The organism is Pseudomonas fortuita, from assembly GCF_026898135.2.
In the GTDB taxonomy this organism is placed as follows: Bacteria; Pseudomonadota; Gammaproteobacteria; order Pseudomonadales; family Pseudomonadaceae; genus Aquipseudomonas; species Aquipseudomonas fortuita.
This window is the reverse complement of sequence record NZ_CP114035.2, coordinates 339,259-396,132: the sequence shown is the minus strand read 5'-3', so window position 1 is coordinate 396,132 and position 56,874 is coordinate 339,259. Positions and strand designations below refer to the sequence as shown.

50 protein-coding genes, 1 tRNA gene and 1 pseudogene (1 of these 52 only partly in view) are annotated in these 56,874 nt (G+C 62.2%); 22 read left to right on the top strand and 30 right to left on the bottom strand.

Annotated features, from left to right (window positions below):
* Window positions 1-1,018, top strand: partial view of an APC family permease gene (locus tag OZ911_RS01765; RefSeq protein WP_268968555.1) — the 3' portion only. 332 nt of this gene lie to the left of the window's left edge; the window shows 1,018 of its 1,350 coding nt (coding positions 333-1,350); its start codon lies beyond the left edge, outside the window; the stop codon is at window positions 1,016-1,018.
* A 115-nt stretch (window positions 1,019-1,133) separates the two neighbouring features.
* Here the strand turns inward: OZ911_RS01765 and OZ911_RS01760 are convergent, their stop codons facing one another.
* Window positions 1,134-1,709 (bottom strand): DUF2780 domain-containing protein, encoded by a 576-nt coding sequence (locus OZ911_RS01760; RefSeq protein ID WP_023048954.1) that lies wholly within the window; start codon window positions 1,707-1,709, stop codon window positions 1,134-1,136.
* A 166-nt stretch (window positions 1,710-1,875) separates the two neighbouring features.
* Here OZ911_RS01760 and OZ911_RS01755 point away from each other — a divergent pair, with 166 nt between their 5' ends.
* Window positions 1,876-2,871 carry an RHS repeat-associated core domain-containing protein gene (locus tag OZ911_RS01755; protein WP_083283738.1) on the top strand — a complete coding sequence of 332 codons (996 nt, stop codon included), beginning with the start codon at window positions 1,876-1,878 and terminating at the stop codon, window positions 2,869-2,871.
* 57 nt (window positions 2,872-2,928) lie between these two features.
* Here the strand turns inward: OZ911_RS01755 and fdhA are convergent, their stop codons facing one another.
* From fdhA to OZ911_RS01720, 7 genes are all read right to left on the bottom strand, one after another.
* Window positions 2,929-4,128, bottom strand: a complete 1,200-nt coding sequence (gene fdhA / locus OZ911_RS01750) for a formaldehyde dehydrogenase, glutathione-independent (RefSeq protein ID WP_016484541.1) — start codon at window positions 4,126-4,128, stop codon at window positions 2,929-2,931.
* A gap of 271 nt (window positions 4,129-4,399) precedes the next feature.
* Window positions 4,400-5,257, bottom strand: coding sequence for a formyltetrahydrofolate deformylase (purU, locus tag OZ911_RS01745; RefSeq protein ID WP_016484540.1), 858 nt, complete (start codon window positions 5,255-5,257; stop codon window positions 4,400-4,402).
* 12 nt (window positions 5,258-5,269) lie between these two features.
* The gene (locus tag OZ911_RS01740) at window positions 5,270-5,902 is read right to left on the bottom strand and encodes a sarcosine oxidase subunit gamma (protein WP_016484539.1); all 633 of its coding nucleotides are present in this window, start codon (window positions 5,900-5,902) and stop codon (window positions 5,270-5,272) included.
* A 181-nt stretch (window positions 5,903-6,083) separates the two neighbouring features.
* Window positions 6,084-9,098: a sarcosine oxidase subunit alpha gene (locus OZ911_RS01735; RefSeq protein ID WP_016484538.1), complete on the bottom strand. Its 3,015-nt coding sequence runs from the start codon at window positions 9,096-9,098 to the stop codon at window positions 6,084-6,086.
* Window positions 9,095-9,430, bottom strand: coding sequence for a sarcosine oxidase subunit delta (locus OZ911_RS01730; RefSeq protein WP_016484537.1), 336 nt, complete (start codon window positions 9,428-9,430; stop codon window positions 9,095-9,097). The genes OZ911_RS01735 and OZ911_RS01730 overlap by 4 nt, the downstream gene beginning before the upstream one ends.
* A gap of 14 nt (window positions 9,431-9,444) precedes the next feature.
* Window positions 9,445-10,695: a sarcosine oxidase subunit beta family protein gene (locus OZ911_RS01725; protein ID WP_016484536.1), complete on the bottom strand. Its 1,251-nt coding sequence runs from the start codon at window positions 10,693-10,695 to the stop codon at window positions 9,445-9,447.
* A gap of 15 nt (window positions 10,696-10,710) precedes the next feature.
* Window positions 10,711-11,964 carry a serine hydroxymethyltransferase gene (locus OZ911_RS01720; RefSeq protein ID WP_016484535.1) on the bottom strand — a complete coding sequence of 418 codons (1,254 nt, stop codon included), beginning with the start codon at window positions 11,962-11,964 and terminating at the stop codon, window positions 10,711-10,713.
* Between the two features lie 319 nt (window positions 11,965-12,283).
* Between OZ911_RS01720 and OZ911_RS01715 the strand changes: the two genes are divergently transcribed.
* Window positions 12,284-13,324 carry a threonine aldolase family protein gene (locus OZ911_RS01715; RefSeq protein ID WP_016484534.1) on the top strand — a complete coding sequence of 347 codons (1,041 nt, stop codon included), beginning with the start codon at window positions 12,284-12,286 and terminating at the stop codon, window positions 13,322-13,324.
* Window positions 13,325-13,429: 105 nt separating this feature from the next.
* Here the strand turns inward: OZ911_RS01715 and mcpH are convergent, their stop codons facing one another.
* The 3 genes from mcpH to OZ911_RS01700 form a co-directional block, all read right to left on the bottom strand.
* Window positions 13,430-15,367, bottom strand: a complete 1,938-nt coding sequence (gene mcpH / locus OZ911_RS01710) for a methyl-accepting chemotaxis protein McpH (RefSeq protein WP_016484533.1) — start codon at window positions 15,365-15,367, stop codon at window positions 13,430-13,432.
* A 120-nt stretch (window positions 15,368-15,487) separates the two neighbouring features.
* The gene (locus OZ911_RS01705) at window positions 15,488-15,790 is read right to left on the bottom strand and encodes a cell division protein ZapA (RefSeq protein ID WP_016484532.1); all 303 of its coding nucleotides are present in this window, start codon (window positions 15,788-15,790) and stop codon (window positions 15,488-15,490) included.
* Window positions 15,787-16,017 carry a hypothetical protein gene (locus OZ911_RS01700; RefSeq protein WP_016484531.1) on the bottom strand — a complete coding sequence of 77 codons (231 nt, stop codon included), beginning with the start codon at window positions 16,015-16,017 and terminating at the stop codon, window positions 15,787-15,789. The genes OZ911_RS01705 and OZ911_RS01700 overlap by 4 nt, the downstream gene beginning before the upstream one ends.
* Before the next feature lie 276 nt (window positions 16,018-16,293).
* On the opposite strand from OZ911_RS01700, the pseudogene OZ911_RS29105 reads away from it, so the two are divergent.
* From OZ911_RS29105 to OZ911_RS01690, 3 genes and pseudogenes are all read left to right on the top strand, one after another.
* Window positions 16,294-17,016: pseudogene (locus OZ911_RS29105) on the top strand (MCP four helix bundle domain-containing protein); the annotation flags it as partial.
* A 30-nt stretch (window positions 17,017-17,046) separates the two neighbouring features.
* Window positions 17,047-17,919 carry a methyl-accepting chemotaxis protein gene (locus tag OZ911_RS29100; RefSeq protein ID WP_408981009.1) on the top strand — a complete coding sequence of 291 codons (873 nt, stop codon included), beginning with the start codon at window positions 17,047-17,049 and terminating at the stop codon, window positions 17,917-17,919.
* A 528-nt stretch (window positions 17,920-18,447) separates the two neighbouring features.
* Complete coding sequence (locus tag OZ911_RS01690) at window positions 18,448-18,903, top strand: REP-associated tyrosine transposase (protein ID WP_023049387.1); 456 nt, start codon at window positions 18,448-18,450, stop codon at window positions 18,901-18,903.
* Between the two features lie 121 nt (window positions 18,904-19,024).
* Here the strand turns inward: OZ911_RS01690 and gbcB are convergent, their stop codons facing one another.
* Entirely contained in the window at window positions 19,025-20,125 is a 1,101-nt protein-coding gene (gene gbcB / locus OZ911_RS01685; RefSeq protein ID WP_016484528.1) for a glycine betaine monooxygenase reductase subunit, read from the bottom strand.
* A 308-nt stretch (window positions 20,126-20,433) separates the two neighbouring features.
* Between gbcB and gbca the strand changes: the two genes are divergently transcribed.
* Window positions 20,434-21,726 (top strand): glycine betaine monooxygenase oxygenase subunit, encoded by a 1,293-nt coding sequence (gbca, locus tag OZ911_RS01680; RefSeq protein ID WP_016484527.1) that lies wholly within the window; start codon window positions 20,434-20,436, stop codon window positions 21,724-21,726.
* Between the two features lie 78 nt (window positions 21,727-21,804).
* On the opposite strand, the gene OZ911_RS01675 is transcribed toward gbca, so the two are convergent.
* The 7 genes from OZ911_RS01675 to OZ911_RS01645 all read right to left on the bottom strand — a co-directional run bounded on the left by OZ911_RS01675 (window position 21,805) and on the right by OZ911_RS01645 (window position 31,169).
* Window positions 21,805-22,611: an RHS repeat-associated core domain-containing protein gene (locus OZ911_RS01675; RefSeq protein WP_224372423.1), complete on the bottom strand. Its 807-nt coding sequence runs from the start codon at window positions 22,609-22,611 to the stop codon at window positions 21,805-21,807.
* A gap of 767 nt (window positions 22,612-23,378) precedes the next feature.
* Window positions 23,379-24,149, bottom strand: a complete 771-nt coding sequence (gene etfB / locus OZ911_RS01670) for an electron transfer flavoprotein subunit beta (RefSeq protein ID WP_016484524.1) — start codon at window positions 24,147-24,149, stop codon at window positions 23,379-23,381.
* A gap of 10 nt (window positions 24,150-24,159) precedes the next feature.
* On the bottom strand, window positions 24,160-25,392 hold the full coding sequence (etfA, locus tag OZ911_RS01665; RefSeq protein ID WP_070086620.1) for an electron transfer flavoprotein subunit alpha: 1,233 nt from the start codon (window positions 25,390-25,392) through the stop codon (window positions 24,160-24,162).
* Entirely contained in the window at window positions 25,392-27,344 is a 1,953-nt protein-coding gene (gene dgcB / locus OZ911_RS01660) for a dimethylglycine demethylation protein DgcB (RefSeq protein ID WP_016484522.1), read from the bottom strand. The genes etfA and dgcB overlap by 1 nt, the downstream gene beginning before the upstream one ends.
* 164 nt (window positions 27,345-27,508) lie before the next feature.
* The gene (gene dgcA / locus OZ911_RS01655; RefSeq protein WP_016484521.1) at window positions 27,509-29,569 is read right to left on the bottom strand and encodes a dimethylglycine demethylation protein DgcA; all 2,061 of its coding nucleotides are present in this window, start codon (window positions 29,567-29,569) and stop codon (window positions 27,509-27,511) included.
* Window positions 29,570-29,584: 15 nt separating this feature from the next.
* Entirely contained in the window at window positions 29,585-30,115 is a 531-nt protein-coding gene (locus tag OZ911_RS01650) for a DUF5943 domain-containing protein (RefSeq protein ID WP_012316656.1), read from the bottom strand.
* Window positions 30,116-30,191: 76 nt separating this feature from the next.
* Complete coding sequence (locus tag OZ911_RS01645; protein ID WP_003255700.1) at window positions 30,192-31,169, bottom strand: dipeptidase; 978 nt, start codon at window positions 31,167-31,169, stop codon at window positions 30,192-30,194.
* Window positions 31,170-31,452: 283 nt separating this feature from the next.
* On the opposite strand from OZ911_RS01645, the gene OZ911_RS01640 reads away from it, so the two are divergent.
* Window positions 31,453-31,854 (top strand): lysozyme inhibitor LprI family protein, encoded by a 402-nt coding sequence (locus OZ911_RS01640; RefSeq protein WP_060518030.1) that lies wholly within the window; start codon window positions 31,453-31,455, stop codon window positions 31,852-31,854.
* Between the two features lie 161 nt (window positions 31,855-32,015).
* Here OZ911_RS01640 and OZ911_RS01635 read toward each other — a convergent pair whose 3' ends face one another.
* A complete protein-coding gene (locus OZ911_RS01635) occupies window positions 32,016-32,960 on the bottom strand; it encodes a GlxA family transcriptional regulator (protein ID WP_016484519.1) in 945 nt (314 codons plus the stop codon).
* A gap of 146 nt (window positions 32,961-33,106) precedes the next feature.
* On the opposite strand from OZ911_RS01635, the gene choX reads away from it, so the two are divergent.
* The 5 genes from choX to OZ911_RS01610 all read left to right on the top strand — a co-directional run bounded on the left by choX (window position 33,107) and on the right by OZ911_RS01610 (window position 37,052).
* Window positions 33,107-34,051: a choline ABC transporter substrate-binding protein gene (choX, locus tag OZ911_RS01630; RefSeq protein WP_023047083.1), complete on the top strand. Its 945-nt coding sequence runs from the start codon at window positions 33,107-33,109 to the stop codon at window positions 34,049-34,051.
* Between the two features lie 123 nt (window positions 34,052-34,174).
* Window positions 34,175-35,059, top strand: a complete 885-nt coding sequence (cdhC, locus tag OZ911_RS01625) for a 3-dehydrocarnitine:acetyl-CoA trimethylamine transferase CdhC (protein WP_023047082.1) — start codon at window positions 34,175-34,177, stop codon at window positions 35,057-35,059.
* Window positions 35,060-35,077: 18 nt separating this feature from the next.
* Window positions 35,078-36,043: an L-carnitine dehydrogenase gene (locus OZ911_RS01620; RefSeq protein WP_016484516.1), complete on the top strand. Its 966-nt coding sequence runs from the start codon at window positions 35,078-35,080 to the stop codon at window positions 36,041-36,043.
* 10 nt (window positions 36,044-36,053) lie between these two features.
* Window positions 36,054-36,524, top strand: coding sequence for a thioesterase family protein (locus OZ911_RS01615; protein WP_023047080.1), 471 nt, complete (start codon window positions 36,054-36,056; stop codon window positions 36,522-36,524).
* Between the two features lie 270 nt (window positions 36,525-36,794).
* A complete protein-coding gene (locus OZ911_RS01610; RefSeq protein WP_016484514.1) occupies window positions 36,795-37,052 on the top strand; it encodes a hypothetical protein in 258 nt (85 codons plus the stop codon).
* 162 nt (window positions 37,053-37,214) lie between these two features.
* Here OZ911_RS01610 and gbdR read toward each other — a convergent pair whose 3' ends face one another.
* Both gbdR and OZ911_RS01600 read right to left on the bottom strand, forming a co-directional pair.
* Window positions 37,215-38,321 (bottom strand): choline metabolism transcriptional regulator GbdR, encoded by a 1,107-nt coding sequence (gene gbdR, locus OZ911_RS01605; protein ID WP_016484513.1) that lies wholly within the window; start codon window positions 38,319-38,321, stop codon window positions 37,215-37,217.
* Between the two features lie 493 nt (window positions 38,322-38,814).
* Window positions 38,815-40,191, bottom strand: a complete 1,377-nt coding sequence (locus OZ911_RS01600; RefSeq protein WP_016484512.1) for an L-serine ammonia-lyase — start codon at window positions 40,189-40,191, stop codon at window positions 38,815-38,817.
* A 453-nt stretch (window positions 40,192-40,644) separates the two neighbouring features.
* On the opposite strand from OZ911_RS01600, the gene OZ911_RS01595 reads away from it, so the two are divergent.
* From OZ911_RS01595 to choV, 3 genes are all read left to right on the top strand, one after another.
* Window positions 40,645-41,592, top strand: coding sequence for a choline ABC transporter substrate-binding protein (locus OZ911_RS01595; protein ID WP_016484511.1), 948 nt, complete (start codon window positions 40,645-40,647; stop codon window positions 41,590-41,592).
* 81 nt (window positions 41,593-41,673) lie between these two features.
* Window positions 41,674-42,522: a choline ABC transporter permease subunit gene (choW, locus tag OZ911_RS01590; RefSeq protein ID WP_169725175.1), complete on the top strand. Its 849-nt coding sequence runs from the start codon at window positions 41,674-41,676 to the stop codon at window positions 42,520-42,522.
* On the top strand, window positions 42,519-43,697 hold the full coding sequence (gene choV, locus OZ911_RS01585) for a choline ABC transporter ATP-binding protein (protein WP_016484509.1): 1,179 nt from the start codon (window positions 42,519-42,521) through the stop codon (window positions 43,695-43,697). Before choW ends, choV begins: the two co-directional genes overlap by 4 nt.
* A 117-nt stretch (window positions 43,698-43,814) precedes the next feature.
* On the opposite strand, the gene hisF is transcribed toward choV, so the two are convergent.
* The 6 genes from hisF to OZ911_RS01555 form a co-directional block, all read right to left on the bottom strand.
* The gene (gene hisF, locus OZ911_RS01580) at window positions 43,815-44,585 is read right to left on the bottom strand and encodes an imidazole glycerol phosphate synthase subunit HisF (RefSeq protein WP_008091498.1); all 771 of its coding nucleotides are present in this window, start codon (window positions 44,583-44,585) and stop codon (window positions 43,815-43,817) included.
* A 10-nt stretch (window positions 44,586-44,595) separates the two neighbouring features.
* Window positions 44,596-45,333 carry a 1-(5-phosphoribosyl)-5-[(5-phosphoribosylamino)methylideneamino]imidazole-4-carboxamide isomerase gene (gene hisA / locus OZ911_RS01575; protein WP_016484508.1) on the bottom strand — a complete coding sequence of 246 codons (738 nt, stop codon included), beginning with the start codon at window positions 45,331-45,333 and terminating at the stop codon, window positions 44,596-44,598.
* Window positions 45,334-45,360: 27 nt separating this feature from the next.
* The gene (locus tag OZ911_RS01570) at window positions 45,361-45,621 is read right to left on the bottom strand and encodes a DUF2164 domain-containing protein (protein WP_023047079.1); all 261 of its coding nucleotides are present in this window, start codon (window positions 45,619-45,621) and stop codon (window positions 45,361-45,363) included.
* Window positions 45,622-46,260, bottom strand: a complete 639-nt coding sequence (gene hisH / locus OZ911_RS01565) for an imidazole glycerol phosphate synthase subunit HisH (RefSeq protein ID WP_016484506.1) — start codon at window positions 46,258-46,260, stop codon at window positions 45,622-45,624.
* Window positions 46,261-46,854, bottom strand: a complete 594-nt coding sequence (hisB, locus tag OZ911_RS01560) for an imidazoleglycerol-phosphate dehydratase HisB (RefSeq protein WP_023532883.1) — start codon at window positions 46,852-46,854, stop codon at window positions 46,261-46,263.
* A gap of 219 nt (window positions 46,855-47,073) precedes the next feature.
* Window positions 47,074-48,735 carry an OFA family MFS transporter gene (locus tag OZ911_RS01555; protein WP_016484504.1) on the bottom strand — a complete coding sequence of 554 codons (1,662 nt, stop codon included), beginning with the start codon at window positions 48,733-48,735 and terminating at the stop codon, window positions 47,074-47,076.
* A 384-nt stretch (window positions 48,736-49,119) separates the two neighbouring features.
* On the opposite strand from OZ911_RS01555, the gene OZ911_RS01550 reads away from it, so the two are divergent.
* From OZ911_RS01550 to ppk2, 5 genes are all read left to right on the top strand, one after another.
* Complete coding sequence (locus OZ911_RS01550; RefSeq protein ID WP_070086619.1) at window positions 49,120-51,366, top strand: AsmA family protein; 2,247 nt, start codon at window positions 49,120-49,122, stop codon at window positions 51,364-51,366.
* On the top strand, window positions 51,363-52,430 hold the full coding sequence (mutY, locus tag OZ911_RS01545; protein ID WP_070086618.1) for an A/G-specific adenine glycosylase: 1,068 nt from the start codon (window positions 51,363-51,365) through the stop codon (window positions 52,428-52,430). Before OZ911_RS01550 ends, mutY begins: the two co-directional genes overlap by 4 nt.
* The gene (locus OZ911_RS01540; RefSeq protein ID WP_016484501.1) at window positions 52,427-52,699 is read left to right on the top strand and encodes an oxidative damage protection protein; all 273 of its coding nucleotides are present in this window, start codon (window positions 52,427-52,429) and stop codon (window positions 52,697-52,699) included. Before mutY ends, OZ911_RS01540 begins: the two co-directional genes overlap by 4 nt.
* 90 nt (window positions 52,700-52,789) lie before the next feature.
* Window positions 52,790-52,865 (top strand) — tRNA-Phe (locus OZ911_RS01535).
* A gap of 170 nt (window positions 52,866-53,035) precedes the next feature.
* Complete coding sequence (gene ppk2, locus OZ911_RS01530) at window positions 53,036-54,016, top strand: polyphosphate kinase 2 (RefSeq protein WP_016484500.1); 981 nt, start codon at window positions 53,036-53,038, stop codon at window positions 54,014-54,016.
* A gap of 5 nt (window positions 54,017-54,021) precedes the next feature.
* On the opposite strand, the gene OZ911_RS01525 is transcribed toward ppk2, so the two are convergent.
* Window positions 54,022-54,558 (bottom strand): hypothetical protein, encoded by a 537-nt coding sequence (locus OZ911_RS01525; RefSeq protein WP_268968554.1) that lies wholly within the window; start codon window positions 54,556-54,558, stop codon window positions 54,022-54,024.
* Window positions 54,559-54,689: 131 nt separating this feature from the next.
* On the opposite strand from OZ911_RS01525, the gene OZ911_RS01520 reads away from it, so the two are divergent.
* Window positions 54,690-55,133 carry a hypothetical protein gene (locus OZ911_RS01520; RefSeq protein WP_016484498.1) on the top strand — a complete coding sequence of 148 codons (444 nt, stop codon included), beginning with the start codon at window positions 54,690-54,692 and terminating at the stop codon, window positions 55,131-55,133.
* 179 nt (window positions 55,134-55,312) lie between these two features.
* Here the strand turns inward: OZ911_RS01520 and gabP are convergent, their stop codons facing one another.
* The gene (gene gabP, locus OZ911_RS01515) at window positions 55,313-56,698 is read right to left on the bottom strand and encodes a GABA permease (protein WP_016484497.1); all 1,386 of its coding nucleotides are present in this window, start codon (window positions 56,696-56,698) and stop codon (window positions 55,313-55,315) included.
* Window positions 56,699-56,874: the final 176 nt, after the last annotated feature.

Here is a 56,874-nt window from a genome sequence, read left to right as displayed (position 1 = left end):
CTACCTGCTGATCGGCCTGTTCCTCAACATCGCCTTCCCGGCAGTACCCGCCTGGGCTTTCGTGCTCGCCTGCATCGCCCTGGTGACAGTGCTGAACGTGGTCGGCATCAACTCGGTGGCAAAGACCAGCAACCTGATCGTTGGCGCGCAGATCGTGTTTATCGGCGTGTTTGTCGCGCTGTCCTGCCAGACATTGGCCGGCCAGCCGCTCGACCTGCTGTCGCCGCTGCTGGGTGACGGCAGCAAACCGGGCTTCGGCCACTTGATGGCGGGCGCAGCGGTGCTGTGCCTGTCGTTCCTGGGCTTCGACGCTGTGTCGACCCTGGCCGAAGAATGCCGCGACGCACGCCGCGACGTGCCAAGGGCGATCATCCTCACCACCCTGTTTGCCGGTTTGCTGTTTACCCTGCTGGCCTATGTCAGCCAGCTGGTGCTGCCGGGCAGCAGCTTTGCCAATGCCGATGCAGCGGCCAACGAGGTGATGTTCAAGGCGGGCGGGCAGTTCCTCACCAACTTCTTCACCGCCGCGTATGTTGCGGGCAGCCTGGGTTCGGCGCTGGCCTCGCAGGCGGCGGTGTCGCGCATCCTGTTCACCATGGGCCGCGACAACGTGCTGCCACGCCGTAGCTTTGGTTACCTGTCGCCGCGCTTTGGTACGCCAGTGTTCGCTATTTTGCTGGTGTCAGCCTTCTCGCTGCTGGCGCTGGTGATCGACCTGGCTACCCTCGCCTCGCTGATCAGCTTCGGCGCGCTGGTGGCGTTCTCGGCGGTAAACCTGGCGGTGGTGAAGACGCATCTGTTGGATGATGCCAGCCAGCGTAATGCCAAGGGGCTGCTGAGCTATGGCGTGGTGCCGCTGGTAGGGTTGGGGCTGACACTGTGGCTGTGGACCAGCCTGTCGGCGCTGACGCTGGTGATTGGCCTGTGCTGGTTTGCCTTGGGCCTGGCCTACTTGGCGATACTGACCGCCGGCTTCCGCCGCCCCGTGCGCCTGGTGGACTTCACAGAAGCCGCCTGACCCAATAGCCCAAGGCCTGCGCGGCCCCTTGTAGGAGCGGCCTTGTGCCGCTCCGCTCCTACAGGACGGCGCCAGCCTTCCACAGCGGTGATACCCACACTGCCCCTACAACCCCCTAGACCGAAGGCTGGGCCAACGGCGCCGGCGTAGTCCACAAACTACCCAAATTCTGCAATAACGACCCGGCAATCCCCTGCTGCCCCAGGTACTGCAGAATCAACGGCGCAAACTGCCCGATCATCCCCGTGTCCATCCCCAGCGCCTTGAACGCACTGTCCAGGTCGCTGCGGTTTTCCACGTTATTGCCCAGCGCGTTGCTCAGGGCCGACTGGCTTTCGCTGTTCTTGCCCAGCAAATCGCCCAAGCCACTCAAGCCGCCCAGCGCATTGGCCCCGGCCAGCAGGTCCAGGCCAGGTACCGCTTTGGTCAGTTGCCCATAGTCATCGGTACTCAGGTTATTACGCGCCAAGCCCAGCATTGCCCCTGCCCCACCCACGGCCTGTTCGGGGGTGATCTTCAATTCGCTGCCCAAGGTGTTAAGCAAATTGGCCTGCGCCTCGGGTGCCTGCACTTGGCCTTGTTGTTTCTGGTTTTGCATAGCGGTCACGGCGTTAGCGGCGTCGCTGAGGTTGAAGGCGAACACCGGGCTTGCGGCCAGAGTCATCAGGGTTGCCAGGGTGAATGCTTTCATCAGGAGGGACCTCGTTGGCCGGGAGCGCTGGGGAAACGTGCGTATTGGACTCCAGGTGTAAGGGTTTGTTCCAAATGCCCAACCACCTGATAAATATGCTAGTTGTGCTGGCAAATTCGGGCATGCAAATTGAACACCCTAGATACATCTCCGAAGGCAACAAGCCATGACCGACAATCCAGTAGCTCAAATTTTAAAAAACGCTGATGTCGCAACGGTACGCCCCGAAAAATCGGCAACTTCAGATGTGATGCACTTTTACCAAAATGGGCACCTGGCATCTGAAATATCGGCTAAGGGACATCGGCAAATTATGTGGGCGCAAGAAACACCCGTTGCACAGCTCGCAACATCGGAAAAATCAAATTTACTGTCAATTGATCGTGCCAATTCAGTTCTCGGCATACAACTTGAGGCTGTGTCACTATCACCTTATGGATATCTCTCCTCCCAAGATATCAAAACACTAATCCTCTTCAATGGGCAATGGCGCGATCCGTTGAGCCAAATGGACATTTTAGGTAACGGACACCGTCAATTCAGTACGACACTCAGACGTTTTTGCAATCCGGATTTACATCAGAGCCCATTTGGCGATGGTGGCGTAAACGCCTATGCTTATTGCGAGAATGATCCGATCAACAAAATAGATCCATCTGGACAAGCGTCAATCTTGATTATCAGAGCGCTGAAGGGGCTCGGCAACATGATGGGCTTGAGAACTCCCTCTCGCAACCTTCCTACTACTCCCAATCGCCCCGCCAGCGGGGCTGCCAACAATTATTCAGCGGCTCCACAACGCCGGCCGAATGAAGGTAGACCACTGCCTCCCCCCCCGGCTGGAGCTAGACTTGCAGAATCGCGCACCAACCATCAATTAAATATTGGATATTCTTCCCCCAGTGATGCACGTCAAGCGATGTATCTACAGACCGAACTGACAAGTAGCGGAGATCGATTAGTTGCTCTAGGGGCGGAAAAAAGCAAACTTTCCTCAACAATAAACAGACAAAAGAGCGTCGGGAATAAGCCTACTCACGAGAAAAAATTACTTTCACAAATCAAACGAGATATTCACCTTGAAACCACAAAATACCGTCTAATTGAAAACCAAATAAAGACACTGAGATCAGGGCAAACCAACATACAAAATGCACGATAATTGAAAACAGCTAAAAAAAGCCCCTCAACTGGAGGGGCTCTTTTAGTTGAAGCCGAATTACGCCGCACCCCACATCTTGTGCGGGTCAATCACAAACTTCTTCGGCACACCCGCATCAAACTCGCCATACCCTTCCGGCGCCTGATCCAGGTTGATCACCTGCACCCCCACCACTTCAGCAATGTTGATACGGTCCCACATGATCGCCTGCATCAGCTGGCGGTTGTACTTCATGGTCGGGGTCTGGCCGGTGTGGAAGCTGTGCGATTTTGCCCAGCCCAGGCCAAAGCGGATGCTCAGCGCGCCGATCTTGGCGGCGGCATCTACCGCGCCTGGGTCTTCGGTCACGTAAAGGCCCGGGATACCGATGTTGCCGGCAACGCGGGTCACTTGCATCAGCGAGTTCAGCACGGTAGCCGGGGCCTCATGCTTGGCACCTTCGTGGCCATGGCCGCGGGCCTCGAAGCCGACGGCGTCGACGGCGCAGTCCACTTCCGGCTCGCCAAGAATGTCGATGATCTGCTCGTGCAGCGGGGTGTCCTTGGACAGGTCGACCACTTCAAAGCCCTGGGACTTGGCGTGGGCCAGGCGGGCCGGGTTCAGGTCGCCGACGATGACACAGGCGGCGCCCAGCAGGCGGGCCGAGGCTGCAGCGGCCAGGCCGACCGGGCCAGCGCCTGCAACGTATACGGTGCTGCCTGGGCCTACGCCAGCCGTCACGGCACCGTGGTAGCCGGTGGGCAGGATGTCGGACAGGCAGGTCAGGTCACGGATCTTTTCCATGGCCTTGTCGCGGTCCGGCAGTTTCAGCAGGTTGAAGTCGGCGTATGGCACCAGCACGTACTCAGCCTGGCCACCGGTCCAGTCGCCCATGTCGACATAGCCGTAAGCACCACCGGCGCGGGCCGGGTTGACGGTGAGGCAGACACCGGTGTGCATCTCTTTGCACGAGCGGCAGCGGCCGCAGGCAACGTTGAAGGGTACCGACACCAGGTCGCCGATTTTCAGGCGTTCGACGTCACGCCCCATCTCGACGATTTCACCAGTGATTTCGTGGCCCAGGACCAGGCCGACCTGGGCAGTGGTACGGCCGCGGACCATGTGCTGGTCGGAGCCGCAGATGTTGGTGGAGACCACCTTCAGAATGACGCCGTGTTCGATCTTCTTGCCGCGCGGATCCTGCATTTTCGGGTAGTCGATGTGTTGCACTTCGACCTTGCCGGCGCCGAGATATACCACTCCACGATTGCCAGACATTGCTTTTACCTCGCTTGATTTTTATTTATGCAGCGTTGGTTGAAGCGCCGCCATCCGTGGGCGGCATGTGTTACTGGAATGCAGGAGATTGTGGGCCTGATAGGGCGGGTTGCACTGACTGGAAGCGACAGAGGGATGTCTTTTAGCGGCAGGCACAAAGGTGTGAGGCCATTCGCGGGACAAGCCCGCTCCCACAGGCTCACCGCTCTTTCGAACATGGCGATGAACCTGTGGGAGCGGGCTTGTCCCGCGAAGAGGCCGGTACAGGATGTCAGAGAACGACAGTCCGATTTGCGTTGAGGAACACCCGCCGCTCGATGTGATACCCCACAGCACGCGCCAGGGTCAGGCATTCGATATCCCGCCCCTTGGCAATCAGGTCTTCCGGATAGTGGCTGTGGTCCACCACCTCGACCCCCTGGGCAATGATCGGCCCTTCGTCCAGGTCGTTGTTGATGTAGTGCGCCGTGGCGCCCACCATCTTCACGCCCTTGTTGTAGGCCTGGTGATAAGGCTTGGCGCCCTTGAACCCTGGCAACAAGGAGTGGTGAATGTTGATCGCCCAGCCATCCAGGCGCCGGCACAGCTCGGGCGACAGCACCTGCATGTAACGGGCGAGAATAACCAGCTCGGCGCCGGTTTCCTCGATCACCTGCAGGACCTTGCGCTCTTGCCCCGCCTTGTCATTGGGGTCGAGTGCGAAGTGGTAATAGGGGATCTTGTGCCAGTGCGCCAGGGGTTCGAGGTCGGGGTGGTTGGACACCACTGCAACCACGTCCATGCCCAGCTGGCCGATACGCTGCCGGTACAGCAGGTCGTTCAGACAGTGGTCGGCCTTGGACACCATGATCACCACTTTCGGGCGGTGGTTCGGTGCGGTCAGCTCGAAAGCCATGCCGAACGCTTCGCTGCGCTCGGCCAGGCCGGCACGGAAGCCCGTTTCGTCGAAATCGTCCGGCTGGCGGAATTCGACACGAATGAAGAAGCGCCCCGACTGCCGGTCATCGAAGGAGTGGTGCTCCGTCACGTAGCAGCGCTGCTCGAAGAGGTAACGCGTCACCACGTCGACGGTGCCGAGCATGCTCGGGCAGTCGGCGGTGAGAATCCAGGTATCCGGTGCCCGACTCATGTTCTGCTCTCCTTAAGCCTCGATGCTCAGGCCGTATTCGGCCGAAGCGTCCTGCAACCACAGCCACCAGTAGTCGGCAAAGCTGCGGCGAATCACCAGCTCCCAGGTGTCTTCGGCGGTACGGCGGATCACCAGTTGCGACTTGGCGAACACAGTGCCCACGGCCTTGCCCACCGGGAAGTTGTTCGGGTGAACATCATAGCTGGTGGATTTCATCAGCACTTCGCGCACGTTCGGGCCGCGCAGTTCCAGCAGGCTTTGCCCGCCGCTGACGTTGACCACCTGAATATGCTGGCCTTCAAGGGCTGCACGCAGCTTTTGCTCGACCGCCAGTTCCTGGCCACCGGGCACGATCAGCAGCCACTCGTCGGGGCCGACCCATTGCAGCGACATGTCGTTATTGGCGACCACAGTCAGGGCTACTGGCAGCTCCAGGCCCAGGGCCTTGTGCACGCCGGCGGCGAATTCCGGGTTATGGCCGTCGCCACGCAGGGTCAGGTGGCCAAGGAACTTGCGTTCACGCAGGGTCACGCCTGCGTTCTTGCGGCCTTTGCCAACCAGGCTGGCCAGGTCGGCGTGGTGCAGTGGCGACTGGGCCTTGGCCTCGGCGCCGGGGTTTTGCTGGAAGACGTTGATAGCGCTCATTTCTTACCTGCCTTGAATTCTGTTGTCCGTAAGACCAGAGGTCACATGCAATGCCCGAATGCTAGCGGTGGCCTGTGGGAGCGGGCTTGTCCCGCGAAGAGGGCGGTAAGGCCACCATCGCATTCGCGGGGCAAGCCCGCTCCCACAGGGCTTGCATTTCAAGCAGACCTATCTCAGGGCCTTAGACGTTCTGCCGCTCACCCTTCGGATCGAAGAACACCGAAGACACGATTTCCGCTTCGATCACGCTGCCATCTGCCTGCGGCGAGTAGACACGCTCGCCCATGCGCTTGAGGCCGCCTTTGACCACACCCATGGCGAATGAATAGCCCAGGGAGTTGGACGCGTAGCTGGAGGTGACGTGGCCAACCATGTCCATCGGGATCGGCTGTTTAGGGTCGAACACCAGTTGGGCGCCTTCCGGCAGCCACTTGGTCGGGTCGACCGGCTTCAGGCCTACCAGCTGCTTGCGGTTCTCGCGCACGCAGTCTTCACGGTTCATGCCACGCAGGCCGATCCACGAGAACGGCTTGTTACGGCCAACGCACCAGCTCATGTTCAGGTCGTCCGGGTTCATCGAACCGTCGGTGTCCTGGCCCACGATGATGAAGCCCTTCTCGGCACGCAGTACGTGCATGGTCTCGGTGCCATACGGGGTCAGGTTGTACTTTTTACCGGCCTCGATGATCTGTTCCAGCACGCCCATGGCGTAGTTGGCCTGCACGTTGACTTCGTACGACAGCTCACCGGTGAACGAGATACGGAACACACGGGCCGGCACGCCGCCGACGTTGCCTTCCTTCCAGGTCATGAACGGGAAGGCTTCCTTGTCCATGTCGATATCGGTCAGCTCGCTGAGCAGCTTGCGGCTGTTGGGGCCGGACAAGGTCATGGTGGCCCAGTGGTCGGTAACCGAGGTGAAGTACACCTTCAGCTCTGGCCATTCGGTCTGGTGGTACAGCTCCATCCACTGCAGCACACGGGCGGCGCCGCCGGTGGTGGTGGTCATGATGAAGTGGTTGTCGCCGACGCAGGCGGTTACGCCGTCGTCGAAAACCATGCCGTCTTCCTTGCACATCAGGCCATAGCGGGCCTTGCCCACATCGAGCTTGGTCCAGGCGTTGGTGTAGATGCGGTTGAGGAACTCGCGCGCGTCCGGGCCCTGGATGTCGATCTTGCCCAGGGTCGAGGCGTCCAGCAGGCCCACGCTGTCGCGCACGGCCTTGCACTCGCGGGCCACGGCGGCATGGATGTCTTCACCGGCTTTGGGGAAGTACCAAGGGCGCTTCCACTGGCCAACGTCTTCGAACTCGGCGCCGTTCTTCACGTGCCAGGCATGCAGGGCGGTGAAACGCACGGGCTCGAACAGGTGGCCACAGTGGCGGCCCGCTACCGCGCCGAACGTGACCGGCGTGTAGTTGGGGCGGAACATGGTGGTGCCCATTTCCGGGATGGTGATGCCGATCGAACGGGCGGCGATGGCCAGGCCGTTGATGTTGCCCAGTTTGCCCTGGTCGGTACCGAAGCCCAGCGCGGTGTAGCGTTTTACGTGCTCAACCGACTCGAAGCCTTCACGGGTGGCCAGCTCGATACCGGCGGCGGTCACGTCGTTCTGCTGGTCGACGAACTGCTTCGGCCCCTTGGTGCCTTTGTCGTGCGGCACCTGGAACAGTGCCACGGTGGCCTCTTCCTTGCGCGCCACGGTTTTTGGCAGGGTGCCGACAGAGGCTTTGAAGCCCGCCTCGGTGGCTGCGCGAACGCCGCCTTCGAAACCGTCGGCAATCACATCACCAAGGGCGTAGACGCCGTTGATACCACCCACGCACTCACGTTTCTGCGGTGCATCGCCCGGCACGAAGCCGAGGATGTCGTCACGCCATACCGGGCGACCGCCCAGGTGCGAAGCCAGGTGCACGATCGGGCTGTAGCCACCGGAGGTTGCGATCAGGTCGCACTCAAGGGTTTCGCCTGGGCTGGTGACTTTGTGCGCCTGCACATCGATGGCCGCCACGCGGGCGCCGGTGACATGCTTGCTGCCTTTGGCCTCGACCACGGCGCTGGAGGTGAGGATGCGGATGCCTTTGGCACGCGCCTCTTCAACCAGCGAGCCCCGTGGGTTGTGGCGGGCATCGGCGATGGCGACCACTTGCAGGCCAGCGTCGTGCCAGTCCAGCGCGGCGCGGTAGGCGTGGTCGTTGTTGGTCGACAGCACCAGCTTGCGGCCCGGGGCCACGCCGTAGCGGCGAACGTAGGTGGAGACTGCACCGGCCAGCATGTTGCCCGGTACGTCGTTGTTGCCGTACACCAGCGGGCGCTCGTGGGCGCCGGGCGCCAGCACCACGCGTTTGGCGCGTACACGGTGCACACGGTGGCGTACCTGGCCGATCGGTGCGCGGTCACCGAGGTGGTCGGTGAGGCGCTCATGAATGGTCAGGAAGTTATGGTCGTGGTAGCCGTTGACCGTGGCACGTGGCAGCAGGGTCACGTCCGGCAGCCCTTCCAGCTCTTTGATCACGGCGTTGACCCAGTCGGCGGCAGGCTTGCCGTCGAGGGTTTCGCGGCTGTCGAGCAGGCTACCGCCAAACTCTTCCTGCTCGTCAGCCAGGATCACACGGGCGCCGCTGCGCGCAGCAGCCAGTGCAGCGGCCAGGCCAGCAGGGCCGGCGCCGACGATCAGCACGTCGCAGTGCTGGTTCATGTAGTCGTAGCTGTCCGGGTCGTTCTGCAGCGGTGCACGGCCAAGGCCTGCAGCTTTGCGGATGTACTTCTCGTACGTCATCCAGAACGATTTCGGGTACATGAAGGTTTTGTAGTAGAAGCCCGGCGGCATCATGCTGCCGCCCACCTTGCCGAGGATGCCCATCACGTCGTTGTTGACGTTCGGCCAGCCGTTGGTGCTGGTGGCGACCAGGCCGGCGTACAGCGCCTGCTGGGTGGCGCGCACGTTCGGGATCTGGGTGGCTTCGCTGGAACCGATCTGCAGGATGGCGTTCGGCTCTTCAGTGCCGGCAGCGATGATGCCGCGTGGGCGCGAATACTTGAAGCTGCGGCCGACGATGTCTACGCCGTTGGCCAGCAACGCAGCGGCCAGGCTGTCACCGGCATAACCCTGGTAGGTCTTGCCGTTGAAAGTGAAGTTCAGGACCTTGCTGCGGTCGATGCGGCCGCCGCTGGCGAGGCGATAGGTCTGGCTCATACTTTTTCCCCTTGGCCTTTGACGGTCGACGGTGCGTTCGCAGCTTTACCGTTGGCGGTCACTTGCGGCTTTTCGCCAATCTTGTAGGTTTCCAGAATTTCGTAGGTCACGGTGTCGCGGGTGACGTTGAAGTACTGGCGGCAACCGGCAACGTGGTCCCACAGTTCATGGTGAATACCGCGTGGGTTGTCACGGTAGAACATGTAGGTACCCCACTCCTCGTCGGAGCAAGCGGCAGGGTCCAGCGGGCGGGCGATGTGCGCCTGGCCAGAGGCGTGAAACTCTTCTTCGGAGCGCAGCTCGCCGCAGTGGGGACAGAAAATATGCAACATGACGGTGTCTCCGGTTAGTGGGCGACGGCGGCGGCGCCGTGTTCGTCGATCAGTGCGCCGTTGTAGAAACGGTCCATGGAGAACGGCGCGGCCAGCGGGTGCATTTCGCCCTTGGCCAGGCTCGCGGCAAAGACGTTGCCCGAACCCGGGGTCGCCTTGAAGCCGCCAGTACCCCAACCGCAGTTGAAGAACATGTTCTTGACCGGGGTCTTGGTGATGATCGGGCAGGCGTCCGGCGAGGTGTCGACGATGCCGCCCCACTGGCGGTTCATGCGCACGCGCGAGAGGTTGGGGAACATCTCGACGATGGCCTGCAGGGTGTGCTCGATCACCGGGTACGAGCCGCGCTGGCCGTAGCCGACCCAGCCGTCGATACCGGCACCGATTACCAGGTCGCCCTTGTCGGACTGGCTGATGTAGCCGTGCACGGCATTGGACATGATCACGCTGTCGATGATCGGCTTGATCGGCTCGGATACCAGCGCTTGCAGCGGGTGCGATTCCAGCGGCAGGCGGAAGCCGGCCAGCTTGGCCATGTGCCCGGAGTTACCGGCGGTGACCACGCCGACGCGTTTGGCGCCGATGAAGCCTTTGTTGGTTTCCACACCAATGACCGCGCCGTTTTCCTTGCGGAAACCGATCACTTCGGTCTGCTGGATCAGGTCCACACCCAGGGCGTCGGCAGCGCGGGCATAGCCCCAGGCCACGGCGTCGTGGCGGGCCACGCCACCACGGCGCTGAACGGTTGCGCCAAGGATCGGGTAGCGGGTGTTCTTCGAGCAGTCCAGGTACGGGATTTCGGCCGCGACCTGGGCGGTGTTCAGCAGCTCGCCATCGACGCCGTTGAGGCGGTTGGCGCTGACGCGGCGCTCGGAGTCACGAATGTCCTGCAAGGTGTGGCACAGGTTGTAGACGCCGCGCTGGGAGAACATCACGTTGTAGTTGATGTCCTGGGACAGGCCTTCCCACAGCTTCATGGCGTGCTCGTACAACTGCGCCGACTCATCCCACAGGTAGTTGGAACGCACGATGGTGGTGTTACGGGCGGTGTTGCCGCCGCCCAGGTAACCTTTCTCGATCACGGCAACGTTGGTGATGCCGTGCTCTTTGGCCAGGTAGTAGGCCGTGGCCAGGCCATGGCCGCCACCGCCGACGATAACCACGTCGTACACCTTTTTAGGGGTGGGCGTGCGCCACATGCGCTGCCAGTTTTCGTGGTGGCTGAGGGAGTGTTTGAAGAGGCCGAAGCCCGAGTAGCGTTGCATGGTCGTTTACTCCACTCAGCGGTAAACAGGGAAGTCTGCGCACAGCGCCGCGACGTTCTTCGCCACATCGGCTTCGACGTCTGCGTCACCGAGGTTGTCGAGGATGTCGCAGATCCAGCCGGCCAGAGCCACGCACTGCGCAACCTTGAAGCCGCGGGTGGTGACGGCCGGGGTGCCGATGCGCAGGCCCGAGGTGACGAACGGCGACTGTGGGTCGTTCGGCACGGCGTTCTTGTTGACGGTGATGTGCGCGCGGCCCAGGGCGGCGTCGGCATCTTTGCCAGTGAGGCCCTGGCGGATCAGGCTGACCAGGAACAGGTGGTTGTCGGTGCCACCGGACACCACGTCGTAGCCGCGGTCGATGAACACCTGGGCCATGGCCTGGGCGTTTTCGATCACTTGTTGCTGGTAGGCCTTGAAGCCAGGCTCCAGCGCTTCCTTGAAGCACACGGCCTTGGCGGCAATTACGTGCATCAGCGGGCCGCCTTGGGCGCCCGGGAATACAGCGGCGTTCAGCTTCTTCTCGATCTCTTCGTTCGACTTGGCCAGGATCAGACCGCCACGAGGGCCGCGCAGGGTCTTGTGGGTGGTGGTGGTAACCACATCGGCGAACGGGATCGGGTTCGGGTACAGGCCAGCGGCAACCAGGCCGGCTACGTGGGCCATGTCGACGAACAGCAGCGCACCCACCTTGTCGGCAATGGCGCGGAAGCGTGGGAAGTCGAGGGTCTTGGAGTAGGCCGAGAAACCGGCAACGATCATTTTCGGCTTGTGCTCGACCGCGAGGCGCTCGACTTCGTCGTAGTCGATCAGGCCGGTGTCGGTGTTGATGCCGTACTGCACGGCGTTATAGAGCTTGCCCGAGGACGACACTTTGGCGCCGTGGGTCAGATGGCCACCGTGGGCCAGGCTCATGCCGAGGATGGTGTCACCGGCCTGCAGCAGGGCCAGGTAGACGGCGCCATTGGCCGACGAGCCGGAGTGCGGCTGTACGTTGGCGTAGTCGGCACCGAACAGCTGCTTGGCGCGCTCGATGGCCAGGGCTTCTACTTTGTCCACGTGCTCGCAGCCACCGTAGTAGCGCTTGCCCGGGTAGCCTTCGGCGTACTTGTTGGTCAGGCCGCTGCCTTGGGCCTGCATGACGCGCTTGCTGGTGTAGTTCTCCGAGGCGATCAGCTCGATGTGATCTTCCTGGCGCTGTTCCTCGGCATTCATCGCCGCCAGCAGTGCGTCGTCGTAACCCTGGATCTGGTCTTGCTTGCTGAACATCGTGTATCTCCCGGCAGCGATCGTTTTTTTGTCGTGGGGCACTGTGGCCCTTTGTGGCGATGGTATGACTGGCGGGGTCGGGTCAGATGCCTGCGCACGCCTTGCAATGGCGCGTTTACGACATTGCCTTTGGGTTGATGCTGCCGGCCTCTTCGCGGGGCAAGCCCGCCCCCACAATGATTGCTGTATGCATGGCCATTGTGGGAGCGGGCTTGCCCCCCGAAGAGGCCGACGCAGATCCCACTGAAAGCAGCTTGTATAGGCAACCGCTGAATCGATGGTTTAGAGTGCTGTTCTGCGTCGTTCACAGGACCGTGTCATGACAGATAAGAGCCAACAATTCGCCAGCGACAACTATTCCGGTATCTGCCCCGAAGCCTGGGCGGCGATGGAAAAGGCCAACCACGGCCACGACCGCGCCTATGGCGACGATCAATGGACCGAGCGCGCCTCGGAATACTTCCGCAACCTGTTTGAAACCGACTGCGAGGTATTTTTCGCCTTCAACGGCACCGCCGCCAACTCCCTGGCCCTGGCCTCGCTGTGCCAGAGCTACCACAGCGTCATTTGCTCCGAGACCGCCCACGTCGAAACCGACGAATGCGGCGCGCCGGAGTTCTTTTCCAACGGCTCCAAGCTGCTGACGGCCGCCAGCGTCGACGGCAAGCTGACGCCAGAGTCCATCCGCGAAGTGGCGCTGAAGCGCCAGGACATCCACTACCCCAAGCCGCGGGTCGTGACCATTACCCAGGCCACAGAAGTGGGCACCGTGTACCGCCCCGACGAGCTGAAGGCGATCAGCGCGACCTGCAAGGAGCTGGGGCTGAACCTGCACATGGACGGCGCGCGCTTTACCAATGCCTGCGCATTCCTGGGCTGCAGCCCGGCCGAGCTGACCTGGAAGGCCGGTGTGGATGTATTGTGCTTCGGCGGCACCAAGAACGGCATGGCGGTGGGTGAAGCAATCCTGTTCTTCAACCGCCAACTGGCCGAAGACTTCGATTACCGCTGCAAGCAGGCCGGTCAACTGGCGTCGAAAATGCGCTTCCTGTCTGCGCCATGGGTGGGGCTGCTGGAAGATGGCGCCTGGTTGCGCCATGGCAACCACGCCAACCATTGCGCGCAGTTGCTGGCATCGTTGGTGAGTGACTTGCCGGGGGTGGAGCTGATGTTCCCGGTGGAGGCCAACGGGGTGTTCCTGCAAATGCCGGAGCCTGCGATTGAAGCGCTGCGCGGCAAGGGGTGGAGGTTCTATACCTTTATCGGCAGCGGCGGGGCACGGTTCATGTGTTCCTGGGATACCGAGCAAGAGCGGGTGCGCGAACTGGCAGCGGATATCCGCAGTATCATCACCGCCTGACAGGCCCCAATCGCTGGCAAGCCAGCCCCCATATGGACCACACAAGGCTCAGGCCTGTGGTGATCCTGTAGGAGCTGGCTTGCCGGCGTTGAAGCCCACACCGATCTAAAGCCTGAACCCACCCATCTGCCGCGCCAGGTCATCAGCCAAGCCACGCAACGCCTGGCACTCTTCACGGCAGCCCTGAACTTCCGCCGCCGTCTCCCGGGCCAGGTCAGAAATCCCCTGCACCGTGCGGTTGATCTCTTCGGTCACCGCCGACTGCTCTTCGGTCGCCGTGGCCACCTGATGGTTCATGTCGCTGATGTGTTCCACCTGGTCGGTAATCGCGCCCAACGACGCCCCGGTACGCTGGCTTGATTCAACGCCACTGCCGGTCGCCTGCTGCCCCGCCTGCATCGAGCTCACCGCCGAACCCGCGCCCTGCTTCAGGCGCTGGATCATCTGCTGCACTTCGTCGGTGGACAGTTGCGTACGTCGCGCCAGCGTTCGCACCTCGTCGGCCACCACAGCAAACCCGCGCCCCATCTCCCCGGCCCGCGCCGCCTCGATGGCTGCGTTCAGCGCCAGCAGGTTGGTTTGTTCGGAAATGCTGCGGATCACCGCGAGAACTTCATCAATAGAGGCGACTTCGTTGGCCAGCTGGCTGACGGCATCGGCTGCCTTGACGATGTCGCCCGACATGCCCTCGATGCCCTGAATCGAACGCCGTACCACCTCACGCGCCTGCAAGGCTTCATCCCGTGCCGACTGCGAGGCCTGCGCCGCATCACCCGCATTGCGGGCAATGTCCTGCACCGTCAGGCCCATTTCGTGCACGGCAGTGGCAACCATTTCGGTCATTTCCTGTTGCCGCCCTGAGCGCTCGGCCGTGTTGTCCACCACTTGGGTTACCTGCTCAACCGCACGATGCAGCCGTTCGGAGGTGTGCAAAACCTCGCCAATCAGGCTGCGCTGGCTGTCGAGAAAGCGGTTGAAACCCCGGGCCAGGTCACCCAGCTCATCCTGGCGCGAGTCATCCAGGCGGTGGCTAAGGTCGCCTGCGCCACTGCCAATCTGCACCAGCGCAGCGGTAACGCGGCGGATAGGCCGCACCAGGCCGCGCGCCAGCAGCACCACCAGCAGCAGCGACACCAGGGCCACACCGCCACCGATCAGGCTGGTCAGCCATACCGCCTGATGCATTTGCGCGTAGATTTCCGACTCCGGCACCTCGGCCACCAAGGTCCAGTCAAGGTCGCGCAGGGGCAGGCCGAGTGCCAGATACCGTTCACCGTCACGGCTGAAGCGGCTGCTGCGCAGGCCTTCGCCGCCCGTCATTACAGCCTTGGCAGCGTCCGTACCGAGCTGCTCGGTGAGCTGGCGCTTGCCACTGAAGGCAGCGTCCGGGTGCACCTGGATCAGGCCATCGTTACGTACCAGAAAGACCTTGCCATGCTCGCCAAAGCTGAAGTCGTGAATCAGCTTCGACAGCTCGGTCATGCGCAGGCCCATGCCGGCCACGCCCACCAGCTTGCCAGCCTTTTCCACGCGATAATCGATGAACAGCGCCAGCTCCCCAGTGGCTCCGTCGATGTCGATGTTGATAAACCGCTCGGCGCCGCTGTCGATGTAGCCGTAGAACCACTTGTCCTTGGGGTTGCTGCGGCTGAGGGTACGGTCCAGGCCATTTTCGTTGTAGTAATGGCCGGTTTCGGTCGAGGCAAACAAGGTGGTGAAGGCGCGGTTGCGCTGTTTGGCGGCGCCCAGGTATTCGATGAATGCCGCAGCCTGGGCGGGGTCTTCACCGGCAGCCAACCAGTCGCGCAGCAGCGTGTTGCCGGCAATGTCCGCCGCAGCCACCAGTGGCTGGCCGAGCATGCGCTCGATGTCATTGCGGATGGCCTCGACACTGGCAGGCAGGGCAGTGTCGACCAGGTAGCGGTCGGTGAGGCGGTTGAGCGCCACGGTGAAGATGATGACCACCACCAGGATGCTGGCCAACAGGGCTGCGCCCATGCTGGTGATCAACTGCCACTGGATGCTTTTACGCCAGATACGCATGCCCCTACTCCCCCGCACATTATTGTTTTGCGAGAAGTGTATACACTTGCGTATCCAGTTAATCCAGTGACCTGGAACAATGAGTTGGGGCTTTGGGGCGCAAAGCGCCCCAGCTATCGATCAGGACTCTGCAATGGTCCGCACGATGGCGTCCACCGTGGCGTCGATCTGCGCCTGGGTACGCGCAAGGGTCTGCTGATGTTCTTTCTGCAGTTCAACCTGTTTGGAGCACAGGTTAAGGGCAGCCAGCACCAGCAATTTGTCACCGATCAGGGTCGGGTACTGACGCTTGGTTTCGTTCAGGGCGGTGTTGAGCATCCGCACCGCCTGGGCCAGGGTTTCTTCCTGGCCTTCGGGCGCCTTGATCGAATAGTCGATGCCGAGAATCGACACGACATTGACCGGCTGCTCTTGCAATCTCATGCGCCAGCAACGCCAGCGCTGGCGCGATCAACCAGGGCCTGCAGGCGGGCGGCGGTGCTGCCGTTCTTCTCTTCCTGCTCCATCAGCGACAGCTGCAGGGTTTCGTTTTCTTCCTTGGCCTGGGCCAATTGCGTGCCGAGGGCGGTGTTCTGCTCGGTGAGTTGAGCGTTCTTCTGCATCAGGTCGCTGACCAGTTGCTCGATTTGATTCAGGGAAGCTTCCAGCATGGGTCTATCTCAGGTTGTTGCGAGGGGCGCACACGATAAAGAAAAGCGCGGCCCATCGCCATTAAAAATCGGATTCACAAGGTGTCTGGCCCGCAGATTGACAGGGTAATCACCCCCTTGTTCCGACCTGGGTCAACCGCCGGTCAGGAAAAGGTTAGCGCGCTCACAAATTTAGCGGGGCGCGCTCAAGACTGGCCAGTCACGACCGATAGCCCGGCAAGTCATGTTTTGTCGCACTTCGCGCACTCTTTATCCCTTGCCTGGATCTTCCCCTCCATGTCTCTACGCAACATGAATATCGCCCCGCGCGCGCTGCTCGGCTTCGCGCTCATCGGCCTGCTGATGCTCGGCCTTGGTATCTTCTCACTGGTGCAAATGGGCAACATTCGCCAGGCGGGCGTGGCCATCGAGCAAGTCAACGTGCCCAGCATCAAGATCCTCGACGAAATCACCGCGCTCAACCTGCGCATGCGCACCCTGTCCTATCGACTGCTGATCAACCGCGAGCCTGCCATCCAAAGCGATACCCTCAACCTGCTGGACCAGCGCAACAGCCAGATCGACCGTGCGCGCCAGGCCTATTTGCCGATGATTGCCGCCGGTGATGAACAGGCGGCGTTCGACCAGTACGGCCAGTTGCTCAACCAGTACCGCCAGCTGGAATCGCGCATGCGCAGCCTGAGCCAGGCCGGCCGCGTCGACGAACTGCGCGACCTGCTCAACCGCGACCTGCTGGCCAACTCCGAGCAAATCAACAAGGTCATGGAAACCCTGGTGCGTATCAACACCGAACAGACCCGTTCCACCAACGAGAAGGCCGCCAGCCAGTACGACACTGCCTTCACCCTGGTGATCGGCCTGCTGGTTGCCGCTACCGTGCTGACATTCGCGTGCGCCCTTTTGTTGACCCGCAGCATCGTCAAGCCGATTGATGAGGCGCTCAAATGCGCCGAGCAGGTCGCCGACGGTGACCTGACCCACATCATCCGCGCCGAAGGCACCGACGAAGCCGCCCGCCTGCTGCGTGCCATGGCCCGCATGCAAGACAAGCTACGCGACACCCTGCAGCAGATCGCCGGCTCCGCCACCCAGCTGGCCTCGGCGGCCGAAGAATTGAACGCCGTCACCGACGAAAGTGCCCGTGGCCTGCAACAGCAGAACAACGAAATTGAACAAGCCGCCACTGCCGTGACTGAAATGACCAGTGCGGTGGAGGAAGTGGCGCGAAATGCCGTGAGTACCTCAGAGGCATCCAGTGAAGCCAGCCGTTCCACTGGCGACGGTCGTGACTTGGTGATGGAGACGGTGGGCGCCATCGAGCGCATGAGCGGTGACGTGCAGGCCACAGCAAAACTGATCACGCACCTGGCCGAACAGTCGCGCGACATTGGCAAGGTACTCGACGTGATCCGCGGCCTGGCCGACCAGACCAACCTGCTGGCGCTCAATGCTGCCATTGAGGCGGCGCGCGCCGGCGAAGCGGGCCGTGGCTTTGCCGTGGTAGCGGATGAAGTGCGTGCGCTGGCGCACCGTACCCAGCAGTCGACCAGCGAGATCGAACGGATGATTGGCAGCATTCAAGGCGGCACGGAAGAGGCAGTGGAGTCGATGCGCACCAGCACTGAACGCGCCGAGTCGACGCTGAACATCGCCCGCGGTGCTGGCTTGGCGTTGGACACCATTGCCGGGGCGGTGGCACAGATCAACGAGCGTAACCTGGTGATCGCCAGCGCGGCGGAAGAGCAGGCACAAGTGGCGCGGGAAGTGGACCGCAACCTGGTGAACATCAATGACCTGTCGGTGCAGAGTGCTACGGGGGCGCATCAGACCAGTGCGGCGAGTGCTGAGCTCTCGCGCTTGGCCGTGGACCTGAATGGGTTGGTGGCACGGTTCCGTACATGACAATGCTGGGGCCGCTGTACGGCCCATTCGCGGGACAAGCCCGCTCCCACAGGCTCGGCGCTGGCTTGAGGGATTCTGTTAGCCTGCCAGAGGCTCGGCGGTGGCTTGAGGGATTCTGCTAGCCTGCCAGAGGCTCGGCGGTGGCTTGAGGGATTCTGCTAGCCTGCCAGAGGCTCGGCGGTGGCTTGAGGGATTCTGCTAGCCTGCCAGAGGCTCGGCGCTGGCTTGAGGGATTCTGCTAGCCTGCCAGAGGCTCGGCGCTGGCTTGAGGGATTCTGTTAGCCTGCCAGAGGCTCGGCGCTGGCTTGAGGGATTCTGTTAGCCTGCCAGAGGCTCGGGGCTGGTGTGAGGGCTACGGTGAGCCTCCCCCAGGGTCTGTGCTGATCTGAAGGGTACGGTGAGCCTGTGGGAGCGGGCTTGCCCCGCGAAGAGGCCAGCGTTGCTACCCAACATCCAGAAAACATTCCACACCGCACGCCACTGACATCTCACCTAGTGTTGTCCCAGCTCTCACATCAGGGACCCCACATGGACCGTGCCCAATCCCATCTGCTGCGCCGCGGCCGTTTTTCTCAGCCGGGGGGGCTTTACCTGCTGACCACGGTCACTCATGAACGTCAGCAGATCTTCACTCAATTCAACTACGCCCGTGGCGTGATCCAGCAACTGAGACAGGCGGAGCTCGATGGGCTTTGCCGGTCCCTGGCCTGGGTGGTCATGCCCGACCATGTGCATTGGCTGATTGAGTTGCAAAGTGGCACGTTGAGCTGCTTGATGCGCAGGTTCAAATCACGGAGTAGTCATGCGCTCTATCAGCGGGGCATGTCACGCAAGAAAATATGGCAGCCGGGCTATCAGGACCGGGCCTTGCGGCGGAAAGAAAGTGTGCTGCACGTGGCGAGGTACATCGTTGCCAATCCCATAAGAGCCGGGCTGGTTGACCGTGCGGGCGACTACTCACATTGGGATGCTGTATGGATCTGATGGCCCATTCGCGGGACAAGCCCGCTCCCACAGGTTTACCGAAACCTTCAGACCAGGGGTAAACCTGTGGGAGCGGGCTCGTCCCGCGAATGGGCTGCAACGCAGCCCCGGCTTTACAGGATCAGTAATCGATCCGCACATCCCCTTTCGGCACGCTGCAGCACGACAGGATGTAGCCCTCGGCTTCATCCTCTTCGGTGATGCCGCCGTTGTGCTCCATCTCCACTTCGCCGCCCAGCTTGAGCACCTTGCAAGTGCCGCAGATACCCATGCCGCAGGCTTTCGGGATCATCAGGCCAACCTTGGCTGCGGCCGCATGCACAGTCTCGCCCGGGGCGATGCGGATGCTCTTGTCGCTGCCGATGAACTCCACCAGGTTGAGGTCGGATACATCCAGCTCCGGTGCGTCGGCCGCCTGTTCGGCGTGCTCCACCGCATCGGCCTTGGCCTCGGCCGGCGTCGCACCAAACGACTCCTCGTGATAATTCTTCATGTCGAAACCGACGGCTTCGAGCATGCGCTTGACCGCCGTCATATAAGGCGTCGGGCCGCAGCAAAACACCACGCGCTCCATGTAGTCAGGGGCGATCAGTTCCATGAGTCGCTGATTCAGGTAACCGCGGTACCCCGCCCATGGCTCGCCCAGGCCATGCTTCTCGCAAATGATATGCAGGCTGAAGTTGGGGATGCGCGAGGCCATCTGTTCCAGCTCGCGATGGTAGATGATGTCCTTCGGCGAACGGGCGCTGTGCACGAACACCATGTCGACGTTGGCGTTGGTGTCATAGAACCAGCGCGCCATCGACATGACCGGCGTAATGCCGACACCGCCCGACAGGTACAGCGCCTTGCCCGCCGGGAAGTCGATGGCGTTGAACAGCCCCACCGGGCCGTGTACCGGCAGTTCGGCGCCTTCGTGCATGGTGTCGTGCAAGAAGTTGGACACCAAGCCACCCGGCACGCGCTTCACTGTGATCGAAAAACTGTAGGGCACCGACGGCGAACTGGAAATGGTGTAGGAACGCATCACCGGCTTGCCTTCGATCTCCAGCTCCAGGGTGACGAACTGCCCGGGCTTGAAGAAGAACATGATCGGCTGGTCGGCCATGAAGCAGAAGGTGCGCACGTCCCAGGTCTCCTGGATGACCTTGACGCAGCGCACGATGTGGCGGCCGTTGGCCCAGGTCTGGGTGGTGACCGGATTGAGGAAGGTATCGGACATGTTCATCTCCAGCAGCCGACTAGTGGGCTTTTTATGGCTTGGATAATGCGCAAGCTGAGAGCGACGTACATTCCTGCCAGCGACATCGGCGTGCTTATCGCGACCAGCCCCGCGCTACAAGGGCTGGCGCGTCGTAATTCAATTCGGCCATGTCGCCCATGGATACGGTTCGCGGCGTCTTCGGACGCACACTCCACGGCAAATAAACATGCCTGCTGTTTAAACAAAAAGCCGCTGATAACCGCCTTGCGGCAACAACAACGATTAGCCACCTTTTGCCGGCCGCACACGGCCCCGAGGAATACACGATGGACGTCACCGCAACCCTGAGCCTGGGCGATCCACTGGAACCTGCACGCAAGGCTACCGCCGAGATGCTGCAGACCCGCGAGCGCACCTACTCGCTGCCCCAGCCTTTCTACACCGACGAGCGTCTGTTCCAGATCGACATGCAGGAGATCTTCCAGAAAGAATGGTTGATCGCTGGCATGACTTGCGAAATTCCGGCGAAAGGTAACTACATCACCCTGCAGATCGGCAAAAACCCGATCCTGGTGGTGCGGGGTGCCGAAGGCAAGGTGCACGCCTTCCATAACGTCTGCCGCCACCGTGGTTCGCGTTTGTGCGTCAGCGACAAAGGCAAGGTGGCCAAGCTGGTCTGCCATTACCACCAGTGGACCTATGAACTGGACGGCCGCCTGCTGTTCGCCGGCACCGAAATGGGCGCCGACTTCGACATGAAGGAGTACGGCCTGAAGCCGGTGCATGTGAAGGTGGCCGGTGGCTATATCTTCATCAGCCTGGCAGAAAACCCGCCTGCCATCGACGAGTTCCTGGCTACCCTGGAACACTACATGGAACCGTACGATATGGAGAACACCAAGGTGGCGGTGCACACCACCTTGATGGAAAAGGCCAACTGGAAGCTGGTGCTGGAAAACAACCGCGAGTGCTACCACTGCAGCGGTTCGCACCCGGAGCTGCTGCAAACCCTGCTGGAGTGGGACGACACCAACGACCCGCGCGCCAGCCAGGAATTCAAGGACCACGTGGCCGCTTCGGCCGCCGCCTGGGAAGCCGAAAAAATCCCGTACCTGCATAAGAGCCATGGCCTGCGTAACCGTATCGTGCGCATGCCCCTGCTCAAAGGCACGGTATCGATGACCATGGACGGCAAACAGGCCTGCCAGAAGCTGATGGGCCGCATCAAGAACCCGGACCTGGGCTCGATGCGCATCCTGCACCTGCCGCACTCGTGGAACCACTGCATGGGCGACCACATGATCGTGTTCACCGTGTGGCCGATCAGCGCCCAGGAAACCATGGTCACCACCAAGTGGCTGGTGCACAAGGATGCGGTCGAAGGCGTCGATTACGACCCGGAGCGCATGCGCAAGGTGTGGGACGCTACCAACGACCAGGACCGCCGCCTGGCGGAAGAGAACCAGCGTGGCATCAACTCTACGGCGTACCAGCCTGGGCCTTACTCGAAGACTTACGAGTTTGGTGTGGTGAACTTCATTGACTGGTACAGCGACCGCGTGTTGGCCAACTTGGGCGCAGAGCCTGCTCCATACCTGAAAGAGGTGAAGGCGCAGTAAACCATCATCGGTGGCCTGGCAGCGCTCCGAACTTAACAGCGTGAGCGCGCCAGGCAAACCGTATGCTCGGAGATTTCCCTATACCTGGACATCATGAGGCACCGATCGTAACGACCTGATCCAGCTCGCAGCGGCTGCAAATCCTCTGCCTACATATGCCAACCCACGGCCTACGGTAGAGAGCATCTCGTCCAACATCGTCAAATCCATGAACGTATTCCCCAATAACCGGTGAGTGTCACGTGGATAAGTCCGCATGTAGTGGGCTACTTCACGTGCTGCGGCGAAATTTCCTGTCAAACCACCGCTCAGATTTGTGACCGTATTTCCTAGCGCGATGAGATCCACAGCGCTCTGAACGCTTGGGGTCACCCCGTTGGCAGCGGCGACCACCTGCCCGGCTACGCCAAAAGCGCCGGTCAAACTGAACTGCTGGTTCGAAATTCTGGCTGTAAGCGGTAGCTCCTGATAATCAGCGGGCACGCCGTTAGCCAACCGAGCAGCCGACCTGCGCCCGACCACATTCCTCATTGTTCGAACCGTCGCGCCCGAGAAGGTGGCACCGCTGGAGAGCAAGCCAATGCCCCTGAGTATGACGCCCCAGAATGCACCGTTTGGGTCATGCCGGTTTACCGGATCTCCGCCACAGTAGGCGTACCCATTGATACCCCCCTTGGAAAACGGGCTGAGCGAGTCACAGGTCGTAAAGCGCAAGAGGGTCGGGCTATAGAAGCGACGGCCATTGCCCAACGGATAATTGCCCGTGAGCGGATCACGATGCTGGCCACCAAAAGCCAGCACCGGTGCTGGGCTGGTTTTCATGAAGCCGTAAGGTGAATAAGCGTGCAGACCTGGCAACACGGAGCGCTGCAGGTCTGTCGTCAAAAAATGAGCCGCCATAGGTTATGCACAAGTTTTAATTGTTTGGAATACCGTAGCGGTGAATGAAAGGTGTGGCTACTGACATAAATATCAGGTGAATGACTGCTCATTTTTTGATCAAAGCCAGCAAGGCAGCCTAACTGTTGGGCCACAGAGGACTCCATACACCTTATCCACAGACTCACCAACAGAGTTTGTGAACAAAGCGCGAACATGCAGCGCGTCGGGTGTGGATAAGCGATTCAACGCCTTGAAAATCAGTGATCAGAAGATATCCATGCCCATTTGATCATTTCTTAATCAATCACTCACAAGCGAGGAGCTGCGCGGCTTTCAGGTAGCGCCGAACAGATTATCCACAGACCCGCTAACAGCGATTGTGGGCAAAACCTGCGGGAGGCACGCATATCTGTGGCTGAGGAGCCGGCTCACATTTGATCAGTTTATGATCAAAACTCTGTGAGCCCCGTTATATATGGCCCCCAGCCATACACCAACACTTTATCCACACCTTGGCGAACAGATTCCGTGGGCAAAACAGAGTTGCACCTGATGGTTGTGCCATTTCCGTCAAATCTGGCGGTGCGGTGGGGAAAAGGAGGGACTTATGCACAGGCGGAATGTGCCTGCAACAGATCAGGGGGTCGTTGTGGGAGCGGGCTTGCCCCGCGAAGCTGGCGACGCGGTGCATGGCACCGGCTGCGCCGGTGTTCGCGGGGCAAGCCCGCTCCCACAGAGTGAGGGGGGCTTGCCGAAGAGCGCGTAAGGCTTTAGCGCAGCACGCCCTCTTCCACCAGCAGCTTGAGGATGGCCTCAGCACCTTCCTGTGGCGAAACATCCTTCAGCACCTTGCCACCGCCGCCACTGGCCTTTGCCGTTGCTGCTTTCATGCGGTCCGCACCGCTCTTGGCCTTGATCACCTTCAGGCGCTTGGGCCGGGGACGGGCCGGTTGCAACTCGGCATCGGCCAGCAACTCATCTTCGACAATGGCCACATTACGCGCAGCCAGCACACCCCGTCGCGCGGGCCCGAATGCGCTCTGGCGCGGCTTGGGCGCAGCGTTATCCACAGTCGCCAGCAGCGGCAGGCGTACTTTCAGCCGGCGCCGCTGGCCCCGCGGCAACGCCTGCAATACCTGGGCGGTGCCGTTCTCGATCGACTCCACCTCGGCCAGCCCCACGATCAACGGCCAGCCAAGTTTTTCGGCCAGCAGGAAGGGCAGCATGCCCGAGCCTTCACCCGTCTCGGCCTGGCTACCGGTCAGCACCAGCTGTGCCCCGGCGTCGCGCAGGTAATCCCCCAGCACGCCCAGCACATCGGCACCGGCCGGCTGCTCCAGCACGTCAAGATGGTCCAGGCCCATGCCCAGGTAGGCGCGCAGCGCTTCTTCCTGTGGGTTGCCGGCATGGACCACCTGCAAGTTATCCCCAGCCAGCTGCAAACCCAGTTCCACGGCGCGGGCATCCTGCTCGGCGCGGCGGGCGCGCCCGGAGCTTGGGTGGGCACCGATGGAAACCAGGCTGATCACTTTCGTACTCATGCTCGTGCCCTTATGCCGCGTCGCGCTGGCCGCCGCTGCGGTAGTTGTCCACAGCCTCGATCAGTGCCTTGAGAATCGCCGAACTGTCGCCAATCACCGACAGGTCCGCCCGTTTGATCATGTCGCAGCCCGGGTCCATGTTGATCGCCACCACCTTGTCGCAGGCGCCGATGCCCTGCAGGTGCTGGATGGCACCCGAGATGCCCACAGCCACGTACACGCGCGCGGTGACCCAGGTACCGGTGGCACCCACCTGGCGATTGCGCGGCATGAAGCCGTCGTCCACCGCCACCCGCGAGGCACCTTCGGTGGCGCCAAGGGCTGCGGTGGCCTGGTGGTACAGGTCCCAGTCCTTGACCCCATTGCCGCCCGAGATGATGAACTCGGCCTCGGCCATGGCAATGGTGGCCGGGTCCACGGCCACCGAGCCCAGGTCTTCGATGCGCGACAGGCTGCGCGCCACGCGTGTGGACAACTCCACCGGCAAGGCTTCGTGACGGGTTTCGCTGACCGGCTCCGCGCACTCGGCGGCCGCCAGGATCAGCCGTGGCACGGCACGTTGCAGGTCTTGCTGGCCAGCACCGGCGCGGCCGATGCACTGGCCGTCCTTGACCTGCCACACCCGCGTGGCCGGGCGCTCGCCCAGCGCCGCGCCCAGGCGTCGGCCCAGTTCGCCGCCACCGGTGCGGCTGTCGGGCAGCAGCCAGTGGCGCGGGGTGAACTGGTTATCCACAGCCCGCAGGCCCTGCACCAGTTGCTCCGGTGCATAACCCTCGAAGGCCTCGCCCTCGATGACCAGCAGGCGGTCGACACCGGCTGTGGAAAAGTTGCTTTCCTTGTGCTCGTTAAAGACCACCGCCAGCACCGCGCCGTCACTGCCGGCCAGGCTGTGGGCCAGGCCGAGCAAATCGCGGTCGTGGCTGCTCAGGCGACCACCGACCATGTCCGGCACCACGGCGATGTAGAACGCCGGCGCCGGCACCTGGTGCAGCGGCAGCTTGACCTCTGCCGCCGCCGTGCGCCGCCCGCCCACACCGGTACCCTGCTGGGCGCCGCTGCGGTCGATGCGCTTGATGCCGGCCGGGCCGATGAAGCCTGCGGCAATCGCATGGGGGTTCTTGCGGATCAGGCTATTGGGCCCCATCCAGCTGGTCTGTTGCGTCTGCATGGCCGCATGCAGCGGGTGCAGGCGGTTACGGGCGATCCACTCGGCGCGTGGGTCGCGGCGGATAATGTCGCTCATCAGTGCACCTCCGCAGGTTCACGTTTGGCCGTTTGCGGCTTTGCGGCAGACGGCGCGTCCTCTTCGATCAGCACGTCGGCCACCAGCTCGGCCAGGTCCTTGATCTGCGGGCGCGGTTCGACCACGCCTTCGAGCATGGCGGTGCATTGTGGGCAACCCACGGCCACCAGCTCGGCCTCGGTCTCACGGATGTCGTCCATGCGCATGTCGGGGATACGCTGCTTGCCCGGGATGTCAGTGATCGGCGCCCCACCGCCACCGCCGCAGCAACGGGAACGGAAGCCCGAGCGCTGCATCTCGCGCACTTCGATACCCAGCGCCTTGAGCACTTCACGCGGTGCTTCGTACTCACCGTTGTAGCGGCCCAGGTAGCAAGGGTCGTGGTAGGTGACGCTGCCGCCCTTGTGCTGGCCGAGGTTGAGCTTGTTGGCCGCGATCAGTTCGGCCATGTAGGTGCTGTGGTGCTGCACCTGGTAGTCGCCGCCCAATGCGCCGTACTCGTTCTTCAGCACATGGAAGCTGTGCGGGTCGCAGGTGACGATGCGCTGGAACGTGTACTTGGCCAGGGTCTGGATATTGCGTTTGGCCAGTTGCTGGAAAGTCGCTTCGTCGCCCAGGCGGCGGGCAACGTCGCCACTGTCGCGTTCTTCCAGGCCGAGCACGGCAAAGTCCACGCCCGAGGCCTTCAACACTTTGACAAACGAACGCAGGGTGCGCTGGTTGCGCATGTCGAAGGCACCGTCGCCAACCCAGAACAGCACGTCGGTGGTTTTCACCTCCGACAGCAGTTGCAGGTTGAGGTCGGCTGCCCAGTTCATGCGCCCGCCGGGGGCGAAGCCGCCTGGGTTGTCAGTGGCGATCAGGTTGTCCAGCACCTCGGCGCCCTTGTTCGGGGTGGCGCCCTTTTCCAGGGTGAGGTGGCGGCGCATGTCGACGATGGCATCGACGTGCTCGATCATCATCGGGCATTCCTCGACGCAGGCACGGCAAGTGGTGCACGACCACAGCGTTTCGGCGTCGACCAGACCATTGACGATCGGCTGGTGCGGGTGGCCGCCATGCTCACCGATCGGCTTGCCCGGGTACGGGCTGCCGGCGAACTGGGCGTCCGTGCCGCCGGCCAGGCCGATGACCATGTCCTGAATGAGCTTTTTCGGGTTCAGCGGCTGGCCGGCAGCAAAGGCCGGGCACATGGCTTCACATTTACCGCACTGCACGCAGGCGTCGAAGCCCAGCAGCTGGTTCCAGGTGAAGTCCGCCGGCTTTTCCACGCCCAGCGGCGCGTTCGGGTCTTCCAGGTCCAGCGGCTTGAGACCGGTGGAGCGGCCGCCGCCGAAGCGCTCGGCACGGCGGTGCCAGGCCAGGTGCAGGGCACCGGCGAAGGCGTGCTTCATAGGGCCGCCCCAGGTCATGCCGAAGAACAGCTCCGACACACCCCACAGCACGCCCAGGCCGAGTACGGCGACCATCACCCAGCCGCCCGTGTTGGCGGGCAGGATGCCGGCGACCGGCAGGGTGGCAATGAAGAAGCTTGCGGCGAATACCAGCAGACTCTTCGGCAAGCGCATCCACGGCCCCTTGGACAGGCGCGATGGCGGGTTGAGGCGGCGCTTGAAGACAAAGATGGCCCCGGTAAACATGATTACCGTGGCTACCAGTAACGCGTAGCCGAGGATTTTGCTCTGCAGGCCAAAGCCATGCACCAGAATCGCCAGCGCGGCCGACAGCACGAAGCCGCCTGCGGTAGCCACGTGGGTCTTGGACATGTACTTATCGCGCTCGACCACGTGGTGCAGGTCCACCAGGTAGCGCCGCGGCATGGCCAGCAGGCCGCCGATCAGGTCGACCTTGGAAGCCCGGCCACGCCGCCACATGCGCACCCGGCGCAGGGCGCCGAGCACTGCCAGGCCAAGGGCAGCGAACAGCAGGATGGGTAGAAGGGTGTTCAACATGGGAGGCTCCCACAACAACAGCTGAATTCTTGCGCCGCTATGCCCCTTGTGGGAGCGGGCTTGTCCCGCGAAGACGTCCGGCCTGACAACATCGTTGTTGGTGCTGACGCATTCGCGGAGCAAGCCCGCTCCCACAGGGGTCTACGGCGTTTAGGCGCGCGGGATCAGAAATCCTTGCACAGCCGCAAGGCGTCGTAGATCGCTGCATGCACGTTGCGCTGGGCCACGCAGTCGCCGATCCGATACAGCAGGTAGCCCTCGCCCGGCTGGCTGAGGATCGGCTGCGGCTTGATGGCGAACAGCGCCTCCACATCGATCTGGCCCTTGTTGCGCGAGCCGTCCTTCAGCGCGTAGTACAGTGCTTCATCGGGTCGCACGCCGTTCTCGATCACCACCTGGTCGACCACGCGTTCTTCCTTGGCGCCGGTGTATTCGTTCTCCAGCACCGCCACCAGCTTGTCGCCTTCGCGGTAGACCTTTTCCAGCATCATGTCGCCGGTCATGATCACTTCTTTCGGGTACATGCTGCGGTAGTAGGTCGGGAAGGTCGTGCCGCCCATGGCCACGCCCGGCTTGATGTCGTCGGTGACGATTTCAACCTGGCTGCCTTTGTCGGCAATGTAGTCTGCTGCCGACATGCCGGTGAATTCACAAATGGTGTCGTACACCAGCACGTTCTTGCCCGGCGCAACCTTGCCGTCAAGTACGTCCCAGCTGCTGACCACCAGCCCTTCGGCAGCGCCCCAGTGCTCGTTCTGCTCGACGAACGGATGGCCGCCCACCGCCAGCACGATGACATCCGGGCGCAGGTCCTGGATGGCGTCCACGCTGGCAGCGGTCCCCAGGCGCAGGTCCACTTTCAGGCGCGCCAGTTCCAGCTGGTACCAGCGGGTAATACCGGCGATCTGGTCACGCTGCGGTGCCTTGGCGGCAATGGTGATCTGCCCGCCGATCTGGTCTTTTTTCTCGAACAGGGTCACGTCGTGGCCACGTTCGGCGGCCACGCGGGCCGCTTCCATGCCGGCCGGGCCTGCGCCAACCACCACCACCTTGCGCTTGACGCCGGTGGTCTTCTCGATGATGTGCGGCACCCCCATGTATTCACGGGAGGTGGCGGCGTTCTGGATGCACAGTACATCCAGGCCCTGGTACTGGCGGTCGATGCAGTAGTTGGCGCCGACGCACTGTTTGATCTGGTCAATCTGGCCCATCTTGATCTTGGCGATCAGGTGCGGGTCAGCCATGTGAGCACGGGTCATGCCGACCATGTCCACGTAGCCGCCTTCAAGAATGCGCGTGGCCTGGTTCGGGTCCTTGATGTTCTGCGCGTGCAGTACCGGGACCTTGACCACTTCCTTGATGCCGGCCGCCAGGTGCAGGAACGGCTCTGGCGGGTAGCTCATGTTCGGGATGACGTTGGCCAGGGTGTTGTGGGTGTCGCAACCCGAGCCAACCACGCCAATGAAGTCGAGCATGCCGGTGCCGTCGTAATACGCGGCGATCTGTTTCATGTCCTCGTGGCTGAGGCCATCAGGGTGGAACTCGTCGCCACAGATACGCATGCCCACACAGAAGTCGTCACCCACTTCGGCGCGCACCGCTTTCAGTACTTCCAGGCCGAACTTCATGCGGCCTTCAAACGTGCCGCCCCATTCGTCGGTACGTTTGTTGACCCGCGGGCTCCAGAACTGGTCGATCATGTGCTGGTGCACGGCCGACAGTTCCACGCCGTCCAGGCCGCCCTCTTTGGCACGCCGCGCGGCCTGCGCGTAGTTGCCGATGACGCGCCAGATCTCTTCCACCTCGATGGTCTTGCAGGTGGCGCGGTGCACAGGTTCACGGATACCCGACGGCGACATCAGGGTCGGCCAGTTGAAGCCGTCCCAGCGCGAGCGACGGCCCATGTGGGTAATCTGGATCATGATCTTGGCGCCATGCTTGTGCATGGCGTCAGCCAGGTTCTGGAAGTGCGGGATGATACGGTCGGTCGACAGGTTGACCGACGCCCACCATTCCTGCGGGCTGTCGATGGCAACAACGGACGACCCGCCGCAGATCGCCAGGCCGATGCCGCCCTTGGCCTTCTCTTCGTAGTACTTCACATAGCGGTCGGTGGTCATGCCGCCGTCAGTGGCGTAAACCTCGGCGTGCGCGGTGCTGAGCACGCGGTTGCGGATGGTCAGTTTGCCGATCTGGATCGGCTGGAACATTGCTTCGAATGCCATGACGCTATCTCCGGCTTACAACGGCTTTGTAACGAACAGGCCATCTTCGTGGCCTTCTTCCGACCCGCCGTAGACCTGTTCGGCCACGGTGCGGATCGAGCTGCCGCGGGCAGCGAGAATCTGGTCCATTGCGCCGGCGAACCAGCCGGTGAACATGTAGTCGACCTTGCGGCCACACTTGCCGTACACGTACACGAACGCCGAGTGCTTGAGCTTGACGCTGCAGGTGCCTTTGTCCAGGTCGATGTCCTGGATCTCGAACAGGCCCCAGCCACGCTGGCTCAGGCGCTTCATGTAGTGCTCGAACACCGCCACGCCTTCCAGGCCATGGCACTCGGCTTCTTTTTCACACCAGTGCCAGGCGGACTTGTAGCCGGCCTTGTAGAGGATCTCGGCATAGGCGTCGGCGCCCAGCACTTCCTCGATGCCCATGTGGTTGTTGACGAAGAAGTGGCGCGGCACGTACAGCATCGGCAAGGCGTCGCTGGTCCAGACACCGGTTTCGCTGTCGACTTCGATTGGCAATTGCGGGGCGATCTTGGCCATGGAAACTCAACTCCATAAAATTTTTATGTGGGTGCCCCGGCGTTGCTGGCAGGGGCTTTCAGGCTTGGAGAGCGGCTTACTCGCCCCAGACGTCCTTGAGGACGTTGACCCAGTTCTCGCCCATGATCTTGCGCACCACACGCTCGGAATGGCCGCGCTTGAGCAAGGTTTCGGTGAGGTTGGGGAATTCGCCCACGGTGCGGATGCCCAGCGGGTTGATGATCTTGCCGAAGTTGGTGAGGCGGCGGGCGTAGCCCTTGTCGTGGGTCAGGTACTCGAAGAAGTCCTGGCCGTGGCCCTGGGTGAAGTCGGTACCGATACCGATGGCGTCTTCACCGACAATGTTCATGGTGTACTCAATGGCTTCGGCGTAGTCGTCGATGGTGGAGTCGATGCCTTTGGCCAGGAACGGCGCGAACATGGTCACGCCGACGAAGCCGCCGTGGTCGGCGATGAACTTCAGCTCTTCATCCGACTTGTTGCGCGGGTGCTCTTTCAGGCCCGATGGCAGGCAGTGCGAGTAGCACACCGGCTTTTTCGATTCGAGGATGACCTCTTCGGAAGTCTTGGAGCCGACGTGGGACAGGTCGCACATGATGCCGACGCGGTTCATTTCCGCGACGATTTCGCGGCCGAAGCCCGACAGCCCGCCGTCACGCTCGTAGCAGCCGGTGCCCACCAGGTTCTGGGTGTTGTAACACATCTGCACGATGCCTACGCCCAGCTGCTTGAACACGTCAACGTAAGCGATCTGGTCTTCGAACGCATGGGCGTTCTGGAAGCCGAACAGGATGCCAGTCTTGCCCAGCTCCTTGGCCTTGCGGATGTCGGCGGTGGTGCGCACCGGCATCACCAGGTCGCTGTTGTCGCGGATCAGCTTCTGGCTGGAGGCAATGTTGTCGACGGTAGCCTTGAACCCTTCCCAGACCGACACCGTGCAGTTGGCCGCAGTCAGCCCGCCTTTGCGCATGTCCTCGAACAGCTCGCGGTTCCATTTGGCAATGATCAGGCCGTCGATGACGATGCTGTCGGCGTGAAGTTCGGCTGGGCTCATCAGGCTGTCCCCTTTTATTGAATGGTTGGCGCCAAACCTTCTGCCGGCGCTTTGGGGCCAGCATATGCCTGTGCCCAAAGGCGCCCCGATGCAAAAACGACAGGGGGTTTGCCGAAAGCGTCAATGCGCGACAACACGCCCTCTGGCACGCCGTCTGGCGATGAGAGACAGTCTCGATAACGACCTTTCTGGCGGCTTTATGAACATTTGGACAGGTGGCTACCACAGCGCCGTCGTCTGAGCGAGAATCCTGCGATTCGTCAGCCTGTTGAGGAGAAAAGGGATGAAATCATTGGCATGGCTGGTATTGCTGGCCGTCGTATCGGGCGCCCACGCCGGGGAGGAAGAAAGCACCCCGTGCGACAACGTCGAGACCGACCAGCAGACCTACGCCTGCGCGGCGTTCAACAAGCAGACGGCAGAGCGGGAGCTGAAGTCGGCTTACGATGACTTGATCCAGCGCATTCGCGATCAATATGCCGACGAAGGCGACCAGGCCACTGCCCTGATCGGGCGCATGGACGCGGCAGAGAAGCTGTGGATGCAACTGCGCGATGCTGATTGCAAGGTCGAGACCTATGCCGAAAAGGCGGGGAGCAAGGCATTCCAGGCGGCCTGGGATACCTGCGTGGCCCAGCGCAGTGATGACCGGTCGGAGTATTTGCAGTCCATTGGCCAGCAGTAAACCTGCACCGGCCTCTTCGCGGGACAAGCCCGCTCCCACAGGATCACCTCAGCCACTGAGGACTGCCATGGTCCTGTGGCCCAGGACTCAACAGAGCCTGAGAGATGTGGGGTCCCTGTGGGAGCGGGCTTGTCCCGCGAAGAGGCCAGCACTGACAAACATCAAACCGCCCTGGCCAACCTGTCCTCCCGCGGGCAACGATGATACCGGGCCCTATAACAGCGGGTAAAATACGAAGCCGACTCAAACCCACACGCCACGCCCACCTCCAGCACACTCATGTCGGTCTGGCGCAACAACTGCCTGGCCTTATCCAGCCGCAGTCGCAAATAGAAACCACTGGGCGTGTCGTCCAGGTGCACACGAAACAGCCGTTCCAGCTGCCGCCGGGTCACCTGCACCGCTTCTGCCAGCACCTGGGTATTGAGTGGCTGCTCGGTATTGCGCTCCATTTCGCCAATCACCTTCACCAGCTTCTTGTTGCTGATGCCATAGCGGCTGGCGATCTGCATGCGCTGATGGTCTTGTCGCTGGCGGATACGCCCGAGCACGAATTGCTCCGACACCTGCACCGCCAACTCGCTGCCATGGGCCTGTGCAATCAGGTCGAGCATCAGGTCAATGGACGCCGTACCGCCAGCGCAGGTGATACGCCGGCGGTCGATCTCGAACAACTCCTGGGTCGCCTGCAGGCTCGGGTAGTTCTCCTTGAACGCCTCCAGCGCCTCCCAGTGCACGGTGGCGCGGTGGCCGTCGAGCAGGCCGGACTCGGCCAGTACAACGGCGCCAGTATCGATACCGCCCAGGATCACCCCGTCGTGGTCCAGGCGGCGTAGCGCCTGCTGCAGGCCCGGCCCGTAACAGGCCAGGGGATCGAAACCGGCCACGATCAGCAAAATGCCCGCAGGCTCGCCCGCGGCCAACGCCGCATCGGCGTTCACCGACATGCCGTTGCTGGCCTGCACCGCCCCGCCATCCAGGCTCAGCACCTGCCAGCGGTACGACGGGCCCTTGAACCGGTTGGCTACCCGCAGCGGCTCCAGGGCACTGATGAAGCCCATGGCCGAGAACCCGGGCAACAGCAGAAAATGAATGGTTTGCAGCATTGCATGCTCCACGGCAAAGGTGGTCGCCTCCGTGCAAGTGTTGGTCGCCAGGGTGCGATTTTTCACCCTGCCAGCAGCGTAGCGTGTTCACACGGTCCAGAGAGACCGAACCCCATAACAATATGCACTGCCGATGGAGAGCCACCATGCACAGCTTGATCCGCCGCAGCCTGTTGACCCTTGCCCTGAGTAGCATCGCCACTTCCCCGCTTTACGCCGCAGAGCCTGCGGCCTGCAAGAACGTGCGCCTGGGCGTGGTCAACTGGACCGACGTCATCGCCACCAGCGCCATGGCCCAGGTGCTGCTCGATGGCCTGGGCTACCAGACCAAACAGACCAGCGCTTCGCAGCAGATCATTTTCGCCGGCATCCGCGACAAGCGCCTGGACATGTTCCTGGGTTACTGGAACCCGATCATGACCCAGACCATCACACCGTTCATCGATGCCCAGCAGGTAAAGGTGCTGGAAAAGCCCAGCCTGGAAGATGCGCGGGCGACCTTGGCAGTGCCGAAGTACCTGTATGACAAAGGCCTGAAGACCTTCGCCGACATTCACAAGTTCGAGAAAGAGCTGGGCGGCAAGATCTATGGCATCGAGCCAGGCTCGGGCGCCAACACCCAGATCAAGGCCATGATCACCAAGAACCAGTTCGGCCTGGGCAAGTTCCAGCTGGTCGAGTCCAGCGAGGCCGGCATGCTCGCTGCCGTCGACCGCGCCGTGCGCCGCCAGGAGGCCGTGGTGTTCTTCGGCTGGGCGCCGCACCCGATGAACGTGAACATCGACATGGCCTACCTGGGTGACAGCCAGGATGCCTTGGGCCCTGACGAAGGCCGCGCCACGGTATGGACGGTAACTGCGCCGGACTACGCCGAACGCTGCCCCAACGCCCACCGCCTGCTGGCCAACCTGAACTTCAGCGCCGAGGACGAGAGCCGCATGATGCAGCCGCTGCTCGACCACAAGGACGCACTGGAATCGGCCCGCCAGTGGCTCAACGACCACCCCGACGACAAGGCCCGCTGGCTCGAAGGGGTCACCACCTTCGACGGCAAGCCTGCGGCCGAGAACCTCAAGCTCACCGCCAACTGATCCGGCCTCTTCGCGGGGCAAGCCCGCTCCCACAGGTACAGCGTAACACTCAGGATCTCGCTGATCCTGTGGGAGCGGGCTCGCCCCGCGAAAGGGCCATCACAGACACTACAAGGAACCGCCATGAACCACGACGTCATCATCACCTGCGCCCTCACCGGCGCCGGTGACACCGCCTCGAAAAGCCACTTGGTCCCGGTCACCCCCAAGCAGATCGCCGAATCCGCCGTCGAAGCCGCCAAAGCCGGCGCCACCGTGGTCCACTGCCATGTCCGCGACCCGCAAACCGGCCGTTTCAGCCGCGACGTAAACCTTTACCGCGAAGTCATGGAACGCATCCGCGAGGCCGATGTGGACATCATCGTCAACCTCACCGCCGGCATGGGTGGCGACCTGGAAATCGGCCCAGGCGAAACGCCCCTGGAGTTCGGCCCGGGCACCGACCTGATCGGCCCGCTGGAGCGCCTGGCCCATGTCGAGGCCCTGTTGCCGGAAATCTGCACCCTCGACTGCGGCACGCTCAACTTCGGCGACGGCAATTCGATCTACGTCTCCACCCCGGCGCAACTGCGCGCCGGCGCCAAACGCATCACCGAACTGGGCGTGAAAGCTGAACTTGAAATTTTCGACACCGGCCACCTGTGGTTCGCCAAGCAGATGATCAAGGAAGAGCTGCTCGAAGACCCGCTGTTCCAGCTGTGCCTGGGCATTCCCTGGGGCGCACCGGCCGACACCACCACCATGAAGGCGATGGTCGACAACTTGCCCGCCAATGTCACCTGGGCCGGCTTCGGCATCGGACGCATGCAGATGCCGATGGCCGCGCAAGCTGTGTTACTCGGCGGCAATGTGCGGGTAGGCCTGGAAGACAACCTGTACCTGGACCGCGGCGTGCTGGCCAGCAACGGCCAGTTGGTCGAGCGGGCGGTGGAGATCATTTCCCGCCTCGGTGCCCGCGTGCTGACCCCGGCCGAAGGCCGGGAAAAGATGAACCTCAAACGCCGCTGATCACTTCAGGAGACTGATATGCCCTTCATCACCGAGATCAAGACCTTCGCCGCGCTGGGTAGCGGCGTAATCGGCAGCGGCTGGGTTGCCCGCGCCCTTGCCCACGGCCTGGACGTGGTCGCCTGGGACCCGGCGCCCGGTGCCGAGCAAGCACTGCGCAAGCGCATCGCCAACGCGTGGCCGGCGCTTGAAAAACAGGGCCTGGCCCAAGGTGCATCACAGGGTCGGCTGAAAGTCGTCAGCACCCTCGAAGAATGCGTACGCGACGCCGATTTCATCCAGGAAAGCGCACCCGAGCGGCTGGACCTCAAGCTCGACCTGCACGCAAAAATCAGCGCCGCCGCCAAGCCCGAGGCCATCATCGGTTCCAGCACTTCAGGCCTGCTGCCCAGCGAGTTCTACGAGTCGGCTACCCACCCCGAACGCTGCGTGGTCGGCCACCCGTTCAACCCGGTTTACCTGCTACCGTTGGTCGAAATCGTCGGCGGCAAGCGTACCGCGCCTGAAGCCATCGAGGCGGCAAAGACCATCTACACCGCGCTGGGCATGCGCCCGTTGCATGTACGCAAGGAAGTGCCCGGTTTCATTGCCGACCGCCTGCTCGAAGCGCTGTGGCGCGAGGCGCTGCACCTGGTCAACGACGGCGTGGCGACCACCGGTGAGATCGACGATGCCATCCGCTTTGGCGCAGGCCTGCGGTGGTCGTTCATGGGCACTTTCCTCACCTACACCCTGGCCGGTGGCGATGCCGGCATGCGCCACTTCATGTCGCAGTTCGGCCCGGCCCTCAAGCTGCCCTGGACGTACCTGCCGGCACCAGAGCTGACCGACAAGCTGATCGACGATGTGGTGGACGGCACCTCGGAGCAACTGGGCGAGCGCAGCATCGCCGCGCTGGAGCGCTATCGTGATGACACCCTGCTGGCGGTGCTGGAGGCTGTGAAGACCAGCAAGGCCACACACGGCATGGCCTTTGGCGATTGAGGAGTAAGCAATGCCCGCACTTGTGACCTACCGCACCCCAGTCCAGGAGGACTGGGTCGATTACAACGGGCATCTGCGCGATGCCTTCTACCTGCTGATTTTCAGCTACGCCACCGATGCGCTGATGGAGCGCATCGGCCTGGACGCCGACAGCCGTGGGCAAAGCGGAAATTCCCTGTTTACCCTGGAGGCGCACATCAACTACCTGCATGAGGTGAAGCTGGGGGCCGAGGTGTGGGTGCAGACGCAGATCATCGGGTTCGACCGCAAGCGCCTGCACGTCTACCACAGCCTGCACCGGGCCGGGTTCGACGAGGTGCTGGCTGCAAGTGAGCAGATGCTGTTGCATGTAGACCTGGCGGGGCCGAAGTCAGCACCTTTTAGTGAACAGAGTACGCAATTGCTGCAAAACCTGGCAGATAGCCAGCGCGACTTGCCTGCCGCGCAATTCATCGGCCGCGTCCTGCAATTACCCCACTGAGCGCTCAAAAAAATAACCCCGGAAAGCCGTGAGCATCCGGGGTCAAGAGCGAGCAACATCCACTGTGCATGAGTGAGGGTGACCAAACCCTCGTGGACCGTGAATGACTGCAGTCTGCTGGCTTCCCGGAAGCGGCAATTAGCCGGGAACGACCTGTTCTTAGCCAAACCAGCCATTGCGACATTCAGCCCTTGCGAGCCTGTCGCTGCAGACACAGAATCGGTCGTAAATCACAGCAGCACTCTCTTCGCGATAAAAGGGACAACAGCCATGATGCATGCGGATTTGATTGATCAGGACGACCTGGCAGGCCACCTGCGCGCGCGCGGTTTCGACATCCCCGCCGGGGCCACTGCCGAGCAGGCCTGCGAGGCGGTGGTATGCGGGCTGACCGAGCCCAATGCGCGGGCACTGAAAGGGATGGTCGAGCAGATGTATACCGGCAGCGCGACGATTTTGCCGGCAGTGCGCCAGGCGATCGACAAGCAGTTGTTGCCGGCGTTGGCGGCGTTCAACAAACGCGCGTAACTCATTCATCCAGGACCGGCCCCTTCGCGGAACAAGCCCGCTCCCACAGGCTCAACGCCGGTTCACACTCAGCGGATGGCCTGTGGGAGCAGGCCACCGCTGGTTCAGCTTCAGCGGTCGACTCGTGGGGGCGGGCTTGCCCCGCATAAGAGTCGACTCGAATCAGAGCCTTACACTGGCAAAGGTCGACTCGTTGCGCGCCTGGCTCAGGGCCGCCATCGGCCCACTGTGCGGCGACAGGGTCATGGCCTGCGGAATCGGCATCATGGCCACCTGCTGCGCAGTGTTGGACCCCACGCGCTCGTCACGTGGGGGAATGCCGAAGTACTCGCGGTAGCACTTGGAGAAGTGCGGTGTGGACACAAAGCCGCACACCGACGCCACTTCGATGATCGACATCGGCGTCTGCTTGAGCAACTGCCGCGCACGAATCAGGCGCAGTTTCAGGTAGTAACGCGATGGCGAGCAGTGCAGGTACTTCTGGAACAGCCGCTCAAGCTGGCGACGCGACACCGACACGTACACCGCCAGTTCGTCGAGGTCGATCGGCTCTTCGAGGTTGGCCTCCATCAGCGCCACGATTTCCTGCAGCTTTGGCTGGTTGGTACCCAGCATGTGCTTGAGCGGCACGCGCTGGTGGTCCTGCTCGTTGCGGATGCGCTCGTACACGAACATCTCGGAAATGGCCGCCGACAGCTCGCGGCCATGGTCGCGGCTGATCAGGTGCAACATCATGTCCAGCGGTGCAGTGCCGCCAGAGCTGGTGAAGCGATTGCGGTCGAGGGTGAACAGCCGGGTGCTCATGTTCACCCGCGGGTAGGCCTCCTGCATGGCCGCCAGACACTCCCAGTGCACACTGCAATCGAAACCGTCGAGTAGCCCGGCACAGGCCAGGGCCCAGCTGCCAGTGCACACCGCGCCCAGGCGGCGCGACTGGCGGGCCTGGGCTTGCAGCCAGGTGACATGCTCACGGGTAACGGTGCGCTGGATACCTACCCCGCCGCAGACGATCACGGTATCGATGGGCGGCGCGCTGTGCATGGCGGCATCCGGGGTGATCTGCAGGCCGTCGCTGGCCCAGACCTGGCCGCCGTCGACCGTCAGGGTGTGCCAGCGATACAGCTCGCGGCCGGACAGCTGGTTGGCCATACGCAGCGGCTCGACAGCCGATGCCAGGGAAATCAGGGTGAAATTGTCCAGTAGAAGAAACCCGATGGACTGGGGTGCTGTGCGGTTCTGGGTTGGGGTCCCGGAGGTGTACGACGTCATCGCGATTTCTCCTCACACAAATGCAGGGTGTGCCTCAGGCGGGCACTGATTTCTTGTTATGACCCCTCGGTCATTTTCCGGGGGCATGTTTGCCAATATCAACGCAAAGGCCGTGCCTGAAATTGAACGGCTATCCAAAAAAACCTGAAAACGACACCTTCATCAGGCAAATCAGGGGCTTCGGCCGAGTTGGCAGACAGTCGTAAAACAGGCGTGCTAGGCGCCGTGCGTGTAACGGCTGAGCAATTTGGTGACACGTGCACGGCAAGTTGCCCAGAAACGACACTCTTGAGTGTCACCGACAATACCCACACTGATAGCGACACCCGACGATCGGTAGGCGCCGGGCGCACCATAAGGAGGCATCGGTGGTTATGTTGCACCTGCATCAACCTTCAAAGGCCGCTTCGCGGGTGAACCCGCTCCCACAGGTACTGCACAATTCCTGTGGAAGCGGGTTCACCCGCGAAGTGGCCAGCAAACCTGGTAGTGATCAGCACTCGATAACGCTGACCGCCAGGCCACCGCGCGAGGTCTCTTTGTACTTGTCGTGCATGTCGGCCCCGGTGTCACGCATGGTACGGATCACCTGATCGAGGGAGATGAAGTGTTCGCCGTCACCGCGCAGCGCCATTTGCACCGCGTTGATGGCTTTTACCGCAGCAATCGCGTTGCGCTCGATGCACGGCACCTGCACCAAACCGCCGACCGGGTCGCAAGTCAGGCCGAGGTTGTGTTCCAAGGCGATTTCGGCCGCGTTCTCCAACTGTGGCGGGGTAGCGCCCAGCACTTCGGCAAGCCCTGCCGCCGCCATGGCGCAGGCTGAGCCGACTTCACCCTGGCAGCCCACTTCGGCACCGGAAATCGACGCGTTCTTCTTGCACAGGATGCCAACGGCAGCCGCAGCCAGGAAGTAATCGACAACGCTGCACTCGTTCACCTCATCGCTAAAGCGCATGTAGTAGTGCAGCACTGCCGGGATGATGCCAGCCGCGCCATTGGTAGGCGCGGTAACCATGCGGCCACCGGCGGCGTTCTCTTCGTTGACTGCCAGGGCGAACAGGTTGACCCACTCCATGGCACTCATCGTCGAGCCGATCACGTTGGGCTTGCCGATCTCCTGCAGGCTGCGGTGCAGCTTGGCGGCACGGCGGCGCACGTTCAGCCCGCCGGGCAGCGTACCCTCGGCTTTAAGCCCATTGTTGACGCATTCCTGCATGGCTTCCCAGAGCTTGTGCAGGCCGGCGCGGATCTCTTCCTCGCTGCGCCAGACCTTCTCGTTGGCCATCATCAATTGCGACACGCTGAGGTCGTTTTGCTTGCACAGGCGCAGCAGTTCGGCAGCGCTGTTGAAATCGTACGGCAACACCGTCTGGTCGGCATCCAGCACACCGCTGGCGGCCTGGGCGGCATCGACCACAAAGCCGCCCCCCACCGAGTAGTAAGTGTCGCGGTGCAACTCGCCCTGCTCGCCTTCGGCAACCAGGGTCATGGCGTTGGGGTGGTACGGCAGGTTTTCGTCCAGCAGCAGCATGTCGCGGGCCCAGATGAACTCGATGGGCAGGCGGCTATCCAGCTGCAGGGTGTTGGTTTCGCGCAGGTCGGCGATGCGCGGGACGATGCAGGTGGGATCAATGGCGTCAGGCCACTCGCCCATCAGGCCCATGATGGTGGCGTTGTCGGTGCCGTGACCGATGCCGGTGGCCGACAGCGAGCCATACAGGCGCACTTCGATCCGTTTTACACGGTCCAGCTCGCCGCGTTCGCGCAGGCCCTGAACGAACAGGGCGCCAGCACGCATGGGGCCGACGGTGTGGGAGCTGGAGGGCCCGACACCGATCTTGAACAGGTCGAACACGCTGATGGCCATTGTCGAATCACCTCTTGCTGGGCTTGTCTCTGCGCGCCATGCGCAGGGCGGGGCAGCTGCTAGGCTCAAACAGCGGGCCGCCTTGAATGCCAGCATCATCGGGCTTTTACCGCACCCCTCGCCGTCTGCAACCGACGTACTTTTGTCCAGCCGCGCCGCGCTGTTTTTGCTCAAGGAGCGGCCCTCACCACGCCGCTTTCCGGCGGCCAGGTGACGCAAAAATGCGGCCGAGGGGGTGGATAAACCTATAAGCGACATCGCCCTTACTGGATACGACCCGTTCCGTACTGGATACGACCCTACCAGTAGGCGATTGCCCGGCGCTGGAGGATTATCGAAAGCGACTCGTAAAGCACGGCCACGCATCCTGCCCTCTGCAGGCCTGGTCGACCGGACCCTCAGAAAGCCCGGCGACCCACGCGAACCCGAAGACAATATCTCAGGAGTCCATCCATGAAAGGTTCACCCTCGCTGTTGCTGGTTGCGTTGCTGTCCACGCCCTTGCTGGCCCAGGCCGCCGAACCCGAGCAGTGTCAGACGGTACGTTTCTCCGACGTCGGCTGGACCGACATCACAGTCACCACCGCGACCACCAGCGTTGTGCTCGAAGCCCTGGGTTACAAAACCCACACCACCATGATCTCGGTACCGGTGACCTACAAGTCGCTGGCCACCGGCAAGGACCTGGACGTGTTTCTCGGCAACTGGATGCCGACCATGGAGAACGACATCAAGCAGTACCGCGACGCCGGCACCGTGGAAACGGTGCGCGCCAACCTGGAAAACGCCAAGTACACCTTGGCCGTGCCCCAGGCGCTGTACGACAAGGGCCTGAAAGATTTCGCCGACATTCCCAAGTTCAAGAAGGAACTGGACAGCAAGATCTACGGCATCGAGCCCGGCAACGATGGCAACCGCACCATCCAGAGCATGATCGACAAGAACGCCTTCGGCCTGAAAGACGCCGGTTTCAAGATTGTGCAATCGAGCGAGGCCGGCATGCTGTCGCAGGTCGACCGCGCGCAGAAACGCGGCGAGGCGCTGGTATTCCTGGGCTGGGAACCGCACCCGATGAACACCCGTTTCAAGATGCAGTACCTCACCGGCGGGGACGACTTCTTCGGCCCCGATTTCGGCAAGGCAACCGTATTGACCAATACCCGCAAAGGCTACACGCAGGAATGCAGCAACGTTGGCCAACTGCTCAAGAACCTGTCGTTCGAGCTCAAGGATGAAAGCACCATGATGGGCTATGTCCTGGACGACAAGATGAAACCCGAAGCAGCCGCCAAGAAGTGGCTTAAAGACAACCCCGGCAAGCTGGACACCTGGCTTGCCGGCGTTACCACTGTTGATGGCAAACCCGGCCTTGAGGCGGCCAAGGCCAAGCTCGCGCAATAACGAACCACGCAGTAGCGCTACCTCGGGGCAGGACCGTGCCTGCCCCGGGTTGATTTCAATCTATGCAGGTGGAAGCTCGCTATCATGCTTATCGATCAGAAAATACCCCTGGGCCAGTACATCGCGTCGTTCGTCGAGTGGCTGACCCAGAACGGCGCGAATTACTTCGACGCCATCGCGCAAGGCCTGGAATTCATGATCCATGGGGTCACCAGTGCCCTGACCTGGTTCAACCCGTTCGTCCTCATCGCCCTGTTCGCCGGCCTGGCGCACCTGATCCAGCGCAAGTGGGGGCTGACCGCGTTCGTTGCCCTTTCATTCCTGCTGATCTTCAACCTGGGTTACTGGCAGGAAACCATGGAAACCCTGGCGCAGGTGACCTTCGCCACGGTGGTATGTGTGGTGATCGGCGTGCCGCTGGGCATCCTTGCCGCCCACAAACCGATGTTCTATACCGCCATGCGCCCGGTGCTCGACCTGATGCAGACGGTGCCCACCTTCGTCTACCTGATCCCTACCCTGACCCTGTTCGGCCTGGGTGTGGTACCGGGGCTGATCTCTACCGTGGTGTTCGCCATCGCAGCGCCAATCCGCCTCACCTACCTGGGCATCTGTGACGTCCCGCAGGAGCTGATGGACGCCGGCAAGGCGTTTGGCTGCTCGCGGCGCCAACTGCTCACCCGTATCGAACTGCCGCATGCGATGCCAAGCATCGCCGCCGGCGTCACCCAGTGCATCATGCTGTCGTTGTCGATGGTGGTGATCGCCGCCCTGGTGGGCGCCGACGGCCTGGGCAAACCTGTGGTCAACGCACTGAACACCGCTGATATCTCCCTGGGCTTCGAAGCGGGCCTGGCGATCGTGCTGCTGGCAATCATGCTCGACCGTATCTGCAAGCAACCGGAACTGCCGGTAAGGGGTGAGGCATGAGCATCATTCGTTTCGAAGACGTCGACGTCATTTTCTCCAACAAGCCGCGTGAAGCACTGTCGCTGCTGGACCAGGGCAAGACCCGCGAACAGATCCTCAAGCAGACCGGCCTGGTGGTCGGCGTCGAAAAGGCCAACCTTGATATCAACAAGGGCGAGATCTGCGTGCTGATGGGCTTGTCCGGCTCGGGCAAATCGAGCCTGCTGCGCTGCATCAACGGCCTCAACACCGTCAGCCGCGGCAAGCTGTTTGTCGAGCACGAAGGCAAGCACATCGACATTGCCCACTGCAGCCCGGCCGAGCTGAAAATGATGCGCACCAAGCGCATTGCCATGGTGTTCCAGAAGTTCGCCCTGATGCCCTGGCTGACGGTGCGCGAGAACATCAGCTTTGGCCTGGAAATGCAGGGCCGCCCTGAAAAGGAACGGCGCAAGCTGGTGGACGAGAAGCTTGAGCTGGTGGGCCTGACCCAGTGGCGCAACAAAAAGCCGGACGAGCTGTCTGGCGGCATGCAGCAACGCGTGGGCCTGGCCCGGGCGCTGGCGATGGATGCCGACATCCTGCTGATGGACGAACCGTTCTCGGCCCTCGACCCGCTGATCCGCCAGGGCCTGCAAGACGAACTGCTGGGCCTGCAGGCCAAGCTCAGCAAGACCATCGTGTTCGTCAGCCACGACCTGGACGAGGCACTGAAGCTGGGTACCCGCATTGCAATCATGAAGGACGGGCGGATCATCCAGTACAGCAAGCCAGAGGAGATCGTGCTCAACCCGGCCGACGAGTACGTGCGTACCTTCGTCGCCCACACCAACCCGCTGAACGTGCTGTGCGGCCGCAGCCTGATGCGTAGCCTGGACAACTGTAAGCGGGTCAATGGCTCGGTATGCCTGGACCCAGGTATCGATTCATGGCTGGACCTGGGCGAAGGTGGCGCGCTCAAGCGTGCACGCCAGGGCCAGAACGGGCTGGACATGCAGAACTGGGCACCAGGGCAGGATGTGGAGCTGCTGCAGCGCAGGCCGACCGTGGTGCACGCCGACATCGGCATGCGCGAGGCGCTACAGATTCGTTATCAGACCGGCAACAAGCTGGTGCTGCAGGATAACGACAGGGTGGTGGGGATTCTTGGGGATACCGAGCTGTATCACGCGTTGCTCGGCAAGAACCACGGTTGAGGCAATTGGGGCCGCGTTGCGGCCCTTCGCGGGCACGCCCGCTCCCACAGGTTTGGAGAGATCCCTGTGGGAGCGGGCGTGCCCGCGAAGGGCTGCAAAGCAGCCCCAATCAATGGATCAGCGAACGACGATCCCGCGCGAAGCCATGTAGGCCTTGGCCTCCGGCACCGTGTACTCGCCAAAGTGGAAGATACTGGCCGCCAGCACCGCGCTGGCATGCCCTTCCAGAATGCCGTCAGCCAGGTGCTGCAGGTTACCCACACCACCCGAAGCAATGACCGGAATGCCCAGCGCATCACTGATGGCGCGGGTAACACCCAGGTCGAAGCCGTTCTTCATCCCGTCCTGGTCCATGCTGGTCAGCAGGATCTCGCCTGCACCCAGGCCTTCCATCTTCTTCGCCCATTCGACCGCATCCAGCCCGGTCGGCTTGCGCCCACCGTGGGTGAAGATTTCCCAGCGCGGCGTTTCACCTGGCCCGGACACCTTCTTGGCATCAATGGCGACAACGATGCACTGCGAACCGAAACGGTCCGCTGCCTCGCCCACAAACTCCGGGTTGAACACCGCAGCCGTGTTGATCGAAACCTTGTCGGCACCAGCATTGAGCAGGTTGCGGATGTCCTGCACGGTACGCACGCCACCGCCCACGGTCAGCGGGATGAACACCTGGCTGGCCATGCGCTCGACGGTATGCAAAGTGGTATCGCGGCCATCGACGCTGGCGGTGATGTCGAGGAAGGTGATTTCGTCGGCACCCTGCTCGTTGTAGCGACGGGCAATTTCCACCGGGTCGCCGGCATCACGGATGTTCTCGAACTTGACGCCCTTGACCACCCGGCCGTTGTCCACGTCCAGGCAAGGGATGATGCGCTTGGCCAGTGCCATGGTTCAGTCCTCAGCCTTGGTAGTTGTCGCAGAAGGCCTGGGCCTCGGCGACATCGAGGGTGCCTTCGTAGATGGCACGGCCGGTGATGGCGCCGATGATGCCGGGTGCCTTGGCGTCCAGCAGGGCCTTGATGTCGCCCAGGTTGTGGATGCCGCCCGAGGCGATCACCGGAATACGGGTGGCTTCAGCCAGTGCCTTGGTGAAAGGCACGTTGCAGCCCTGCATCATGCCGTCCTTGGCGATGTCGGTGTAGACGATCGCCGAGACGCCATCGGCCTCGAAACGCTTGGCCAGGTCGATGACCTGCACGGTGCTGACTTCGGCCCAGCCGTCGGTGGCGACGAAGCCGTCCTTGGCATCCAGGCCAACGATGACCTTGCCTGGGAAGGCCTTGCACGCTTCGGCCACGAACTCCGGCTGCTTCACCGCCTTGGTGCCGATGATCACGTAGCTGACGCCAGCCTTGACGTAGTGCTCGATGGTTTCCAGCGAGCGGATGCCACCGCCGATCTGGATCGGCAGGGTTGGGTAGCGCTTGGCGATGGCAGTCACCACTTCGCCGTTGACTGGCTGGCCTTCGAAGGCGCCATTGAGGTCGACCAGGTGCAGGCGGCGGCAGCCACCCTCGACCCACTTGGCGGCCATGCTCACCGGGTCGTCGGAAAAGACCGTGGAGTCTTCCATGCGGCCTTGGCGCAGGCGCACGCAGGCACCGTCCTTCAGATCGATAGCGGGGATAATCAGCATCTTGGGAACCTGTCTGTTCTTAGGGTTTCAGGGCTTTTCGAGCGCCCACAGATCGCTTTCGATGCTTTCGAACCGCTCCTTGAGGTGCAGTTGAACATCGGCAATCGCCCTGTTGTAGTAAAGGGGTGCAATTTCTTTGCTGAACAGCTCAAGCACCTCGGCCACCTCGAACGACCCCAGCTCCAGCTCGAAACGGTCTTCGAGAAAGCGCTTGAGCGTGTCGAGCGCATCGCGCTCCTGCTCGGGGGCCAACGTCATGACCGAGGCCTTGGCTTTCGACCTGCTCATTTACCAGCGCCCGTCCCAGGCGACGAAGTTCTGCAGCAACTGCAGGCCATGGGTATGGCTCTTCTCCGGGTGGAACTGCACGGCAAAGCGCGAGCCATCAGCCAGCGCAGCGGCGAAGTCGACACCGTAGTGGCCGCGGCCGACAACCTGACCCGGCTTGCCGGCATTGATGTAGTAGCTGTGTACGAAATAGAAACGTGCGCGATCAGGGATGTCGTGCCACAGCGGGTGGTCGATGGTCTGGCTGACTTCGTTCCAGCCCATGTGCGGCACCTTCAGGTGCTCACCGTCTTCTTGCAGGTCTTTGCCGAAGAAGCGCACCTGGCCGGGGAACAGGCCAATGCAGTCGACGCCGGTGTTTTCCTCGCTGTGTTCGAGCAGCGCCTGCATGCCTACGCAGATGCCGAGGAACGGGCGGTCCTGGCTGACTTCGCGCACCAGGCTATCGAAGCCCAGGCGACGGATTTCGGCCATGCAGTCGCGAATCGCGCCCACACCCGGGAACACCACACGGTCGGCCTCGCGAATGACCGCGGCATCACTGGTGACCAGCACTTTACCGGCACCTACGTGCTCAAGCGCCTTGGCTACCGAGTGCAGGTTGCCCATGCCATAGTCGATTACGGCTACCGTCTGCATTTACAGGCATCCTTTGGTCGACGGCATCTGCCCGGCCATGCGCTCATCGAGGGTGACAGCCATGCGCAGCGCGCGGCCGAATGCCTTGAACACCGTTTCGATCTGGTGGTGGGTGTTGTGGCCACGCAGGTTGTCGATGTGCAGGGTTACCAGCGCGTGGTTGACGAAGCCTTGGAAGAACTCCTGGAACAGGTCGACATCAAAGCCGCCAACGCTGGCACGGGTATACGGCACATGCATCTGCAGGCCTGGGCGGCCGGAGAAGTCGATGACCACGCGCGACAGCGCTTCGTCCAGCGGCACGTAGGCGTGCCCGTAACGGAAGATACCCTTCTTGTCACCGATGGCCTGGGCAAATGCCATGCCCAGGGTAATACCGACGTCCTCGACGGTATGGTGATCGTCGATATGCAGGTCACCCTTGCACTCGATATCCAGATCGATCAGCCCATGGCGGGCGATCTGGTCCAGCATGTGTTCAAGGAAAGGCACACCGATATCGAATCGGGCCTTGCCGCTGCCATCGAGGTTGATCGAGCACTTGACCTGGGTTTCCAGGGTATTGCGCTCGACGGAAGCCTTACGTTCGACCATCACCAGCTCCGCAAAATCATTGGGCGAAAAGGGCTCCATTATAGGCCCAGAACGCGCCAGCTTGAAACGCGGATGACATATGGCAAAGCAAGCAATTACGGGGGCGGGATGCCGCTACAGGTCTATACAACCGGGTAATCGCGGCATGCGCTCTCTGTGGGAGCGGCCTTGTGCCGCGAATGGGGCGCAAAGCGCCCCTTGGGCCTGCCCAGCGTTACATCAATGGAACAGCACCGCGGTCTTCTGCAAGGTAACCCACACCCCCCAGGCCAGCGGCACGACCACCACCGCCCAGGCCAGCAGCACCAGCGCCAGGCTCCCCGGCGCCGCCTTCCACTCCAGCGACCGCGCCCCATCGGCGCCCTTGTCATGGCTCAGCGCGCGTTCGGCCGCCAGTTCGGCGTCGCTCATAAAGTGCTTGTCGGCCACCGGGCGCACCAGCATGTTGCAGATAAAGCCCAGCACCAGCAGGCCAGCGAGTATGTACAAGGTCATGTCGTAAGCCGCTGCCCGCTCCACCCCCGCGGCCAACTGAGACTCGCGCAGGTAAGTGATCAACACCGGCCCCAGCACGCCCGCCGCAGCCCAGGCAGTCAGCAGGCGGCCATGAATGGCGCCGACCATCTGTGTGCCGAACAGGTCCGCCAGGTACGCGGGCACGGTCGCGAAACCGCCGCCATACATCGACAGGATGATGCAGAACGCGGCCACGAACAGCGCCACGTTACCCAGGTGCCCCATGTTCGGCACCAGGCTGTAAAGGCCAACACCCAAGGCAAAGAAGGCGAAGTAGGTGTTCTTGCGGCCGATGTAGTCGGAGAACGACGCCCAGAAGAACCGCCCGCCAATGTTGAACAGGCTCAGCAGGCCGGTGAAGCCGGCGGCGATCGCGGCAATTTGGGCCAGCTGGGCCGCATTCAGCTGGCTGAAGGTCAGTTCGTTGCCCAATAATTTGCCGGCGAATACTTCCTGCAGCAGGGGCGACGCCATGCCCAGAATGCCGATGCCCGCCGACACGTTCAGGCACAGCACCAGCCAGATCAGTGCGAACTGCGGGGTTTTCCAGGCGACGCTGACGTGTACATGGCGGTCGGTCACCATGGTGTTACCGGCTTTTTTCGCCGGGGCGGTCCAGCCTTCGGGCTTCCAGCCGGTCGGCGGCACGCGGTAAGCCAGCGCGCCGGCAGTCATGAACACGAAGTAGATCGCCGCCATGGCGACGAAGCTTTGCCATACGCCCACTTCGTGCTCGTTGCCAAAATGCCCCATCAGCGCGGTGGCCAGCGGTGCACCCACCATGGCCCCGCCACCGAAGCCCATGATCGCCATGCCGGTGGCCATGCCGCGCTTGTCCGGGAACCACTTGATCAGCGTGGATACAGGGGAGATATAGCCCAGCCCCAGGCCGATACCGCCGATTACGCCGGAGCCCAGCCACATCAGCCACAGTTGGTGGGTTTTTACACCAATGGCCGAGATCAGCATGCCACCGCACCAGCACAGTGCCGACACCAGGCCGGCCTTGCGCGGCCCGGCGTGCTCCAGCCAACCGCCCAATACTGCCGCCGAGCAACCGAGGAAGACAAAGAACAGGGTGTAGATCCAGCTCAGCATCGAGATCGGCCAGTCGCATTCGGCGCTGAACATCCGGGCCATGAAGCTCATGTCTGCCGCACAGGCAACGGGGGCGGTAATACCAAGGGCTTGCGACAAAGGCAGCCAGAACACCGAAAAGCCGTAGGCCATACCAATGCACAGGTGGATGGCCAAGGCAGCTGGCGGAACCAGCCAGCGGTTGAAGCCCGGGCGGGCGATGATGCGCTCCTTCGACAGGAAGCCTGGCACACTGGCCGAGGCCCCCGCCGCGACGGTACTGGTCATGGATCTGATCCTTCTTATGGTGGGTGCTCGCAAAGCGGCGCAAGATTAGCAGAGCCAAGTGGCGTGAAAGCAATCTGATATCGTGATTTTTTGCTCAGCTGAAACGGTCATGTCCGCTGCACCGGCCCTATCGCCGGCAAGCCAGCTCCCACAGGGATCTCACCGTCTTCCAGGCCGGTGCCGTACCTGTGGGAGCTGGCTTGCCGGCGATAGGGCCGGTACAGGCGATACATACGGAACTGACAAAATCCTGCCTGTCGAAAGCCGTACCATCTGCTGCAACCGTAGGAAATGGCCTGTATCTCTAGTCGTATAAGCAGGCACAACCACTGCGGCGTTATACTCTGCCGCCTGAATTCACTAACGGACTACAAGGACTCGCCCATGAAAGCGTTCGGCAAAATCCTGGGGCTGGGGCTTCTCGGGTTGCTGCTGATCATCGTGGCGCTGGGCTTCGCCCTGACCCACCTCTTTGATCCCAACGACTACAAAGACGAGATTCGCCAGCTGGCACGGGACAAGGCTCACGTCGAGCTGACCCTCAACGGCGACATCGGCTGGAGCCTGTTCCCGTGGCTGGGCTTGGAGTTGCACGACGCAAGCATCGCCACGCTGGCCAAACCCAAGGAGCCGTTCGCCGACCTGCAGATGCTCGGCCTTTCCGTGCGCGTGCTGCCGTTACTGCGCCGCGAAGTGCAGATGAGCGACGTGCGCGTCGAAGGCCTGAACCTGACCCTGGCGCGCGACGAGCAGGGCCATGGCAACTGGGAAGACATCGGCAAACCGCTGCCTGCGCAGAACGGTGCAAACGCCGAGGCACCTGCCCAGGCATCTGCCGAGCAGAAGCCTGCGACAGCCGACAGCAACGACCGCGCCGTCAAGCTGGACATCGACAGCCTGACCGTGAACAACGCCCGCGTGCAATACACCGATGCCAAGACCGGCCAGAGCTACAGCGCCGAGAGCATCCAGTTGAGCACTGGCCCGGTTCATGAAGGTGCGAACATTCCACTCAAGGCCAGTGCCTTCCTCAGCGCCAGTCAGCCGAACATCAAGGCCCGCACCGAGCTGGCCGGCGAACTGCGCTTCGACCGCAAGCTCAAGCGCTACAACTTCGAAGACATGCGCCTGTCGGGCGAAACCTCGGGTGAGCCAACCGGCGGCAAGACCGTGACCTTCGCCGCCCAAGGCCAGCTGCTGGTCGACCTGGCCGCCAATGTCGCCTCGTGGAGCGGCCTGAAAGTCTCGGCCAACCAGCTGCGCGCCCTGGGCGAGCTGAACGTGCGTGACCTGGACAAGGCCCCACAGCTAAGCGGTGGCCTGTCCATCGCCCAGTTCAACCTGCGCACGTTCCTCGACAGCATTGGCCGCCCACTGCCGGCCACCAACGACCCGGCAGCCTTCGCCAAGCTGGAGCTGGTCACCCGCCTGCAAGGCACAGCAAACAGCCTGGCCCTGGAAGACCTGGCCGTGAAGCTGGACGACAGCACCTTCAGTGGGCGTGTGGCCGTGGAAGACTTCGCCAAGCAGGCCCTGCGCCTGCAGCTCAAGGGCGATACCTTCGACGCTGACCGCTACCTGCCAGCCAAGAGCGAAGAAGCCAAGGGCGCCACTGCCGCGCGCCAGGCCGAGGTCAAGCAGCAAGAAGCCAGCGCCGTGGCCGGTGCCGGCACCACACCGCTGCCCAACGCCCCGACTCAAGTAGCGTGGAGCGACGACAAGCTGCTGCCGGTCGACCGCCTGCGCGCCCTCGACCTGCAAGCCGACCTGGCCTTTGGCTCACTGACCCTGGACAAGCTGCCGATCAAAGACGCCCAGCTCAAGGCCATCGGCCAGGGCGGCCTGCTGACCCTGCAAACCCTGCGTGGCGAGCTGTACAACGGCACCTTCGAAGCCAAAGGCACAGTCGATGTGCGCCCTGCCGTACCGCAACTGGGTGTGAACACCAACATCCAGCGCGTGCCGGTTGAGCACTTCATCAAGGCCGAAGGCAAGGACCAGGTTCCACCGGTCAAAGGCCTGCTGACCCTGACCAGCGACCTGACCGCCACCGGCAACAGCCAGAAAGCCCTGGTCGACACCCTCAACGGCAGTGCCAACTTCACCATCAATGATGGTGTGCTGGTCAACGCCAACCTGGAACAGCAGCTGTGCCAGGCCATCGCCACGCTCAACCGCAAGACCCTGAGCGGCGAGCCACGCGGCAAAGACACCCCATTCCAGGAACTGCGCGGCAGCCTGGTGGTGCGCAATGGCGTTGCCAGCAACCCGGACCTCAAGGCGCGAATTCCGGGCCTGACCGTCAACGGCCATGGCGACCTCGACCTGCGCGTGCTGGGCATGGACTACAACGTCGGTGTAATTGTCGAAGGCGATCAGCGCGCCATGCCGGACCCGGCCTGCCAGGTCAACGAACGCTATGTGGGCGTTGAAGTGCCCCTGCGCTGCCGTGGCCCGCTGGAGCTAGGCGCCAAGGCCTGCCGCCTGGACCAGGGCGGCATGGGCAAGGTTGCCGCCAAGCTGGCCGGCAACCGCCTCAAAGACAAGATTGATGAAAAGCTCGAAGAGAAACTTGGAGACAAAGTGAGCCCGGAATTAAAAGACGCACTCAAGGGGCTGTTCAAGCGATGAGCCCCGAGCAGTTCTCCAGCGCTGTGCTGGACTGGTACGACGAGCACGGCCGGCACGACCTGCCCTGGCAACAGGGCATCACCCCGTACCGGGTGTGGGTGTCGGAAATCATGCTGCAGCAGACCCAGGTCAGCACCGTGCTCAACTACTTCGACCGGTTCATGCAGGCCCTGCCGACCGTGCAGGCCCTGGCCGAAGCGCCGGAGGACGAAGTGCTGCACCTGTGGACGGGGCTGGGCTACTACACCCGCGCACGCAACCTGCAAAAAGCGGCAAAGATCGTGGTCGAGCAACATGGCGGCGAATTCCCGCGCAGTGTCGAGCAGCTCACCGAGCTGCCCGGCATCGGCCGCTCCACCGCCGGCGCCATCGCCAGCATCAGCATGGGCATTCGCGCGCCGATCCTGGACGGTAACGTCAAGCGTGTGCTGGCGCGCTACACCGCCCAGGCCGGCTACCCAGGCGAGCCCAAGGTAGCCAACCAACTGTGGGCCACGGCCGAGCGTTTTACCCCGCTGCAACGCGCCAATCACTATACCCAGGCCATGATGGACATGGGCGCCACGCTGTGTACCCGCAGCAAGCCCAGTTGCCTGATCTGCCCATTGCAGCGCGGCTGCGAGGCACACCTGCACGGCGAAGAAACCCGCTACCCAGAGCCCAAACCGCGCAAGGCGCTGCCGCAACGGAGCACGCTGATGCCACTGCTGGCCAACCACGAAGGCGCCATCCTGCTTTATCGCCGCCCCTCCAGCGGGCTTTGGGGTGGTTTGTGGAGCCTGCCGGAGCTGGACGACCTCGCACAGCTCGACGACCTGGCCTATCAGCACGGCCTGCGCCTGGCAGGCAGCCAGGCCATGGAAGGCCTGACCCATACCTTCAGCCACTTCCAGCTGGCAATCGAGCCCTGGCTGGTGCACGTCGACTTGGTCGGCGAGCACGTGGCCGAGGCCGACTGGCTCTGGTATAACCTCGCCACCCCGCCGCGCCTGGGCCTTGCCGCCCCGGTGAAAAAACTGCTTGAACGCGCGGCCGACGAACTGATTGCAGGAGACGCCCGATGACCCGCACCGTGATGTGCCGCAAATACAAAGAAGAATTGCCAGGCCTGGAGCGCCCGCCCTACCCCGGCGCCAAGGGCCAGGACATCTTCGAACACATCTCGCAGCAAGCCTGGGCCGACTGGCAGAAGCACCAGACCATGCTGATCAACGAAAAACGCCTGAACATGATGAATGCCGAGGACCGCAAATTCCTCCAGGCAGAGATGGACAAGTTTTTCGCCGGCGAAGAATACGCACAGGCGGAAGGCTACGTTCCACCGGCCGAATGACCCCAAAAATCGTAAGCGACGGAATTAATTTAAAATTTTTTCAAAAAGTCGTTGACGAGCGGTCCGGAAATCTATTTAATTCACCTCGTCGCCCAGATAGCTCAGTCGGTAGAGCAGAGGATTGAAAATCCTCGTGTCGGCGGTTCGACTCCGTCTCTGGGCACCACCTTCAAGCTTCTGGTGGTTGCAAAGTTACCCGAAGCGACAACAAGAAACCCGCCTAGTGCGGGTTTTTTGTTGTCTGTAATATTTGCTCATTGACCAGCATCAAATAGCCATCACTCGCTCACCTTCATAATCGAAGACGGATACCCGTATCGACCAGCAAGGACCTCCATGAGCGAAGAATCCCCCCTCCTGCTCCCCGCCCCCAGCGAACCTGCCGTTACCCCAATCCGCACGCGCCGCCCACGCCAGCGCAAGCCGGAACCGGCGATCACCCGTATCAGCCAGCAACCCGCTGCACTGGAAGTTGCCACCGCCCCGAAGGGCAGCAACGAAGACAGCACCTCGGCCCACCTGCCGGCCAGCTACCCCTACCGCACACGCCTGCGACGCCAGGACTACGAAAAGGCCAAGCACGCGCTGCAGATCGAGCTGTTGAAGGTACAAAGCTGGGTGAAGGAAACCGGCCAGCGTGTGGTGATCCTGTTCGAGGGGCGCGATGCCGCAGGCAAGGGCGGCACCATCAAGCGCTTCATGGAGCACCTCAACCCACGTGGCGCACGCATCGTCGCACTGGAGAAGCCGTCCGAGCAGGAACAGGGCCAGTGGTATTTCCAGCGCTACATCCAGCACCTGCCCACAGCGGGTGAAATGGTGTTCTTCGACCGCTCCTGGTACAACCGCGCGGGCGTCGAGAAGGTGATGGAGTTCTGCACACCGCTGCAGTACCTGGAGTTCATGCGCCAGACACCGGACCTGGAGCGAATGCTGTGCAACAGCGGCATCCTGCTGTTCAAGTACTGGTTTTCGGTGAACCGCGAAGAGCAACTGCGACGCTTCATTTCACGCCGGGACGACCCGCTCAAACACTGGAAGCTGTCACCCATCGACATCAAGTCGCTGGACAAGTGGGAAGACTACACCGCGGCCAAGGAAGCGATGTTCTTCCACACCGACACCGCCGATGCGCCGTGGACGGTGATCAAGTCCGATGACAAGAAGCGCGCGCGGATCAACTGCATCCGCCACTTCCTGCATTCGCTGGACTACCCGGGCAAGGACCACAGCGTGGCCCACGCCCCGGATGCGCTGCTGGTCGGCAAGGCCGCTCGCGGCTTCGAAGAAGACGAGCTGGTCGCCCAACCAGCCTGAAGCGCCTAGAAGTTGGCCATGGCACTGCAATAATCAGCTTTGCGCCGGGCCACGTCCTCGGCTTTGTCCAGGCGCTTGAGCGTGCCGCCGCAGGCGCTGTAGCCGTGCACCACCAGCTCGTAGTCGGCGCCTTTTTGCGGCACGAACGAGAACATGCCCAGGCAGTTCTGCACCGTGTCATAGCCGGCCGAGCGCCCCCCATCGAGAAAGTGCAGGGTAAACGGCTTACCGGCAGGCACCAGCACTTCGCTGACTGCGTCACCCGCCCGGGTAGATGCACTGGCCGGCATGCCCAAGGTTTCGCCATTGCGGTCGGCGAAGCCTTTGGTGGGTACCGCAATTACTCCGGCACCGGGGCTGTACCAGTCCACACAGTCCTTTTCCGGTACCGCACGTACCATACCGTCGGCGATTACCCGCAGGCGTGCGGTGTCACCGCCACTGGGCGAGCCGTAGGGGGTATTGAAAGATTTGACTGCGGCAATGTTGCCGCAGCCGGCAAGAGCGGCGGCCAGCAGGCCGAGCATGACGGGTGCTTTCATCCGTGAATGTCCTTTGCGCGAATGCCGAATGTCCGGCAGCCTGAGTCAGACCCGCCAATGCCGCTTGGGTTTCACTGCCATCTGCGATTCAATACGCACTTTTCCAGCACCACCCAAGGACTCAAGCCCCCATGGCCACCCCTACCAAGCAACAGAAACGCGCCAAGCGCGCCGCCAGCAAGGCCAAGCAGAACCGCATGGTGCGTAGCGGCCAGGCGGTCAAGCCCAGTGCCGGCGACAGCGCCAGCGTCGAGCAGGTATACAACAAGGCGATGGAGTCGGGCAGCTACGACGCGATGTTCGAGAAGATGAAGGAAGCCCAGGAAGGCGGCCTGGTGCCGATGATCTCGGTGTTCCTGGTAGACCCACTGCTGGCCCTGGTGCTCAAGGGGCACAAGGAAGAGCACGCCACCGACTACATCGTGCTGGTGTTCAACGCCTACCGCAAATGGCTGGACGGCGCCGACGAAGAGGCCACCATGGCCTGGCTGGAAAGCGACGAGTTCCAGGCTGCCTACATCACCGCATCCGAACTGGTGGCCAAGCAGCAGCAACAGCAGAAGCAGTTTGGCTGACAGGGCCATTTAACCTGCAAGGGCCCTATCGCCGGCAGCCAGCTCCCACAGGGTCATGACAGGCCTGAGTGCAGCAAGATTCCTGTAGCAGCTGGCTTGCCGGCGATAGGCCCGGTACAGGCAACAAAAAAGGCCGCACCCTCTACAGGACGCGGCCTTTTCATTACAGCCAGCGCGGATCAGTTATCCAGCGCCACCCGCCCGGCAGCTTCGCGCTTGCGGTGTACCAGCAATCCAGCCGCTACCACACCAATGCTCAGCAACGCAGTCGCGATGATCTCCGCACGGTGATCCTCACGCAGCGCCATGACCACCAGAATGGCGACGATGAAGGCAATGGTCGCCCAGGTCAGGCCCGGGAACAGCCACATCTTGAAGGTGATCTTCTCGCCACGGGCCTCACGCTGGCCGCGCATGCGCAGTTGCGACACGGCAATCACCAGGTACACCAGCAAGGCAATGGCGCCAGAGCTGGCCAGCAGGAATTCGAACACCTGGGCCGGGGCCACGAAGTTGGCGAACACGCAAAGGAAAGCCGCTGCAGTGGACAGCAAAACCGCCACATGCGGGGTTGCCGCCTTGGTGGTGCGCTGGGCGATCGCCGGGGCGTCGCCACGCTTGCTCAGCGAGAACAGCATGCGCGAAGAGGTATACAGCGCCGAGTTCAGGCAGCTGGTCACGGCGATCAGCACGACGATGTCGACGATCAGCTTGGCATTCGGCACGCCGATGCGGCTCAGCACAGTCTGGTAGGAACCGGTTTCGGCCAGGGCCGGGTCGTTCCACGGCACCAGGGCAACGACCAGGAAGATCGACACCAGGTAGAACAGGCAGATACGCCAGATGACCGAGTTGGTGGCGCGGCTGATCTGCTTGCCCGGGTCCTTCGACTCGGCAGCAGCAATGGTGACGATTTCGGTACCCATGAACGAGAACATGGTAGTCAGCATCGCTGCCAGCACTGCGCCCAGGCCGTTAGGCATGAAGCCTTGGGTATCGAACAGGTGGCTGGCACCGCTCACCTGGCTGCTCGGCACAAAGCCGAACATGGCCGCACAGCCCACGGCGATGAAACCGATGATCGCCAGCACCTTGAGCAGGGCGAACCAGAACTCGAACTCACCGTAGTTCTTCACACTGCACAGGTTGGTCAGGGTCAGCGCCAGGGTAATGATGAGGGAGAACGCCCACAGATCCACCGCAGGGAACCAGGCATGCAGAATGGCCGCGGCAGCGTTGGCCTCCAGCGGAATCACCAGCACCCAGAACCACCAGTACAGCCAGCCAATGGTAAAACCGGCCCAGCGCCCGATGGCGCGGTCGGCATAGGTAGAGAACGAACCGGTGTCAGGTGAGGCGACCGCCATTTCACCCAACATGCGCATCACCAGCACGACCAGCGTACCGGCGGCGGCATAAGCCAGCAGCACGGCCGGGCCGGCAGCTGCGATGGCGTGGCCGGAGCCTACGAACAGGCCGGCACCGATGACACCAGCGATGGACAGCATGGTCACATGCCGTTGTTTGAGCCCCTGAGCGAGGTCATTGGAATTGTTACCGCTCATAAAACTACCTTTGTAAGGAGTGGACCACTCCGACTGCGGGTACGGAGCGCGCCAAGGGTTGACCTAGGCGTCGCTGCAATCGGCGGTTTCCTACTGGCAATAAGCGCGCCATCTGCTGAATGCATTCGTCAGAAAATTTCACGGGCCTTTTAGCACGCGGTTTGGAGGGCTTTCGG

Bases quoted from the DNA above. Each gene is read 5' to 3' on its own strand.
- gbcB (WP_016484528.1), bottom strand. From the start codon at position 20,125: ATGTCCGATACCTTCCTCAATCCGGTCACCACCCAGACCTGGGCCAAC.
- gabP (WP_016484497.1), bottom strand. From the start codon at position 56,698: ATGAGCGGTAACAATTCCAATGACCTCGCTCAGGGGCTCAAACAACGG.
- OZ911_RS01715 (WP_016484534.1), top strand. From the start codon at position 12,284: ATGACAGATAAGAGCCAACAATTCGCCAGCGACAACTATTCCGGTATC.
- OZ911_RS01760 (WP_023048954.1), bottom strand. From the start codon at position 1,709: ATGAAAGCATTCACCCTGGCAACCCTGATGACTCTGGCCGCAAGCCCG.
- hisB (WP_023532883.1), bottom strand. From the start codon at position 46,854: ATGGTCGAACGTAAGGCTTCCGTCGAGCGCAATACCCTGGAAACCCAG.
- OZ911_RS01540 (WP_016484501.1), top strand. From the start codon at position 52,427: ATGACCCGCACCGTGATGTGCCGCAAATACAAAGAAGAATTGCCAGGC.
- dgcB (WP_016484522.1), bottom strand. From the start codon at position 27,344: ATGTTGAACACCCTTCTACCCATCCTGCTGTTCGCTGCCCTTGGCCTG.
- OZ911_RS01640 (WP_060518030.1), top strand. From the start codon at position 31,453: ATGAAATCATTGGCATGGCTGGTATTGCTGGCCGTCGTATCGGGCGCC.
- OZ911_RS01620 (WP_016484516.1), top strand. From the start codon at position 35,078: ATGCCCTTCATCACCGAGATCAAGACCTTCGCCGCGCTGGGTAGCGGC.
- OZ911_RS29100 (WP_408981009.1), top strand. From the start codon at position 17,047: ATGGCCCGCATGCAAGACAAGCTACGCGACACCCTGCAGCAGATCGCC.
- OZ911_RS01600 (WP_016484512.1), bottom strand. From the start codon at position 40,191: ATGGCCATCAGCGTGTTCGACCTGTTCAAGATCGGTGTCGGGCCCTCC.
- OZ911_RS01755 (WP_083283738.1), top strand. From the start codon at position 1,876: ATGACCGACAATCCAGTAGCTCAAATTTTAAAAAACGCTGATGTCGCA.
- choV (WP_016484509.1), top strand. From the start codon at position 42,519: ATGAGCATCATTCGTTTCGAAGACGTCGACGTCATTTTCTCCAACAAG.
- OZ911_RS01720 (WP_016484535.1), bottom strand. From the start codon at position 11,964: ATGTTCAGCAAGCAAGACCAGATCCAGGGTTACGACGACGCACTGCTG.
- dgcA (WP_016484521.1), bottom strand. From the start codon at position 29,569: ATGGCATTCGAAGCAATGTTCCAGCCGATCCAGATCGGCAAACTGACC.
- OZ911_RS01735 (WP_016484538.1), bottom strand. From the start codon at position 9,098: ATGAGCCAGACCTATCGCCTCGCCAGCGGCGGCCGCATCGACCGCAGC.
- fdhA (WP_016484541.1), bottom strand. From the start codon at position 4,128: ATGTCTGGCAATCGTGGAGTGGTATATCTCGGCGCCGGCAAGGTCGAA.
- OZ911_RS01730 (WP_016484537.1), bottom strand. From the start codon at position 9,430: ATGTTGCATATTTTCTGTCCCCACTGCGGCGAGCTGCGCTCCGAAGAA.
- OZ911_RS01595 (WP_016484511.1), top strand. From the start codon at position 40,645: ATGAAAGGTTCACCCTCGCTGTTGCTGGTTGCGTTGCTGTCCACGCCC.
- OZ911_RS01740 (WP_016484539.1), bottom strand. From the start codon at position 5,902: ATGAGCGCTATCAACGTCTTCCAGCAAAACCCCGGCGCCGAGGCCAAG.
- etfB (WP_016484524.1), bottom strand. From the start codon at position 24,149: ATGAGTACGAAAGTGATCAGCCTGGTTTCCATCGGTGCCCACCCAAGC.
- OZ911_RS01700 (WP_016484531.1), bottom strand. From the start codon at position 16,017: ATGCTGGAAGCTTCCCTGAATCAAATCGAGCAACTGGTCAGCGACCTG.
- hisH (WP_016484506.1), bottom strand. From the start codon at position 46,260: ATGCAGACGGTAGCCGTAATCGACTATGGCATGGGCAACCTGCACTCG.
- OZ911_RS01615 (WP_023047080.1), top strand. From the start codon at position 36,054: ATGCCCGCACTTGTGACCTACCGCACCCCAGTCCAGGAGGACTGGGTC.
- gbdR (WP_016484513.1), bottom strand. From the start codon at position 38,321: ATGACGTCGTACACCTCCGGGACCCCAACCCAGAACCGCACAGCACCC.
- OZ911_RS01555 (WP_016484504.1), bottom strand. From the start codon at position 48,735: ATGACCAGTACCGTCGCGGCGGGGGCCTCGGCCAGTGTGCCAGGCTTC.
- ppk2 (WP_016484500.1), top strand. From the start codon at position 53,036: ATGAGCGAAGAATCCCCCCTCCTGCTCCCCGCCCCCAGCGAACCTGCC.
- OZ911_RS01610 (WP_016484514.1), top strand. From the start codon at position 36,795: ATGATGCATGCGGATTTGATTGATCAGGACGACCTGGCAGGCCACCTG.
- OZ911_RS01570 (WP_023047079.1), bottom strand. From the start codon at position 45,621: ATGAGCAGGTCGAAAGCCAAGGCCTCGGTCATGACGTTGGCCCCCGAG.
- hisA (WP_016484508.1), bottom strand. From the start codon at position 45,333: ATGCTGATTATCCCCGCTATCGATCTGAAGGACGGTGCCTGCGTGCGC.
- OZ911_RS01690 (WP_023049387.1), top strand. From the start codon at position 18,448: ATGGACCGTGCCCAATCCCATCTGCTGCGCCGCGGCCGTTTTTCTCAG.
- OZ911_RS01650 (WP_012316656.1), bottom strand. From the start codon at position 30,115: ATGGCCAAGATCGCCCCGCAATTGCCAATCGAAGTCGACAGCGAAACC.
- purU (WP_016484540.1), bottom strand. From the start codon at position 5,257: ATGAGTCGGGCACCGGATACCTGGATTCTCACCGCCGACTGCCCGAGC.
- gbca (WP_016484527.1), top strand. From the start codon at position 20,434: ATGGACGTCACCGCAACCCTGAGCCTGGGCGATCCACTGGAACCTGCA.
- hisF (WP_008091498.1), bottom strand. From the start codon at position 44,585: ATGGCACTGGCCAAGCGCATCATCCCTTGCCTGGACGTGGACAACGGC.
- OZ911_RS01635 (WP_016484519.1), bottom strand. From the start codon at position 32,960: ATGCTGCAAACCATTCATTTTCTGCTGTTGCCCGGGTTCTCGGCCATG.
- OZ911_RS01645 (WP_003255700.1), bottom strand. From the start codon at position 31,169: ATGAGCCCAGCCGAACTTCACGCCGACAGCATCGTCATCGACGGCCTG.
- OZ911_RS01520 (WP_016484498.1), top strand. From the start codon at position 54,690: ATGGCCACCCCTACCAAGCAACAGAAACGCGCCAAGCGCGCCGCCAGC.
- mcpH (WP_016484533.1), bottom strand. From the start codon at position 15,367: ATGCGTATCTGGCGTAAAAGCATCCAGTGGCAGTTGATCACCAGCATG.
- etfA (WP_070086620.1), bottom strand. From the start codon at position 25,392: ATGAGCGACATTATCCGCCGCGACCCACGCGCCGAGTGGATCGCCCGT.
- OZ911_RS01725 (WP_016484536.1), bottom strand. From the start codon at position 10,695: ATGCAACGCTACTCGGGCTTCGGCCTCTTCAAACACTCCCTCAGCCAC.
- OZ911_RS01525 (WP_268968554.1), bottom strand. From the start codon at position 54,558: ATGAAAGCACCCGTCATGCTCGGCCTGCTGGCCGCCGCTCTTGCCGGC.
- mutY (WP_070086618.1), top strand. From the start codon at position 51,363: ATGAGCCCCGAGCAGTTCTCCAGCGCTGTGCTGGACTGGTACGACGAG.
- OZ911_RS01705 (WP_016484532.1), bottom strand. From the start codon at position 15,790: ATGAGATTGCAAGAGCAGCCGGTCAATGTCGTGTCGATTCTCGGCATC.
- choX (WP_023047083.1), top strand. From the start codon at position 33,107: ATGCACAGCTTGATCCGCCGCAGCCTGTTGACCCTTGCCCTGAGTAGC.
- OZ911_RS01550 (WP_070086619.1), top strand. From the start codon at position 49,120: ATGAAAGCGTTCGGCAAAATCCTGGGGCTGGGGCTTCTCGGGTTGCTG.
- cdhC (WP_023047082.1), top strand. From the start codon at position 34,175: ATGAACCACGACGTCATCATCACCTGCGCCCTCACCGGCGCCGGTGAC.